This is a genomic window from Gordonia caeni, from assembly GCF_039537105.1.
GTDB lineage: Bacteria > Actinomycetota > Actinomycetes > Mycobacteriales > Mycobacteriaceae > Gordonia > Gordonia caeni.
Map to the genome: position 1 here is coordinate 1 of NZ_BAAAZW010000004.1, position 55,529 is coordinate 55,529.

The window sequence follows — 55,529 nt, forward strand, 5'->3', positions numbered from 1 at the left end:
ATCACTCACACGGGGCGCGAACCTTCAGGCCTGCCGGCGGCCGCTACGTCAGCGGTCGGCGTCGGTGTAGCGGATCACGCCGCGGATGTTCCGGCCCTCGAGCATGTCCGAGTAGCCCTCGTTGATCTGGTCCAGCGTGTACTGCCGGGTGATCATGTCCTCGATGTTGAGCTTGCCGAGCTTGTACATCGACAGCAGGTTCGGAATGTCCAGCTTCGGGTTGGCGCCACCGAAGATCGAGCCCTGCAGGTTCTTCTGCAGCAGCGTCAGCATGGCCAGGTTCAGAGTCACGTTGCTGTCGGCCATGTTGCCCATGCCGGTCAGCACGCAGGTGCCGTTCTTAGCGGTGATGCTCATCCAGGTGTCGACATCGGTGCCGTGCACCTCGCCGACGGTGACGATCACCTTCTGGCACATGCCCCACTCGGTGACGTTGCCGATCTCGTTCATCGCCTCCTCGACCGAGGCGAAGGCGTGTGTCGCGCCGAACTTGAGGGCCTGCTCACGCTTCCACGGCACCGGATCGATCGCGAAGACGTTGCGGGCGCCCGCGATCACCGCACCCTGCAGGGCCGCGGTGCCGACACCACCGACGCCGATGATCGCCACGTCCTCGCCCGGGCGCACGTCGCCGCTGCGGGTCGACGAGCCGTAACCGGTCGGGATACCGCAGCCGCACAGGGCCGCGACCTCGAACGGGATGTCCTTGTCGATCTTCACCGCCGAGGCCTCGTGCACCACCATGTACGGCGAGAACGTGCCGAGAAGCGTCATCGGGTACACCGGATCGCCGTCGGCGGTGTGGATGCGGAAGGTGTGGTCGGAGACGGCCTCACCCTGCAGGAGCATGGCGCCGAAATCGCACAGGTTCGCGACGCCGGCCTTACACGACTTGCATTTGCCGCAGGACGGGATGAACGACAGGACCACGTGGTCGCCGACCTCGAAGTCGGTGACCCCCTCGCCGATCTCCTCGACGACGCCGGCGCCCTCGTGACCGCCCAGGATGGGGAAGCCCGCCATCGGGATGCCACCGGTCATCAGGTGATGATCCGAGTGGCACATCCCCGCCGCCTCCATGCGGATCTTGATCTCATGCGCCTTCGGGTCACCGATCTCGATCTCTTCGATCTTCCACGGCGTGTTCAGTTCCCGGAGGATCGCACCCTTAGTCTTCAATTTCCCAACCTCACTCGAGTTGCACGCCGCCGACCCGGCGGCTCTGATCGTGAACGCGCGGTGACCCGCACTCTGAGAGTGAGCGTAGTCACCGCGCGCCCAAATTGAAACACGTTCCAGTTTTTATTCCGCGAGTCCGGCGTCCTTGCTGCCGAACTCCTCGCGCAGACGGGGCTTGACCACCTTGCCGCCGGCGTTGCGTGGCAGTTCGTCGACCACCACGATGTCTTTCGGATGCTTGAACCGGGCCAGGTTCTCGTTGAGGTACGGCTCCAGTTCGTCCATCGTGAGGCCGTCGACGCCCTCGGCCAGCACCACCACGGCCACCGGCACCTCGCCCCACTTGTCGTGGGCGCGGCCGATGATCGCGGCCTCCTGGATCTTCGGGTGCGAGAACAGCACGTTCTCCACCTCGGCGCAGTAGATGTTCTCGCCGCCCGAGATGATCATGTCCTTGGCGCGGTCGACCACGTAAAGGAAGCCCTCGGAGTCCTGCCGCACCAGGTCACCGGAGTGGAACCAGCCCCCGCGGAAGGCTTCTGCGGTGCCCTCCGGGTTCTGCCAGTAGCCGACCATCAGATTGGGGCCGCGGTAGACGATCTCGCCGACCTCGCCCTGCGGGACGTCCTCGCCCAGCGGATCGACGATGCGTGCGGTCACCGCGGGCACCACCTTGCCGATGGAGCCGATCTTGCGCAGCGCGTCCTTGCCCTCCAGCACGCAGGTGATCGGCGACATCTCGGTCTGACCGAAGACGGCGACGTTGAGCGCATCCGGGAAGGTCTCGTTCATCGCGTTGAGCACCGAGTCCGACGCCGGTGCGGCGCCCCACGAGATCACCCGCAGCTTCAGATCGCGCGGACGAGCCTGTTGCGCCGCGCACACCGCCTGCCACTGTGCCGGGACCAGGAAGATCGACGTGGTGCCCTCCTCCTCGATCATGTCCAGCAGGTCGTTGGGGTCGAACGCTCCCAGCGGATGGATCAGCGACAGCGCACCCACGACGAACAGCGGCGCCATTGCGCCCAGACCTGCGATGTGGAACAACGGTGCGACGCACGAGCCGACGTCGTCCGGGGAGTTGTCCAGTGCCTGGATGGTGGTGAGCGCCTGCGACTGCATGTTCTGATGAGTCAGCATGGCGCCCTTGGGCTTTCCTGTGGTGCCCGAGGTGTACATGATCAGCGCGACGGTCTCTTCCGGAATGTCGATCTCCGGCAGGTCCGAACCGTCCTCGGCCACCAGCTCCTCGTACTTCAGGTGAGCCTCGTTCGCGGTGTCGCCGACCACGATCACATCGCGGATGGCGCCGGTCGCCCCGGCGACCGCGTCCGCCAGCGGGGCCAGCAACGATTCGGTGACGATCACCTCGGCGCCGGAGTCCTGCACGATGAACCCGATCTCCGGGGGCGCCATGCGGATGTTCACCGGCACCGGGACGGCCCCGATCAGATTGGCGGCGAAGACCAGTTCCACGTACTCCGAGCGGTTGAGCATCAGGACCAGGATCCGATCGCCGAAGCCGACGCCGCGGCGGCGCAGCGCGGCCGCCAGCCGGTGGGTGCGCGCATCGAGCTCGGACCAGGTGGTGACCTTTCCCATGAACTTCAGGGCCGGCTTGTCGGGAGTCATCTGCGCATGGCGGCGCACCTGGTTGTTCCAGTGGTTGCGGCGCGATCGAGTCGGCTCCGAGTTGAGGTCGATGCCCAGGGCGTTCGTCACGGGTTCTCCTTCAGGGGGTGATGGGTTGAGACGTTGCGGTCCGGCCTAGCGGCCGGTTGAGGCGAAAGCCGCGATCGCGGCCTGAAACTGCGGTGATTGCAGAAGCTCGGTCTGGCCGGCGATCTCGCGGTCGATCGCCGCGTCGTACTGGTCCAGAGTGGCGCCGTCGAGCGCCGCTTTGGTCAGGGCGAGAGCCGCCGGTGACGCCGCGGCCAGCTTCGCGGTCACCCTGCCCACCACGGCGTCGAGCGCGGCACGCTCTTCGACGCAGCCGTTGATCAGTCCGGCCTCGAAAGCCTCTGTGGCCGAGAGTCGCTCACCGAGCAGCGCCATCGCGTTCGCCCGCGCCCGGCCGAGGGAGGCGGCGAACGTGGCACTGGCAGCGCCGTCGGGCATCAGGCCGATCTTGACGAATGCCAGCAGGAAGTAGCTGTGCGCGCTCGCGTAGATCAGATCCGCGGCCACGGCCAGCGAGGCCCCGATGCCCACAGCGGGACCGTCGACCGCGGCGACCACCGGCATCGGGAGTGCACGGACGGCGCCGATCAACCGCGAACCGTTCTCGATGATGGCGCGCGAATCACCCGCGTCGAAGCCGCCCTTGGTCGCCGCGCTCGAGGCCATCCCGGCCACATCGGCGCCGGCGCAGAAGGCCCCTCCCCGACCGGCCAGCACCACCACCCGTACCCGCTCGTCGCCGGCCCACTGTGCACAGACTTCGATGATCCGCTGAGAGGCGGCACCGTCGAGCGCATTGAGTTGAGCCGGGCGATCGATCTCCAGACGGGCCACGCCCGCCTCGTCGATTCCACTCCAGATTCCGTCGACATGCTCGAGCTGGGTCATCGATTCCTCTTCGAAGAGATGCGGTTGCCGCACACCGTAGCACTCGCAGTGATCCAAGTCATGTGAATCCCAGTTAACATATATGTTCTTCCGGTGGCTTCTTACAGGCATTTCTCTCCGCCTCGCGCATTCGCCTGAGCGATAGATGGTTTCCGCTAGCATGGCTCGACATGAGCCCGATCCCGTCGCGGGCCGCCGATGCCGCAGGCAGGGTTCGGCCGCCCGATCGCCGCGACCACCTGGTCGCCGCGGCCACGGACGCCTTCAGCGAACACGGCTTCCACGGAACCAAGCTGTCCCAGATCGCCGACGCGGCCGGCGTCTCCACCCCTGCGCTGTACCGCCACTTCGACAACAAATCTGACCTGCTCGGCGCGGTCACGCGGACCATGTCACTGCGCACGCAAGCCACGCTGGTCGCGGTCGAGCCCCGTCCCGACGACCCCGCCGGCGAACTCGCCGCACTGATCGACGCCCACCTCGCGAATGTGCTGGCGCACCGCAACCACAGCGACATCTACCGCTGGGAATGGCGCAGCCTGGAACCGGCCGAGCGGAGCTTCGCGCGCGAGATCCGCCGAGACGCGCATCGCCGCGTCCGCGGCCTGGTGCGCGCTCTGCGCCCAGAGCTCACCAAGACCGAGGCCGACACCCTCACCGACGCGATCTACGCCGTCGCCGGAAGTCCGGCGAGCCACCGAGTCAGCTTGCCGCGCAAAGCGATCATCCCCCTCATCGGTGCCGCCGCACGGACCGCCGGTGCCGCCGAGCTCCCGGCCGCCGATTCCGGAACCGAGCCCTCCCCCGGCCTGGCGCCGACCGGGAAACGGGAGACCATCCTGACCGAATCAGTGGCACTGTTCGCCGAACGCGGTTTCCACGAGGTCACGATCGACGAGATCGGCGCCGCGTCCGGACTGCCCCCGTCCGGGGTCTACCGGCATTTCGGCTCCAAGCAGGCCATTCTTTGCGCCGCCCTGCAGCGCGCATCAGAGCGCACCACCTCGGCGATCGCCAGCGGGCTGGCGCAGACCAGTTCACGCGACGATGCACTCGTCTGCCTCGTGGAGCAGTACGCGCGACTGTGCGTCGGCGATCCGGCGATCATCACCGTCTACCAGCGCTGTCTCGGCGCCCTTCCCGACGATCAGCGCGCGGATCTCCGCAGGCAGCAGCGCATCAACGTCGACGAGTGGTCCACCTGGCTGATCGACGCCCGGCCCGAATTGTCCACGGCCGCAGCCCGTTTCCTGGTTCACGCCGCGCTGGAGGTGATGGCCGACCTGACTGCCAGCCCGCACGCTGCGGACGCGCCCACCGTCACGGCGATCGCGCTGGCAGTCCTGCTGAAGACTCCCGTCGACTGACCGCGGGCCACCCGGCACGCCGGTCGGCCGGGCCGGGTCAGATGGTGACCAGGTCGGACAGCACCCAGCGGTCGCCGTCCCGCTGCAGCGTCACCCGCACCCGCGTCTGATACTCAAGTCCCTCGTCTCCGGCAGCGGGCAGCTCGGGCGAGGTGACCTTCTGATCGAGCGCCACCAGGACCACCGCTTCCTCGTCGGTGATCGACTCGGCGCCGGCGGCGATCGCCGTCCCTATCGAGGACGCCTTGGCCTCGTCGGTGCCGCGCCGCGCATCTTGGGAGGCCTGGATGTAGCGGTCAGCGAAGTCCGAGGTGGAGAACTCGCGGATCCGCCGGTCCAGGTCGGAGTAGTCACCGGGCCCGTACGTCACGACCTCCGCCGCATAGGTCTTGGCGTCGGCCAGCGCCTGTTCGCCGGCGCCCGAATCCAGGGCGACACCGCGGTCGGCGCTCGCGAGCAGGTACCCGAGGACGCCGACGGCCACTGCCAGCGCGACGATCAGGGCCACCAGACCCGCGATCAGCTTGCGCCCACCGCTGGCACCGGAGGGTTCGGCGACCACCTTGCCGGGCACCCGAGACGGATCGACCGGATCGGTGTCGCTCGCCCCGTCGGCGGCCTCGTCGACGTCGGGGGTCTCCTCATCGGCGCCGGCGGCGGCCTTCTTGGCCTCGGCCGCGCGCAGTTCCTCCCGGGTGCGGCGATTGTTCGCCAGCAGTTCCTCTCGCTCGGCGGGCGTCAGCGCACTCGACGCTCCGGCGGACGAGGACCGCTCCCCCTCGGTCGGATCGGGACCGTCGGCATCAGAAGTCGTGGGCATGCGCACCAGGCTAACGCCCGGGCCGGCCATCACGCCGCCCCCTTGCTATCTCGCCTCCTATCAAATATATGTGATAGGAACAGTGAACCCTCGATAGGAGCTCCCATGGTTGCCTTCACCCCGGAACAGACCGACTTCGCCAAGTCCATCGCCGACTTCTGCAAGCGCGAGACCGGGACCCGCGCGCAGCGCGACAAGTGGACCAATGGAGGCGAGGAGAACCACTCGCAGGAGCTCTACCGAAAAATGGCCGAGCTCGGCTGGGCCGGCATCAACGTCGCCGAAGAGTACGGCGGCGCCGGCGCGGGCAACGTCGAGCTGTGCATCTTCCTGGAGGAATCGATGCGTGGGCAGGCCCCCATCGGCGGCGTGGGACCCACTCTGATCACCGCCGCGGCTTATGAGAAGTTCGCCGACGACGACATGCGCCGTGAGGTCCTGGCCGGTGTCGTCGAGGGTGATTCGCTGTCGATCTCGATGTCCGAGCCGGAAGCCGGATCCGACGTCGGCGCCCTCACCTGCCGCGCCGAGAAGGTCGATGGCGGCTGGAAGATCAACGGCCAGAAGACCTGGTGTTCCAACGCCCACTTCGCCAAGTCGATCCTGTTGATCGCGCGCAGCGACAGCAGCGGCGCCAAGCACGAGGGGCTCACCCAGTTCCACATCCCCGCCGGGACTCCCGGCCTCAAGATCGTGCAGATCGACACGCTGGGCGGCAGTGAGGTCAACGACCTCTACTTCACCGACTGCTTCGTGCCCGACTCCGCCGTCGTCGGACAGGTCGGCAACGGCTGGACCCAGCTGATGGCCGGTCTGAACACCGAACGCCTGATCCTGGCCGCCATGCAGCTGGGCATCGCCGAGCGTTCCTTCGACGACACGCTCGCGTTCATCACCGAGCGCAAGCAGTTCGGCCGGCCGATCGGCTCCTTCCAGGCGCTGCGCCACCGGATGGCCGACCACGCCACCGAGATCGCGGCCACCAAGGAGCTCATCTACTCGCTCGCCAAGGCCTCCGACGACAACCCGAGCAAGATGATGCCGCGCGAGGCGTCGATGGTGAAGCTGAAGGCCACCGAGGTGAGCAAGGCGATGACCATCGACGGCATGCAGATGATGGGCGGCTACGGTTATGCCAAGGAGTTCGACGCCGAGCGACTGATGCGCGGGGCGATCATCTCCACCGTCTTCGGCGGCACCAACGAGATCCAGCGCGACATCATCGGAAAGACCTATGGCCTCTGATTCCCTCGTCTCCGGGCTGCGGCGGCGGCCGCAGCTTTCGGAGGAGGTCGCGTCCATTCTGCGGCACAAGATCATGACGGCCGAGCTGCGGCCTGCCGATCCCATCCGCATGGACGAGACGGCGGTGGAGCTCAATGTCAGCGTGACTCCGGTCCGCGAGGCGCTGCTGACGCTGCGCGGTGAGGGGCTGGTGGTCAGTGCCCCGCACCGCGGTTACGTCGTCGCCGACCTGTCCCGCACCGACGTCGAAGACATCTTCTGGCTGCAGGGTGAGGCGGCTGCCCGCATCGCCCGGCGCACCGCAGGCATGATCGGCGACGAGCAGCTCACCAATCTGGTGGCGGCCAACGATCGTCTCCGTGCCGCCGTCGACGCCGGCGACGTCGCCGCCGTCACCGACGCCGAGTTCGAGTTCCATCGGCTCCACAACCGGATCAGCGGCAGCACCAAACTCGCCTGGTTCCTTCAGTCGGCGACGCGGTACACCCCCGATCAGATGTACGCGGCCGATCCCGACTGGGGCCGGGTGACGCTCGACAGCCACGATCGCCTGATCGAGGCCTACCGTGCCGGCGACCCGGCTGCGGCCGCCGAAGCGATCCGCATCCAGTTCAGCGACGGCGCCACCCGCCTCATCGCACACCTGGAGACCACCGACATCTGGCCACCGGACAACGGCTGACCAGACGTTTTGCCGCCGCTCGGGCCGATGGGATAAAGTCTGATCTCGGTTCGAGAGAGCACGCAATCCCCCATAGCTCAATTGGCAGAGCAGCCGACTGTTAATCGGCAGGTTATTGGTTCGAGTCCAATTGGGGGAGCCCAGCGAAGGCCCGCCACCAGCACAATCCGGTGGCGGGCCGTTTCGCGTTCCAGGCCGTTAACCCCGAGCTACCGTACTTTCAGTTCGTCCTCGCAGCGGACAAGCCGCGCAAGTACGCCGCCAAGATTCCTCGGATCGGACCGGCGCCACCGAGAACCGTGCGATAGAAGACGAGCGAATCGGTCAGCGCGATGAGCTCGTCGGGCGCAATGCTGGGATTGTCCAACCCAGCCGATTCCAGTGCCTGCGAAACGATTCGTCGGGTAATGGCCTGCACTCGCGATCCGGTCCCGAGTTTCGCCCGGAGGGCGGGGTCGTCGCCGACCTCCAGGAGGAGCGCGTAGCGCGCTCGCATGTCGGACTCCCTTGACGCGAGGGCTTCGACGAGGACAGTCAGTCGGTCGGCGAGTTCGTCGACTTCCAACGGCGCAGAGGGAGTGAGGACCGCTGCAAACTGTTCGGCATCGTCAACCGTGCGTTGTTCAAGGCGGTCGACGATCAGCCCGATCAGGGCACCCCGTGTCCGGGCATGGTGGGACGTCGACCCTTGAGGGATTCCGGCCTCACGGTCGACAGCACGGTGAGTCAGGGCGCGCAGCCCGTCGCGAGCGATGATGCCGATTCCGCTATGCGCAATCGCCGCTCGCCGGTCGCCGGTCGCGTCTGGAACGACTTCCATTCCCCCAAGATACAGGTGTAGCGTTCGACACGCGCTACATCTGTAGCGCACTGCCGACGGTCCCAGCGACAACGAAGGAACCGACTAGTCATGTTGATTGATTTCGACCCCGATCACATGCTCTACCCGTTCGAGTCACGGTGGTTCGAGTCCTCAGCGGGACGGGTCCACTACGTCGACGAGGGTGCGGGGCGACCGATCGTCTTCTTCCACGGGTCGCCGACGTGGAGCTTCCTCTACCGGCGAATCATGCTCGCGTTACGCGGCGAGTTCCGCTGCATCGCTATGGACTACCCCGGATTCGGGCTTTCCGAGAGACCTGATGGATACGGCTACACCATTGGCGAGCTGACAACCATCGCCGGAGAACTGGTCGACCACCTCGGGCTCGACGGGTTCGTGACGATGGGCCACGACTGGGGTGGTCCGATCGGCCTGGGGGTCGCCACCGAGCGCGCCGAGAGAACGGCGGGTGTCGCGCTGGCCAACACGATCTTCTGGCCGAAGCTCCCCCTCGCCAACAACGCCTTCAGCCGCGTCATGTCGTCCGGACCGATGCAACGGCGAATTCTGCAACGGAATCTGCTCGTGGAAAAATTCCTCCTCGGCCCCGCTGGACCAGAGTTGAGCGAACCCGAAGCCGATCACTATCGGCTCGCCCAGCCCTGCGCCCCGGCCCGAGCCGGGCTCGCGGAGATGCCAGGGCAGATTCGCGGCGCACGCCCGCTACTCGCCCAGCTTGAGCACGACGTGCCGCACCTGCTCGGAGACAAACCGGCGGTGGCGATCTGGGGCATGCGGGACCTGGTGTTCCGGCCGCGCGACTGCCTGCCGCGGCTGCGCGCAGCATTCGCTGACCTCGGCGTCGTCGAACTACCGGATGCCGGCCACTTCGTTCCGGAGGACGCACCCGCGGAAGTCGCGGCGGCGATCACCGAGCGGTTCGGATCGCAAAAGGTCGAGTAGAAGCACGAGAGCCGATTCAGGAACGCACGCGGCCGCCGAAGACCTCAGCCACGGTAGGCGCTCCCTCGGAGCGCTCGAGCACGTCGATCACATCGCCGGCGGCGACCGATCCACGCTCGATCACGCGTAAGTACAAGCCGGGGCGCCCGGCCCGGGTGAACCGCTTGACCCAGCCCCGCTCCTGCTCCCCTCCCACGCGGCGGGCGAAGGTCTGGCAGGGTATGCGCGGACTCGTCACCTCCACCACCAGGGCCTCGCCGATCCGCCACCGCTCCCCGATCCGCGCACCGGACAGGTCGATGCCGTCGGTGCGCAGATTCTCGCCGAACCAGCCGGCCGGCAGCGGCCTGCCCAGTTCGGCCGCCCAGTAGCCGGCGTCCTCAGCCGAGTAGGCGTAGACGGCCTTGTCCAGCCCGCCGTGGTGCTTGCGGTCGGCCTGCACATCGGCGTACAGCCCGTACGGACCGACTTTCACGGCACCCTCCACCGGCCGCTTGTCGATGGCCGTGACCCCGACACTTCCAGGGTCGGCGAGGAGTTGATGGACCACACAGACGTCGAGCACACGGGCGGGCATGGGTCCACTGTAATTCCGCCGTTTGACCAACATCTTGCACTGGTGCAATAATGCACTGGTGCAAGAAGAGGTGACGGAAGGCGTGCGGGACCGCAAGCGCGCCCAGACCCATCGGCGGATCCATGAGGCGGCCGTCGAACTGACCCTCCGCGACGGACTGGCCGCCGCGACGGTCAGCGAGATCGCCGAGCGCGCCGGCATCTCTCGCCGGACGTTCTTCAACTACTACGCCAGCAAAGAGGACGCGGTCCTCGGCGTGCAGGAACCGCAGATACCGCCCAGCGCATTGGAAGCGTTCCTGCATCCCACGCCGCCCGCCCCCGGCGAGGATCCGCCCGGCGACGCCCGGTTCGTCCAGGCGTTACATCTGACGGTGACGACGATGGCCTCGATCGGTCCACGTACCAGCGCCGACGTGCGGACCATCGTCGCCACTCACCCCGAACTCATCGACCGGCTGCGCGCACACCGCATGGCGACACAGGATCTGCTGGTCGCAGTCCTCACCGAGCGGCTGGCCGAGCAGACCGCCTCCACCCGCGCCTCCGACAGCGCCCGCGCGCTGATCCTGCTCGCCGGCGTCGTGCTGCGTTTCGCGTACGGCGACGACCCGGACCTCCTCGACGACCCCGACCCGGCCGCCATCCAGAAGGCATTGACCGCTTTTCGTACCGCCCTGAAAGAAATCAAATGACTCAGCCCCAGCCCGCGGTGGCCGACGACGAGACCACGCCGTCCAGCCGCACAGTCCTCTTCCTCTTCATCGGTCTGATGATCACGATGCTGCTCGCGGCGCTGAACCAGACCGTGCTGTCGACCGCTCTGCCGACCATCGTCGGTGAGCTCGACGGCGTCGACCAGATGACCTGGGTCATCACCGGCTACATCCTGGCCAGCACCGTCGTCATGCCGATCTACGGCCGCATCAGCGACCTGCTCGGCCGCAAACCCGTTCTCCTGGCGGCGATCGTGCTGTTCATCGCGGGCTCGGTGGTCGGCGCGCTCGCACCGGACATCGAGCTTCTGATCGCTGCGCGCGTGCTGCAGGGTCTGGGCGGCGGCGGCCTGATGATCCTGTCTCAGGCGGCCATCGCCGACGTGGTCCCCGCCCGCGAACGCGGCCGGTACATGGGTGCGATGGGCGCGGTCTTCGCCGTCGCGTCCGTGGCAGGCCCGCTCCTCGGCGGCTGGCTGACCGAAGGCCCCGGCTGGCGCTGGGCCTTCTGGATGAACATTCCACTGGGTCTGCTCGCAATCGCCGCATGCATGGTCTTCCTGCGTCTGCCCAAGAAGGACCACGCCCAACTCCCCAAGCTCGACTACCTCGGGATGACACTGGTCGCTGCCGCCACCACCGCTCTGGTCCTGGTGTGCACCTGGGGCGGCGGCACCTACGACTGGGCTTCTCCGCAGATCATCGGCCTGATCGTCGCCACGATCGTGCTGGCCGCGGCGTTCTGCTGGGCCGAGACCAAGGCCGTCAACCCGGTGATCCCGATGGCCCTGTTCAAAGACCGGAACTTCACCCTCACCACCATCGCCGCGCTGATGATCGGTGTCGCCATGTTCGGCGCGCTGGGCTACATGCCGACGTACATCCAGATGGTGACCGGCGCGAGTGCGACCATCGCCGGACTCCTGATGATCCCGATGATGGGCGGACTGCTGGTCGCCTCGGTGGCCTCGGGACAAGCGGTCAGCCGCACCGGCCGGTACAAGGCCTTCCCGATCGTCGGCTCGGTGATCATCGGCATCGGTCTGGGCCTGTTGTCGACGCTGCACGTGGAGAGCCCCACCTGGCTGATGTGCACCTATCTCGGCATTCTGGGTATCGGCATCGGCCTGGCGCTGCAGTTGCTGACGCTGATCGTGCAGAACTCGTTCCCCGGCAGGATCGTCGGCACCGCGACCGCGTCCAGCAACTTCTTCCGGCAGGTGGGAGCGACGCTGGGGTCGGCGGTGGTCGGATCGATCTTCGCCTCGCGGCTGATCACGCTGTTGTCGGAGAAGCTCGCCGGCAGTCAGGTCGCCGCCGGAGGCGGCGGGGACGAGTTCCGCAAGCACTTGACGCCGGCCGGCGTCGCCGCACTGCCCGACGCCATGCGGGATCCGATCATCCACGCGTACAACGAGGCGCTGCTCCCGATCTTCCTGTTCCTGGTGCCGCTCGCGGTGATCGCCCTGATCGCCCTGTGCTTCGTCGACGAGAAGCCGCTGTCGACATCGGTGCAAGGCGAGATCCCCGCCGAGTCCCTGGCCGAGGGCCAGCTCCTGGAGATGGTCGACGACAACGACGGCGTCAGCGCCTTCCGCGGCGACCGCGCGCGCAAAGACCCGGACGAACCCGAACCCAGCCGGGTCTGAGACGGGCTCTAACCGGGGAGAGCGTCGATCACGATCTTCTTCATACCCATCACGGCAGCGTAAGCCTCGGGAGTGACCATCAGGTCGTCCATGCCGCCCGGCACGATCTGCCAGCTGACACCGAACTCGTCCGCACACCAGCCGCACTGCTCGGCTTCCGGCACCGCCGACAAGGCGGCCCAGTAGCGGTCGATCTCGGCCTGGTCGGCGCAGTTCACCTGTAGGGACACCCCGTTGCCGAACGTGAAGTCGTGCGGGCCGGCCGAATCCGTCGCCGTGAACCATTCGCCGACCAGGGTGAAGTCGCTGAACATCACCGCGCCGGCGTCGGCAGTGCCGGTCGCGGTGGCGTAATCGACCAGCGTGCCGATCGCCGAGTCATCGAACAGGGACGTGTACTTGTCGATCGCGGCCTTGGCTCGATTCTGGACGGGACCGCAGAACATCAGCGACGGCAGCACGAACGGGCGCGGCTCCCCCGCCGGATCGGTGAGGATCAGCTGCCAGGTGACGCCGAACCGGTCGGCCACCCATCCGTAGCGCGGACTGAACGGATACTCGCCGAGTTCCATGAGCACCTCGCCGCCGTCGGCGAGCCCGGCCCAGACACGATCGAGTGCCCCAGCGGCATCCGGATCGCGGGAGGGATCGAAGTTGAGCATGAACGAGATCGAGGGGTTGGGCGAGAACTCCGGCCCCGCGTTGATCAGGATCAGCTGGAAACCGTCGATCAGCACTTCCGCCGTCAGCGGCAACCCGGCCATCTCCTTCTGGAAGTCGAGGAGGCCCTCTGTCGGATACCGGCTGAGGACCCGGCCACTCGCCTCCGGCAGGACGGAGGCGTAGAACTCCGCGGCTTCCTCGGCGTTTCCGTTGCACCAGATGTTGGGGACGATCTTCTGCATGACTGCTCTCCCGGGTCGACGACACTTCCATTCTGCCCGCCTGGTGCGACAGATTCCCTGGGACGACAACCGTCGACGACTTCCCGAACCGCCCATCGCACCGGCGGCAACGAGCCTTCGACGGCGGGTCACAGACGCCAGTGGCACCGCGTTCGCAGCCGATGTCGTTGGCGCCGTTGATGATCCGTTAGGGTCGATTCGTGCAAATGCAACGATTTCGTCCTCTCGTCGCCGCAACGGCGACAGCTCTTCTCCTCACTTCCGGAGTGGCGGGATATGCCGCTGCCGCTCCCACAGCGCCCGGCAGCGCCGAACCCGACGGAAAGCGGTGCGTCGTCGACCCGACTGATGACGTCCGCACCGTCGACTCGCTGATGCGGCACTGCACCACCGAACAGATCCTGGCCCTGTTCGACGAGGCACCGGTCGGTGCTGCTCCCACTGGAACGAAGAAGATCTCTCTTCTCCCGCTGTTCCAGGTCAGCGGAAAGCACCTCTCGTACCCGCTGGCTCAGCAGATGACCCTGACGCAAGGCCGGTTGGGCGACACTCTGACCTTCACTACCCGACAGGGCCGTCCCTGGGTCTACAAGGACTACATCACCGGCCGGGACGCCGGCGGGCCGCTCGTGGAATCGGTGTCCCGGATCGACCAGAAGCCCGTGTACGCCGCCGACTTCTCGCGCGACTTCCACGGTGTCGAACTGAGCCTGCACGAGTACCGCCAGCTGACACCCGGGGTCTGGATCGGCCGCGACATCGGTGGCGGCGACAAGCCGACCAGTACTCCGACCGGTGGCGCGATCGCGCTGAGCTGACGTCTCAGGCCAGGACATGGCCGCACGTTCGCCCCGCCCGTCCGCAGTGGGGCTACCGGGGCTCGAACCCGGGACCTACGGATTATGAGTCCGCGGCTCTAACCAACTGAGCTATAGCCCCTCGCACCCGGTCTGCGCCGGGCCGTTCAGAAGCCTAGCGGGTGCCCCTCCGTCGTGCGGCAGCGCCGTCGATCGGCCCGCCGCGTCCACCGGTAGATTGAGCGCGGTGACGAAGATCAACGAACCGCTGTGGATCATCGGCGTCGCCCTGCTGACGGTGCTGGTGGCGGCGCTCGTTCTGAGCAGCGTGGCCCGCTTCCTTCTCGGCCGCCGCGCCCAACTGCGGACATCCTCGGCGATCGTCGTCTCGATCTTCGGATCGGCGATCGGGCTTCTGGTGGCGGGCGCGGTCACCGATCAGACCCGGCTCATCGCACCGCTGCCGATCATCGCCTGTCTGATCGGATCGGTCGCCGCGATCGCCGCCTACAGCGCCCTGGCCGCGCGCTTGCAACGGCCGCCGCCCACCAGCATCCCCGACCTGCTCGCCGGCGGCGAGACCGACCACGTCGAGTTCAAGTCGACCGCCCGAGTCAACGTGCGCACCGGAGAGAAGGACCCCCGGATGGAGTCGGTCATCGCCAAGACCCTCGCCGCCTTTCTCAACGGCGACGGCGGCACCCTGCTGATCGGCGTCGACGACGACGGTGTGCCCCTCGGCCTGGACCTGGACTACTCCACCCTGCGCACCGCCGACGCCGACCGCTACGAGCTGTGGCTGCGCGACCTGATGTCCACTGCGCTCGGCCAGATCGCCGCCGCCGGCGCCGACGTGGCCGTCGAGGCGGTCCCTACCGACGACGGCGCCCGCGAAGTCTGTCGCATCAGCGTGTCCGCCTCACCCCGTCCGGTGTATCTGGTGCCGTCGAAGAACGCGCCACGCGAATTCTGGGTGAGGATCGGCAACTCCACCCGCCAACTGGCCGTCGACCAGGCCGCGGAGTACATCATGCACCGCTGGCCGCTGAACCTGGGACCGAACCTCGCCGCACAACTGCGGGCCACGGTGCGATTCACCGCTGAGCGCTGAGCGGGTCCACCACCCAGACCCAGAACCGACGCCTGCGATCGGCGTTTTCGCCACTCGGAGAGTTCACCGACCCTAGTATCGATGGTAATCGTGCCTATCAATACCCCGGTTGTCGCCGACCTGTCGGATTGGCGGACCACCTTCCGGCACGATCACCTTCCGACGGAAACCGAGGAGTCATCAATGGCAGGCAGATTGCAGGACAAGGTCGTCTTCATCACCGGCGCGGCACGCGGGCAGGGGCGGAACCACGCCGTACGCATGGCCGAAGAGGGCGCGGACATCATCGCCGTGGACATCTGCGAGGACATCGATACCGTCAGCGAGTTCTATCCGCTGGCCACCAGCGCCGAGCTCGACGAGACCGTCCGGCTCGTGGAGGCCACCGGCCGGCGGATCTATGCGCGCAAGGCCGACGTGCGCGACGGCGCCGGCTTGGCGAAGGTGTTGCAGGACGGAGTCGCCGCGCTCGGACGCCTGGACTGCGTGGTCGCCAACGCCGGGATCGCGACCTACGGCAAGTCGTGGGAGCTGTCCGACGAGCAGTGGCGCGACATGATCGACGTGAATCTGACAGGGGTGTGGCACACCGCCAAAGCCGCCGTGCCGATCCTCCTGGAACAGGGCACCGGCGGTTCGATGGTCTTCACCTCCTCGATCGGCGGGCTCAAAGGCATTCAGCACGTGGCGCACTACGTGTCGGCCAAGCACGCGATCGTCGGCCTGATGCGGACCATGGCGAACGAGCTGGCACAGGACGGCATCCGGTTCAACACGGTACATCCGACCAACGTCGACACCATGATGATCCAGAATCCGGGCACCTATTCGATGTTCGCGCCGGGTGACCCGAACCCCACGCAGGAGAAGGCCATGCCGGGCTTCGAATCCCTCTCGAACCTGCCCACACCGTGGATCGACTGCGACGACGTCACCAACGCGATGATCTACCTGCTCTCCGACGAGGCGAGGTACCTCACCGGGGTGGCCCTGCCCGTCGACACCGGCGCCACGATCAAGTAGCGGCGGAGACACCATGACGACTCCGAACAGCATGGACGCACGGATCCTGGCAGCAGTGAGCAAGGAGGAGATCCGCGATGCGCTCTTCCGCTACTGCCGGGGACTCGATCGCGGTGACGCAGACCTCATGCGCTCGGCCTATCACGAGGATGCCGTCGAACATCACGGCGACTTCTACGACGGCCCCGCCCGCTCGTACTGCGACTTCGTCGTCGAGCACCTCGACACCGTCAGCGTCGCCCGGCACGAGCTCACGAATGTGATCATCGACCTCGATGGCGAGACCGCGAGATCGGAGAGCTACTTCCTGTCGATCCAGCGAATGGAGGGTCGCGAAGACGACGACTTCATCATGGGCCGCTATCTGGATCGCTTCGCGTTCCGCGACGGCCAGTGGCGAATCACCGAACGGCGCGTGGTCTTCGACTGGTCGATTCCCGTCGCCCCCAACGGCGAATCGCCGTATGCACCGTCGTTCCCGGTGGGTAAGCGCGACCGCACCGATCCGCTCTGGCAGTTGTAGGCCGGCCGTCGTATGAGACCCGCACGCGTCGACCGGATCGGGTGAGTCAGCACCACCACCCCCACCTCTCCGGTCGACGCGGGCGGGACGGAATCGGCATGATTGGCATATGCCTGCCGACGCTCGCACCGACGACAAACCCGGCTTCCTGCGGCGACTGGGCCGCCGCTACCACCATGTCCGGCACAACCATCGGCTGGGATTCGTTCTGCGCTATGTGACGATCACCGTCGGCGTGCTGGTCACCGCCGCCGGGATCGTCGCGATCCCCTACCCCGGCCCAGGATGGGCGATCGTCTTCCTCGGTCTCCTGATCCTGTCGCAGGAACTCGAGTGGGCGGCCCGGTTGCGCCACTGGATCATGTACAGGCTGAACCGGCTGTACTCCAAGTACATCGACGGGAACCTGCTGGCACAGGTGGTGCTGGGCATAGCGACCTGCGCGATCGTGATCGCGACCCTCTGGCTCACCGGCGCACTCGCTCTGGCCGGTGGATGGGTCGGTCTCGACTGGCCGTGGCTGAACTCCCCGCTGCTGTCCTGAGAGCCGGCGTACCGGGCAGAGCTACAGCACCGAGGTGACCGGCGGCCCGTCGTAGGGCTTGTCGGCGGTCCTGCGCGTGTACCGGTACAGCCAGGTGACCAGCACCGCGAAGGCGATGACGCCGACCAGCTGCGCCCAGTCGCCGTAGCCCTCGCCGATGAACGGCAGCGCCAGCGGGTCGTCCTGGCCGGAGCCGGCGACGATGCCGGCGAAGAGCACCCCGTAGAGGCTCTCGCCGACGATCAGACCGGTCGCCATCAACACGCCCAGGCGCTTCTTACGGCTGGCGTCGACCGAGTCGCGGTCGGCCCACTTGTCGTAGGCGCGGCCGATGAAAGCGCCGATCGGGATGATCAGTGTGATCGCCATCGGCAGGTACATGCCCATGCCGACCGCCAGCGGCGGAATGCGCAGCGACGTGGTGCGCTTGAGCACCTCGTCGACCAGGATCACCACGGCACCGATCGCGCCGCCGAGGAAGATCAGCCCCCAGTCGAGGTCGCCGCCGAAGACGCCCTCGGCCAGCGACGACATCAGAGCGGCCTGCGGGGCCGCAAGCGCGTCGCTGGAGGCGCCGGGAGCCCCCTGGAATCCGAAGGCGGTGTTCATCAGCTGGAGCACCGGCGGGATGACCACCGCACCGAAGGCCACACCGATGATCAGCGCGACCTGCTGCTTCCATGGGGTGGCGCCGACCAGCTGGCCGGTCTTGAGGTCCTGAAGATTGTCGTTCGAGATGGTCGCGACGCCGAAGACGACGGCCGCCGTGAACAGCGTGTAGGCGGTCATAGCGAGCGCGTCACCGGTGCCGTGCGTCATCTTGAGCAGCAGCGCCGCCAGCATCACCACCACGATGCCCACACCGGAGATCGGGCTGTTCGACGAGCCGATCAGACCCGCCATGTAACCGCAGACGGCCGCGACGACCAGTCCGATGAGCAGCACGAAGACGATGCTGACCACCAGCATGCCGCCGCTCTGGCCGGCCAGCGGCGTGCCCTGCAGGAAGTCCCACAGCAGCCAGCCGATCGGGAACATCGCCACCAGCACCGAGACGGCCACCCACTGGAACGGGATGTCGCGCTCGGTGATGTCGACCGCCATGCCGTCCTTGCGTTCGCGGGCGCTGCGCAGCGACTCGGCGATGCCGCGCGCGATCGGCAGGATCAGCGTCACCAGCGTCCACACCGCGGCCACCGCGATCGCGCCGGCACCGATGAACCGCACATCGGAACTGAAGATCGCACTGACGTCGTCGAGCAGATCACCGTCGGCCAACTGGCCCCACGACTGCTCCGGCAGCAGGATCCCGTACGAGATCACCAGGCCGACCAGCATCGCCACACCGACGCTCACACCGACCAGGTGTCCCACACCGATCAGCGCCAACGACAAGCTGGCGCCGTACATGGTGGCACCGCTGCCGATCTTGAACGCCCCGGCCACCGAACTGCTGATCACCTTGAGCGAGGCCGCCAACGAGAACCCGGCGGCGGCCAGCGAGCCGACGACGATCATCCGCATGCCGCCGCGGTTCTGCTCGGCGCCGACCTCGCTGTCGCCGACCTTGAGGACCTCGGCCGCGGCGACGCCCTCGGGATAGGGCAGATCCGAGCCGGTCACCAGGGTGCGGCGCAGGGGGATGGAATACATGACGCCGAGCAGGCCGCCGATGGCGCAGACGGCCACCGTCTCCCAGTACGGGAATCCGCTCCACCAGCCGATCATGATCAGGCCGGGCAGGACGAAGATGATCGCCGACAGGGTGCCTGCCGCCGAGGCGATGGTCTGGACGATGTTGTTCTCGACGATCGAGTGGTTCGCGAAGTACCGCAGGATCGACATGGAGATCACAGCCGCAGGAATCGCCGTGGCGAAGGTCAGTCCGACCTTCAGGCCCAGGTAGACGTTCGCGGCGGTGAAGACGAGGGTGATGAGCCCACCGAGGACCACGGCCCGCAGCGTCAGCTCCCGCATCGCCGAGCGACCCGGAGCCGCTGTACCCGTCGTCGCCATCAGTTCTCCTCCGCGTCACCGGTCGTGCTTCCCCGCCCCTTCGGTGAGGCCGGGCGTGCGGCGGTCACCGCACGAACACTCGAACAATAGTCCCCCGAGAAGGAGGTCAATGGCGCGCGTTCTCCCGCAACAGGAGCCAGATCAGATAGACACCGCCGAGCACGACGGTCACCGCGCCCACCGGCAACCGCACACCGGTGAACACATACTGCGCGATCAGGTCCGCGACGCTGAGCAACATCGCTCCGACCAGCGCCGACCCGCTGATCGTCAACGACGCTCCCCCGCCGTGCACTCGCCGCGCGATCTGCGGGGCAGCGAGCGCGATGAACGCGATCGGGCCCGCGATGGCGGTCACCACGGCCGTGTACACGACGCCGACGAGGATCAGCAGCACGCGGGTGGGTTCCACCCGCAAGCCGAGCGCCGTGGCGGTTTCGTCACCCAGTTCCAGCTGCCGAATCCGGTATCCGAGCATCGGCAACACCGGCATCAGCAGCACCGCCACCGCCGTGACCGACAGCAACGGCACCCACGCGATCGAGTTCAGCGAACCGGCACCCCAGATCGCGGCGCGCATCGCCTCGTCGAGGTCGGCTTTGACGCTGAACCACTGATTCAGCGACGACAGGACGGCCCCCACCGCGATCCCGACGATGATCAGGCGGAAGCCGTTGACCCCGCCCCGGTACGACAGCAGGAAGACCACCGCTGCCGCCACGACGCACCCGGCGACGGCCCCCGAGGCCATCAGCGCGTAGCCCGAACCGCCGAACATCAGCACCGCCACCACCCCGGTGTAGGCGCCGGAGTTCAGGCCGATCACGTCGGGACTCCCGAGCGGATTGCGGGTCAGCGATTGGAAGATCATGCCGCTCACGCCCAGGCAGGCACCGAAGATCGCCGCGGCCGCCGCGCGCCGGATCCGCCGGTCCAGGGTCAACTCCACGCGCCGACTGCCCTGACCGGTGAGCCCCTGCCACACTTCGACCGGCGTGAGCCCGTGCTTGCCGAGGATCAGTGCCAGCAGGATGCACACCAGCACGACGACGGCGATCACCAGATTCACCGCCGCCGAGCGCGGCCGGTACCGCATGCTCACCGGGCCGAGACTCAATGCTGACGGGGCGGTCATCGTCGGACTCCGAGCCGGCGCACCAGCCAGATCAGCACCGGCGCACCCACCAGTGGCGTCACCACGCCTACCGACAGCTCGTCGGGCCAGATCACCAGGCGCCCGACGATGTCGGCGGTGAGCAGCAGGACCGGGCCCAGCACCACCGCGAAGGCCATCACCCACCGCTGATCGGGTCCGACGGTCATCCGCACCGCGTGCGGGATCATCAGCCCGACGAAGGCGATCGGGCCCGCCGCGGCAGTCGCCGCACCGCACAGCAGCACCAGCCCCAGCAGCCCGGACAACCGGATCACCGCGACCCGCGCACCCACCGTGGCGGCGAGTTCGTCACCCAGCGCCAGCGCGTTCAGTGCGCGGCCGCTCGCTAGCGCCAGCACCAGCCCGACGACGATGAACGGGGCGATTGTGGCGACCGTGCCCTCCGGCCGATCGGCGATGCTGCCCACACCCCAGAAGCGCATGCGGTCGAAACGTTCGGGATCCACCAGCGACAGGCTCATCGCGATGCCGTTGAAGACCGCCGTCACCGCGACCCCGACCAGCGTCAGCCGCAGCGGTGTCGCCCCGCCCGGCGCTTTCGAAGCGATCGCCACCACCAGGACCGCACCGACCACCGCACCGACGAACCCCAGCCACAGATACTGGTCGATCCGCGTGTAGCCGAGGAAGGCGACGCCCAGTGCCACCGCCACTGCGGCGCCGGCGTTGACGCCCAGGATCCCCGGATCGGCGAGCGGATTGCGGGTCAGCGCCTGCATCAGGGCGCCGCCGACCCCCAGCGCCGCACCGACCAGCAGACCGAGCACGGTCCGCGGAAGCCGCAACTGCAGGATCGTGTTGTGGTCGATCGAACCGTCGGAGGCGGTCAGCGCCGCCCACACCGTCGACGGCGGCAGGTTGGCCGAACCGACGGCGATACTGACCGCCGCCACGACCACCAGCAGGGCGCAGGCGGCGGTGAACCACGCGAGCCTGCGGACGATCACCGAGAGTCGGCCGACACCAGCGTCAGCGCCTCGACTCCCCAGCCGAGGGGTACGGCGTCCTCGAGCCGCCAGCCCGCCGCGGCGGCCAGCGCCTCGATGTCGGCACGGGTACGCGGCCGAGCACCGGCGACTGCCACTCGCAGGAAGGCCTGTTCCGCTGCGCCGGGGCCGAGCGCGTCCGTGCCCGTCGCCTCGACCAGCACCAGCGCCGACGCCGTGGCCCGCAGCCGCGTGAGGTAATCGTGCGCCTCGTCGTCGTCGCGTGCGTCGAGCGCCAGACCACCCACCACCAGGCCGGATTCGTCCCCGGCGGCGGTGGTCGCGACGCCCGGTTCGCCTGCGGCGGCGAGCACCTCGAGCACCTGCGGCTGTTCGACGATGCGCACCGCACGCCCGTCCGCGGCGAACGCGGCGGCGAGCACTGCGGCCCCCGGTCCGACGGCCACCAGCGGATCGGTGCCGGCCAGTGCCGGCACCGTCTTCAGCGCGGGAATCAGGAAGGTCAGGCGCCCGGCCCCCTCCATCAGCTCGCCGTACTCCTCCGGATCGGCGGTCATCTGCGCGAAGTAGCTGTCGCCGCGGCGGCGACGCCAGTTCGGCTCGGCGGCGGGCAGCGCCTCCTCCAGGTCGGTCAGCAACATGACCTGGTCGGCCCACGCGCCGTCGAAGAGCTCGGCGACGTGCTCGTCGCCGAGGATCAGCTCCCCGCCCGGTCCCACGGAGATCCGGTCGCCGTCGGCGCTGAGCACGTCGGCGGCGACGAGCAGTTTCACCAGCGGATCGAGCCGGACGGCCGCGATGCCCAGCGCCGCCGACAGCTCCGCGAGGGTGCCGGCACCGGCCTCGCACCGCTGTAGCAGCCCGGTGCGCAGGGCGATCCGCACGGCGAACCACGACACGGGCGAATGCACGACGCCCGGCAGTACCGGCAGCAACTGACCGGCCGCAGGCCGAGCAGGCCGGTCGGCGTTCGCGGCGGCGGGGCCGTCGACGCGATGCCAGTAGCCGGTGATGTTCAGGTGGGACTTGGCGATCTTCCACTCCCGGGTGAGCAGGCGGCGCACCGGCAGCAGCGCGCGACTCTCCGCCCCCGCCCAGACGTAACCGGCCCCGCCGGGTCGCTCGAGTCGCTGCACGGCCTCGATCAGCGCTTTCGGAGCACCCGGCTCGGCGACCACGCAGGTCAGCGCATCCTTGGGCCCCAGGGACAGATCCGGCAGTGCGGACTCGTCGGCGACGGCGACCACCACCGTCACCGGACCGTCGACGGGCCGGTCGGTCAGGAATCGCTCGATCGCCGGCAGGCCGGTCTCGTCACCGATCAGCAGCGTCCATTGCGCGTCCTCGGGTACCAGGGTGGACGACTTCGGTCCGACGATCCACAACTCGTCCCCCGGCCGGGCGGCCGCCGCCCAGGCCTCGGCCGGTCCGCGTCCCGGTTCACCGTCCGCCGTGTGCACCACGAAGTCGAAGCTCACCTCGCCGGCATCGAGGTCGACGTCCACCGGGGTGTAGTCCCGGGTGACGCGTATCGCGGAGTCGGGCCACTCGATGCCGTTCTCCCGCTGCTGCGGCAGTGCGTCGGCGATGTCGCCGTCCGGGGCCAGCACGATCTTGACGTGGTCGTCGAAGGCTTGGCTCGCGAACGCGGGAAGCTCGAGGCCGTCGCGGGTGAAGGCGCCCAGTTCCGGTCCACCGAGTGTCACCCGGCGCATCCGGGGCGTCCGATCACCGACGCGACGCACCTCGAGCCGGCGCACCACCAGCGGCAGCGGCGTGAAACGACCACTCGCCATCGGGCTACCCCTGCTTTCCGAAGGTCTGCTCGACGATGTTCAGCAACTCCATGGCCTCGTCGAAGTCGCCGCGCTGCGCCCAGTACGGCAGGTCGTAGGCCTGGTTCTTCTCGAACGCCGGAAGCTGCGCGAAGATCGGCTTCTCCCGCAACTCGTCCACCCATGAGGCGTGGTTCTGGAAGCCGATGAGGAACAGGGTGTCCATGGTCAGGACCTGACCGACCTGTTCGGTGGAGAGCGCGAAGCTGTCGCCGCCGGCCACGTACGGCTCGAAGCCGCCGCCGGCGAACAGCGGGGCCGGACGGAAGCCGAGTTCCGCGAACTCCTTGGGCAGGCCCCGGTCTTCGACCAGCACGTAGACGCGGCCGTCGGCCATCATCGACAAGAACGCGCTCTCGCCCGGCGGGACGGTGATCGCCTCGCGCACCTCGGCGACACGTGCGTCGTAGGCCTGCACGGCGTCCCGGTACACCGCCGGTCGGTCGAAGACCTGGTCGGCGAGGAACTCGAACTGCTGCTGCCACTCGGTCTTGTCGCCGCTGACGATCACCGTCGGCGCGACCTGGGACAGCTCGTCGTAGGCTTCGGTCGCGTGCCGCAGGGGAAAGCCGATGCCGCCGGCGATGATCAGATCCGGATCCTGCGCCATGATCGCCTCGACGTCGAAGCCGTCGGCGTCCCACGGCAGCCACTCGGTGCCCTGCTCCTCGGCGTCGGACTTCCACGCCGACGCGAACTCCCCCTCGGCCTCGGTGTGCTCGGGGGTCATCGCGACCACCGGAACGTCCAGGTCGTACAGGTATCCGGCGAGGGCGTAGTTCAGCAGCACCACCCGCTCGGGGTCGGTCGGCACCTCGACGGTGCCCTGTTCGGTCTGCACCGCTCGGGTGCCGCCCGACGACTCCTCGGACGACGCGCAGGCCGCCAGTCCCAGCGTCAGGGCGACAGCCCCGAGCAGCGCTACGATTCTCGATCTCCGCATCGGCATGGATTGCCTCACTTCATGTTCCAGGGCTTGACAGCCGACGGGCCGCGACGGCGCGAACCCACAAGATAGGTAAGACTAAGCTACCTACAGAACCGACGGCCCAGGAGTCCCAACCGGACATCACCGGGCGCCCAACCGGACGTCAGGAGTGTGATGATGACCGCAGTGCCGATCAGCTTGGTCGCCAGCGACCCGGAGAACGCGCTTCGCTTCCTCGGCCATCGCGAACACTCCCATGACTGGCCGCACCTGATCTATGTGGTCGCGGGCACCGCACACCTCGACGTCGACGGCACCGCCATGACCCTGCATGCACACGAGTCGGTGTGGCTGGCCCCGGACGTGCCGCACGCCGCGCGGTACGCTCCCGGCAGCCTGGTGCTGGGCCCGATGCTGTCACCGGGCACGTCGCCGCGCGGCCGGGTCCGCCGCCTCCCACCATTGCCCGAGCTCACGCTCGTGATGACCGCGGTCCTCGGCGTCGCTCCGCAGACCGAGGAACAGATCACCGTCTTCCGGAAGCGCCTCGACGCGGTGCTCGGCGCGCTCCGGGAACCGCTGTTCCCACTGGTGATGCCGCGCCACCCGGCGGCCGCCGCGGTGGCCCGCGACTGCATCGCCTCCGACTCGCCGCTGGCCGAACTCGCCGCCGACCACGGCCTCAGCGCCCGGCAGGTCCAACGGATCTTCGTCAGCGAGACCGGCCTGCCCTTCCGCCGCTGGCGGGTCCGGGCGCGGTTGAACATCGCCGGCGAACGCCTGCACGGCGGATCCTCGGTCGGCGCGGCGGGTGCGGTGGCCGGCTACGGCACGGCTTCGGGACTGCGCAAGGCGCTGCGCCGGGAGGCCGGAATCGACGTCGCCGATCTGCGTCTGCGTCCCTCAGCGGCGAGTTGAGGCTCGGGCCTGCGGCCGCTCAGACCGCCCCTGCGGCATCGCCGTTGTCGGCCTGGTCCTGCAGGCTGCGGCGATACGACTCGAGGGCGACCAGATCGCCGAACAGCGCGTTGTAGGCGTCCGGATCGGCCCCCGGTGACATCCGGCGCAGTTTGGACTTCAGATCGGCGATCTGCTCGCCGACCCACATCTCCTGCGACCGCGCCAGCACACTCATGATGTACCTCGGCAGATTGTCCTCGCCGACGGGAATGTCCTCCACCGCCAGCTCGGTGACCAGCGGTGTGAGGGCCTGATTGTCGACCGCCTGACTGATCGCATCCACCCACGACGCCCCGGACAGGCCGCTGGCCGTCCCTCCGATGTCGGCGATCGCCTGCCGGACCAGCGCGTACGCGGGTTCGCGGAAGCAGTCCGCGGGCAGCGAGTCGAAGACGGTGCCGGCCAGCGCCGGGTACTGAATGGCCGCCTTGAGCGCCTCGCGCTGTGGCCACAGCCGGGGATCGTTGGGCAGCGGCCGCGCGGTCGGCGGCGGGGACGACCCCTCCGGCGCCTCGAAGCGGCCCGGACGACGCGCGCGGGAGTTGGCGCCGCTGCGCCCCCGGCCGCCGGCCTGCTGCCGGACCCGGCCCAGCACCTGCGCGACGTCCTCCCAGCCGACCCATCCGGCGAGCTGTCGTGCGTACTCGTCACGCAGGGCGACGTCGCGGATCCGCGCCACCACCGGCACCGTGTCGCGCAGCGCAGCCACCCTCCCCTCGGCGGTGTCCATGTCGTGCGCGGACAGCAGTGCCTTGATGGCGAACTCGAACATCGGGATGCGCTGGGCGATCAGGTCCCGCACGGCGGCATCCCCGGACTTCTCGCGCAGTTCGCACGGGTCCATGCCGTCGGGCGCCACCGCCACGAACGTCTGTCCGGCGACGGCCTGCTCGCCCTCGAAAGCCTTGAGCGCCGCGGCTTTTCCGGCCTCGTCGCCGTCGAAGGTGTAGATCACCTCGCCGCGGAAGTACGAGTCGTCCATCATCAGGCGCCGGATCAGCGCGATGTGGTCTTCACCGAAGGCGGTACCGCAGGAGGCGACCGCGGTGGGCACGCCGGCCACGTGCATGGCCATCACGTCGGTGTAGCCCTCGACGATCACCACCTGGTGCGACTTGGCGATGTCCCGTTTGGCCAGGTCGAGCCCGAACAGCACCTGAGACTTCTTGTACAGCATGGTCTCGGGGGTGTTCATGTACTTGCCGAGGTTGTCGTCGTCGAACAGTTTACGGGCCCCGAAGCCGATGACGTCGCCCGCGAGATTGCGGATCGGCCACAGCAGCCGCCGGTGGAAGCGGTCGATCGGCCCCCGGCGGCCCTGCTTGGACAGGCCGGCGGCCTCTAGCTCCTGAAACGAGAAGCCCTGCCCCAACAAGGTTTTGGTCATCGTGTCCCAGCCGGCGGGGGCGTAGCCGCAGCCGAACCGCTCGGCCGTGGCGCCGTCGAACCCGCGCGTGGTGAGGAAGTCTCTGGCCACCTTCGCATCCGGGGTGCGCAACTGCTCGGCGTAGTACCGCTGTGCCGCGGCGTTGGCGGCCACCAGCCGCGCGCGGGTGCCGCGATCGCGGGTGACGGCGGTGCCGCCGCCCTCGTAGTTGATCCGGTAACCGATCCGGTCGGCCAGATCCTCCACGGCTTCGACGAAGCTGACGTGTTCCTGCTTCTGCAGAAAGGTGTAGACGTCCCCGCCCTCACCGCAGCCGAAGCAGTGGAAGTGCCCGTGGTTGGGCCGGACGTGGAACGACGGCGACTTCTCGTCGTGGAACGGGCACAGCCCCTTCATGCTGTCGGCGCCGGCCCGCCGCAGGGCGACGTAGTCGCCGACGACGTCCTCGATGCGCGTCTGCTCACGGATGGCCGTGATATCGCGATCGGGGATTCTGCCTGGCACCAGCCCAGTCTAGCCAGCATTGAGCCCGGGCCGATTCCGCACGTGCACAGCTTGTCGGACCGCCGTCCTACAGTGGCGAACGTATCGAACACCTGAGCGATACATCGGACTCGACAAGGAGAGCGCCATGTGTGAATTCGACCCCCGTTGCGACGGTTCCGACGGCATCGTGAGCAACGCCCTCGACCAGATCTCCGCCGGCCGCTGGGCGGTGACCGGGGTGTACGGCGACGAGATCGGCCCGCCCGTGGCCTACACGACCGGACTGACCGAGTTCTCCCGCCCCGAGCTGCTGATCACCGGTCTCGACCCGACGCTGGCCTGCGGAATCCTCAATCGTGCCGCCGAGCTGGTGATCGCCGACGAGCACTTCCTCGACGCCCCGCGCCTGGACGGAGTGCTGCAACCGCCCTACCGGCTCGCCGCGCTGCCCGCCGTGGACACCGCCGACCTCTCGGTGACCCGCCTGCTCTACGGGCCGGACGTGCCCGCCGTTCAGCTGATCTGGCCCGACGCCGACCAGCGCCTCCCGTGGGAGCACGGATACGCGCATCCCGCCGACGCCCAGCCGCTGTCGGGTCTGCCGTACCACGACGTCGCCTGAGCCGGCTGTCGTACCCGTCGCGCCGGTGTAAGCCGGTGTAAGCCGCACGACAGCCGCCGCGCGCAGACTCGTCGGCATGACTGAAACCAACCTCATCGACCCGCCCCGCCAGGCCCCGGCGTCGGCGCCGACGGATCTTGCGATCGACGCCCACGGCCTGGTGAAGCACTTCGGTGCCACCAAAGCGGTGAACGGCGTCGACCTGTCCGTTCCAGCCGGCTCCGTCTACGGGGTCCTGGGCCCCAACGGCGCCGGAAAGACCACCGTAATCAGCATGCTCGCGACACTGTTGCGGCCGGACGCCGGGCACGCCGAGATCTTCGGCTACGACGTCGTCGAGGACGCCGTGGCCGTCCGTTCGCTGATCGGTGTCACCGGCCAGTACGCGTCGGTGGACGAAGACCTGACCGCGCGCCAGAATCTGCGGCTCTTCGCCCGTCTGCTGGGCCTGTCGCGCGCGGCCGGCAGCGACCGCGCCGACGAACTGTTGCACGACTTCGCCCTCGAGGAAGCCGCCGACCGTCCCCTCAAGGAGTTCTCCGGCGGCATGCGGCGCCGCCTGGACCTGGCCGCCAGCCTGGTCGACACCCCTCCGCTGATCTTCCTCGACGAGCCCACCACCGGCCTGGATCCGCGCACCCGCGCGCAGATGTGGACCACCATCCGGAAGCTGGTCGCCGCCGGCTCGACGGTGCTGCTCACCACGCAGTACCTCGACGAGGCCGATCAGCTCGCCGACCGGATCGCGGTGATCGACCGCGGCCTGGTGGTCGCCGAGGGCACCGCCGACCAGCTCAAGCAGTCCGTCGGGTCGGGAACCCTGCAGTTGACGCCGGCCGACCGCGCCGACGTCGGCGCGGTGGCCCGGATCGCCGCGGCCACGCTCTCCGAGACCGCGGTGCCCTCCCCCGAGGCCGGCCGCGTCACCGTCCCGCTCCACCAGCCCGACCTGGTGCCCGACGTCCTGCTCGCCCTGCGTGAGGCGGGGATCTCCCTCGACGAGATCAACGTCCAGCGCCCGACCCTCGACGAGGTCTTCTTGACCATCACCGGCGACGGCCCCGGCCGGTCGAACCCCACCACCGACGACCCGCAGGAGGCCTGATCATGACGACCACCACCCCGAACCCCGCCACTGCCGTGTCCGCTGCGCAGCCGAACTCCGAGAACCGCTCGGCCGTCGCCGTCACCGATGTCCGCGTCGACGCCAAACGGTCGATCGGCCTGGCTGAGACGGTCCGACAGTCGTTCGCCATGGGCTACCGCGGGCTGCTGAAGATCCGGCACAACCCGGAACAGCTCCTCGACGTGACGTTCATGCCGATCATCTTCACGCTGCTGTTCACCTTCATCTTCGGCGGCGCGATCAGCGGCGACGTGCACAACTATCTGCCCGTGATCATCCCGGGCATCCTGGTGCAGACCGTGATCATGACGTCCATCGTCACCGGCACCCAGCTGCGCGAGGACATGGAGAAGGGCGTCTTCGACCGCTTCCGGTCCCTGCCGATCGCCCGCATCAGTCCGCTGGCCGGCGCCCTGCTCGCCGATGTCGTCCGCTACCTGATCGCCTCGGTGATCACCTTCGGCGTCGGTATCGCCATCGGCTGGCGCCCCAGCCTCCTCGGCGCCGTCGGCAGCGTCCTTCTGGTCCTGGTCTGCTCGTTCGCGGTGTCGTGGATCTTCGCGCTGATGGGCTGCCTGCTGAAGAAGTCCTCGGCGGTACAGGGCATCTCCATGCTGATCATGTTCCCGCTGACCTTCGCCTCGAACGCCTTCGTCCCGGTCGAGACCATGCCCGGCTGGCTGCAGGCCTTCGTCAAGGTGAATCCGATCAGCCAGTTGGTCACCGCGGTCCGTGAGCTCTGCGGAAGCGGCCACGCCGGTATGGCAGTGGTCTGGAGCCTGGTCGGCGCCGTGGCGATCACCGCGGTCTTCGCCCCCCTGGCGGTCGCCGCGTACATCCGCGAAGCCCGCTGATCGGCCCGGGTCCGGGCACTACCGGACGGGCTCGCCGAAACGCTGTTCCAGCAGGCCGGCGATCTCCTCCATCAGCCGGCGGCGCGACGACGCTTCGGTGTGCCGCACGATCGACTCCCACGTCCGATCGTCGACACCGGAGAACGAGCGCCGCCGGCGCAGTGCATCGTCGATCGCCGGGTAGTCCCGCCGCACCCGGAACCGGTCGGCACTCGCCAGCAGCAGCGCACCCTGATACGCCGTCTCCGGCTCCCGGGACAGCAGCAGTCCCACGGCCAGCGTCGACGATCCGATCTGCGGGATGTCACGCCACATCTGATTGGCGATCGACGCGCACAATCCCTGAGCGAGGGCGGGCAACCAGGTTTGCGCGTGCCCGCCATGACCGGCCAGAGCCAGACCGCACACGGTGCTGGCCAGCAGGACGTTGACTCCCGGGTCGGACCGATGAGGTCGGTAGTCGGCCAGAAGCAGCTCGGCGGCCCCGCGCCACAGGTCGGTGGCCTCGGCGCCTTGCGCAGTACGCAACGAAGCCCAGCAGATCGCCTGCGAGGCGACCGATTCCGGATCTCCCTGCGGCAGCGGCCCGTCGGGATCGAATTCGCACACCGACTCCAGCAGGCGTTCGGCGCCGATGAGATCACCGGTGGCGACCAGCACGATCGCCAGGAAGTACCGGGCCTGCACGGCGTCGTCGGTGGCGCCCATTCCGTCCAGCCCGTCCACAGCGGCCTGGAAGTGGGGAATCGACTGCGCCCATTGCCCTTGCTGACTGTGCAGGCTGCCGGTGCTGAGCTGATTCATCGCCCGGATCCACGGGTCACGCGCACCGGCGGCGCCCAGGCGTGCACCGTCGCGCATGGCGCCGACCAGGTTGCCCGCATTCTCCCGGACGTTGGTACGCAGTCCCAGAGCCAGCAGGCCGACATCGCCTCCACTGTGATCGGCCGCCCGCTCCAGCAGCCGTATCCGTGCGATTCCGTTGTGCGCCACCGCCAGTCCACTGAGGAAGTCAGCGGGGCGCTCCATCGTCAGCTCGGGCCGGTGCAGGCGGCGGAGGGTGGCCCGCGCGTGCGCGATCCTTCGGGTGGACTCCTGCATGAGCATCGGGACGCCCGCCGCGATCACCGTCAGCTGCCAGCGTTCGCGCGATGCCTCGTCCAGGTGTTCCGGCGGGGTGCCCAGTGTCTCCAGAATCCGTCCGCCCCACGCACCGATCTCGGCGTGCAGCCCGCGCACGGACCACCACGCCGCCAGGACCGGAAAGAGGTGCACCACGGTGTCGATGTCCGCCGGCTCTGCCGCCAGCGCCAGTCGTAGCACCCACACCAGGTTCTCGACGTCGGCGGTCACCGATTCGACGAGGCCGCGATCGACGGCCTCGTCGACCTGCCGGCGAAGACGTTCGCACAGTGCGCACGCCCACGCGACCATGGCTGCGTTCACCGCCGCGGACTCGGCATCGTCGGCCGCGAGCCGCTCCTCACCGAACTCGCGGACCATCTCCATCATCCGGTAGCGCACGCGCGGTCCGTCGTCGATCACCTGCAACAACGACTGATTGACCAGCGCGGTCAGAGCGTCGTCGAGCTCGGCTCCGTCCACACCACCGGTCAGGGCGGCCGCCGACGCGTCGAAGCCTCCCGCGAATCGGCAGGTCCGCGTCATCAGCCGCTGCGCCGCGGGGGTCAGCAGATCCCAGCTCCACTCGATCACCGCGTGCAGCGTGCGATGGCGGTCCGGCGCGGTACGGTCGGTGGACCGCAGCAGGGTGAATCGTTCGACCAGGCGGGCGGTGATCTCCTCGACGCTCATGGTGCGGATGCGCGCCGCGGCCAGCTCGATCGCCAACGGCAGGCCGTCCAGGTACTCGCACAGTTCGGCGACCCGCTGCCGGTCCAGAGGCGCCGACTCGCGCACCGCGCGGGCGCGCTGCAGGAACAGCTCTACCGCCGGAGCGCTGCCGTCGGTCGCCAGCACCGGCAGCTGGTAGGTCTGTTCGGCCGCGATCATCAGCGGTGATCGGCTGGTGATCAGGACGGTCAGTTCCCCGGCGGCGGCGACCAACTCGTCGACGAGTCGTGCGGTGCCGTCGATCACCTGCTCACAGTTGTCCAGGATCATCACCGACCGGCGGCCGGCGACCGCCTCGGCCAGCAGCGCGGTGATCTCGCTGACCGTGGTCCGCAGGCGCCCGGTCCCGGAGACGTCGGCCTCACCCACGCCCAGGGCTCCGGCGAGAGCGGCGGCGACGTCGTCGTCGTTGCGGACCGAAGCCAGCGGCACCCACCAGACGGTGTCGCCGCGGCTCTCCGCCCGCAGGCCGGCTGCGTTGGCGATCCGGGTCTTGCCGATACCGCCCGGTCCGAGCACGGTGACGACACGGTGTTCGCCCAGCAGCCGCTCGATCGCGGTCACGTCGTCGTCGCGGCCGATGAGCGGGGTGGCTTCCGCGCGCAGCCCGCTCGGGCGCGGCGGCGGTCGGCGGACCGGGGACGCCGCCGGCGTGGTGAGCAGTTCGGTGTTCAGCGCGGTGATCTCGGGGCCGGGGTCGATGCCCAGTTCTGCCGCGAGCGTGCGGCGGAGTGTCGCGAACACCGCGAGGGCCTCGGCCCGGTGCCCCTGTCCGGCGAGCGCCCGCATCAGCAGCAGGTGGGCGTCTTCGGCCAGCGGGTCGGCGGCACACCGGGCCTCGGCGACGGCTCGGGCGGTGTCGTAATCGCCACCGGCCAGCGCGTCGTGCGCCCACCGCTGGTCGATACGGTGCGCCAGCGAATCAGTGCGGACCCGGAGTTCGCGCGCCACCTCGCTGTCGGCGCCCAGACCGTCGCCGGGGACGCCGCGCCAGAGGGACCGTGCATGCGCCGTGGAGTCCGGATCGGCAGCGCCCACCAGCCGTTCGGCCCGCGCGAGGTCGCTGTCGGCACCGTCGAGCCGGTAGCCGCCGCCGCTGCCGGTGATCTCCGCGGCGCCGAGGTGGCGGCGCAGTCGGGAGATCTGGGTGTGCAGAGCCGAATGCGGCGACCGGGGCGGCTCGCCCTCCCAGACGTCGTCGATCAGCCGGTCGGCCGATCGCACTGCGCCGCCGGCCAGAACGAGTGACGTCAGGAGCCGTTGCGCACGGATCCCCGGTACCGACTGGCCGTCCACCTCCACCGGACCGAGCACGCCGATCATCGCCGGTCCGCGATCGTCGGATGCCACTTCCGCCATTCCGTCAGCCTAACCAGTCCCGCCTGTGGAAAGCGTGCTGCACGACGTCCGAGGCCGCCGATACCCTGGGCCTCGATGATCACCCGGAGCTGGACGTCGACGCAGGCCGAGCAGGCGCTCGCGCACCTTCCCCTGCCCGACGTCCATCGCGGCCGCGGCTACGCCGAACAGAACCGGATCAGCGGCGTCGAGTGGACGTCGCCGACGGTGCTGCGCGGCACCTGTCGCGGGTCGGGGCGCAACCGCTATCAGAGCACCGTGACGCTGGTGCTGGAACACGGCCGCGTGGTCGACACCTACGGGGTCTGCTCGTGTCCGGTGGCCTCGGACTGCAAGCACTGCGCCGCCCTCGTCCTGGCCGCGGTGAATCCGGCGACGACGGCCTCGCCCTGGCGCGCGCTGGTGGACGAGCTCACCGCCGCCGCCCCGGCGCCTGCGACGGTGCAGCAGTCGCGGCCGGTGGGGCTCGAGTTCCAGGTCCGGACCACGCCGGGAGGCGGCCCTGCTGTCAGCATCCGCCCGATGGTGCGGCAGCCGGACGAGCAGTGGACGCCGCATCTGCCGTGGACGGTGGCCCTGGAAGGCAGCGGCGACGGCTACGACCCCGCCGGTTTCGACGGGGTCAGCGCGATCGCCGCCCTCTTCGCGCCCGGTGGAGCGCGCCGTTTCCGCGGCGCGGCGCGGCTGCCCGCGACCCTGCAGCCGGCCATGGCGCCGGCCGCGTTTTGGAAGGTGCTGCGCACGGCCGTCGACGCCGGACTGCCGCTGCTGGCCGATGGTGAGGCCGACACCGTCGACCTGACCGACCGGCTGGCGCTCGCCTACCGGATCGAACCGCACGACGAAGGCGCTCACCTGTCGGCGCGGGTCACCCTCGACGGCAGCGCCGTCGAGGACGAGCACGTCGCGGTGTTCGGAGACCCGGTGACCGGCGCCGCGGTGGTGCGCGACCGCACCCTGTGCATCGGTCCGCTGGGCACCGTCACTCCGCTGGAGTCGGCGTTGCTGACCGGCGAACCGATCGACGTCCCCACCGCCGATTACGAGGATTTCGCCGCCGCGCTGCCGGCGCTCGCCGCCCACCGTACTGTGGAGATCCCCGAGCGGGGCCTGCAGCCGCCCGTGGTCTCCGATCCGTTTCCGCTGCTCACCATCGAGGTCGAGGACTTCGGTTCACGCACGCGCTGGCGCACCGCCTATCTGGTCGACGGCCGCCGGCGCGACTTCGATCCGGACATCCCCGAGGAGAGTGCCGGTTTCCGCGACGGCACCGCAGAGACGACGATGTGGCAGCGAGCCCGCCCCGAACTGGAACTGTTCTGCATGGGCAACAGCCGGTGGTCCGACGCGCAGGCCGCATACCTGCACGCCCTGGCGCGTCAGCAGTTCCCGCGGTCGCCGCGAGTTCGGGCGTCCTGGTCGGCGATGTCGCCGCCGACCGTGGAGCAGGCCGCGACCGACGAACTGCTGATCCCGCTCGGACTCGATCTGACCGACACCGCGATCCTCTGCGGCGAGCTGGTCGGGCGGATCACCGCACCGGGGCTGATCCAGGTCGAGATCACCGGTGTGGCAAAGCAATTCACCAAGGTCACCGATCCCGAACTGCACTTCGGCACCACCGGTGCTCACGAGTGGCTCGACCTGAACATCGAGATCGAGGTGGACGGGGAACTGATCCCGATCTCCTGGGTGATCGAGGATCTGGTCCTGGGCAAGACGCACAAGGTCCTGCCCAACGGCACCTACTTCGATCTCCTCACTCCCGAACTGGAGCGGCTGCGGGATCTGCTCGAAGAAGCTCGGCTGATGGGCGATCTGGAGGGCTCCAGGATCTCCACCGACCACCCCAACGCCACCATGTGGGAGGAATTGCTCAGTCTGGGTGTGGTGGACGAGCAACTCGCCGAATGGCAGGCGCGCGTACAGCAGCTCGCACGGGCGCGGCCACCGGAGCCGGTCGAGGTGCCCGAGACCCTCGAGGCCACCCTCCGCGGCTACCAGCACGACGGGCTGAACTGGCTGAGCTTCCTGTGGGACAACCGGATCGGCGGGATCCTGGCCGACGACATGGGGCTGGGCAAGACCGTGCAGACCCTGGCGCTGATCACCCGTGCCGCGCAGGCCGATCCCGCGGCGCGGTTCCTGGTGGTGGCGCCGACCAGCGTGATCGGCAACTGGGTGGCCGAGACGCAGCGCTTCGCGCCGTCGCTGACCGTCGCCGCTGTCACGTCCACGCAGAAGCGCGCCGGTGTGCCGCTGGCCGAGCAGATCGGCGCGGCGAACATCGTGGTCACCTCGTACACGCTGCTCCGCATCGACTACCCGGTCTTCGCCGAGATCGGCTGGGACGGAGCGGTGTTCGACGAGGCGCAGTTCCTCAAGAACCACAACGCCAAAACCCACCAGGCGGCGCGGAGGCTGCCGGCGCCGTTCAAGCTCGCGATCACCGGCACTCCGATGGAGAACAACGTGATGGAGCTGTGGTCGCTCATCTCGCTGGTGGCGCCCGGCCTGTACGGGAGCCCGAAGACGTTCAAGGAGCACTTCGCGGCCCCCATCGAGTCCGGAAACGACCCCGATCGGCTGTCGGTGCTCCGGCGGCGCCTCAAACCGATCATGTTGCGGCGCACCAAAGACCAGGTCGCCGACGATCTTCCGCCCAAGCAGGAGTCGGTGGTCGCACTCGATCTGGATCCCGGACACCGCAAGATCTACGACGTCTTCCTGGCCCGCGAACGCCAGAAGGTCCTCGGGCTGCTGGAGAACTGGGAGGACAACCGCGTCCAGATCCTGCAGGCGCTGACGCGCATGCGCCAGCTCAGCCTCCACCCCGGACTGGTCGACGACGCGCACACCTCGGTCTCGTCCACCAAGATCGACTACCTGGCCGAGCGCCTGCCGGTGCTGATCGACGAGGGACACAGCGCACTGATCTTCAGCAGCTTCACCGGCTTCCTGCAGCTGATCGCGGACTCGCTCACCGGCCTCGGTATCCCGTTCAGCTATCTCGACGGGTCGATGCCGGCACGCAAACGCCAGCAGGAGATCGACAGGTTCACCCGGGCCGGCCGCGACAGAACTTCGGCGCTTTCAGCGACCGCCGAGGTCGGTGAAAGCACCAAAGTGTTTCTGATCAGCCTCAAGGCAGGCGGTTTCGGGCTGAACCTGACCGCGGCCGACTACTGCTTCGTGGCCGATCCCTGGTGGAACCCGGCCAGCGAGGCGCAGGCCGTCGACCGCGCCCACCGGATCGGCCAGGATCGTCCGGTCACCGTCTACCGCCTGGTCTCCACCGGCACCATCGAGGAGAAGGTGGTCGAGCTCCAGGACCGCAAGCGTGCGCTGTTCGACGCGCTCATCGACGACGGTGAGCAGTTCAGCGGCAAGCTGACCGCCGACGACGTCCGCCGCCTCGTCACCGACGACTGACTCGCTCGGCGTCTGTGCCGGCCGGGGCGAGACCTCAGCTGCTGCGACCGGCGTCCACCAGCAGCGCGGTGGAGCCGCGCTCGACCAGGTGCACCGGCAGCACGATGTCGCCGGGCACCGAATCGGGTTGCTCGATCCGGCGCAGCAGCAGGCCGACGCCGGCGGCGCCGATCTCACGCGCCGGAGTGACCACCGTGGTCAGCGGCACCGGCAGCTGTGACGCGAACGGGATGTCGTTGTAGCCGACCACGCCCAGCTGGTCGGGAATGCGCAGGCCCAGGTCCCGGGCGACACCGAGTACGCCGATCGCGATGGAGTCGCTGACCGCGAAGATCGCGTCGGGACGGTCCGGGGCGTCGAGCATGAGCGTCGCCGCTTCGACTCCACCGGCCACCTCGAAATCGGTGTGGGTGACGTGATGGTCGGCGATGTCGACACCGGCCCGCGCCAGAGCATCGAGGAAGCCCGCGACGCGGTCGTGCCCGGTGGTGGCGTGCGGCGGCCCGCCGATCACCGCGGGCCGCCGGTATCCGCAGTCGATCAGGTGACGGCCGGCGAGGTAACCGCCGTGCCGGTCGTCGCCGGCGACGTACGGCAGCCCCGAGTTCGCGTGCCGGTTGAGCGCCACCATCGGCACCGACAATCCCAGAGCAGAGACGAAGTCGGTCGCCGGGCTGTGCAGACTGCTCAGAAGCAGCCCGTCCACCTGGCGGCCCGCGAGCAAGTCGATCGCGGCCCGCTGCTCCTCGGGCTCGTCCGGCGGGCTGCTCAGCAGGAGCGAGTAGCCGGACTCGCGGGCGGCCTGCTCCACCCCCTGATACACCGTCGCGACCACGCCGTCGGTGAGACGGGGCATCACCGCACCGAGCGTGGTGGTCCGTCGGGTCCGCAGGCTGGCCGCCCACAGGTTGGGCCGGTAACCGAGTTCTGCGGCGACCTCCCGCACCCGCAGCGCGGACTCCGACCAGCCGTCGACCGGTTCGGACTGGCGCAGCACCCGGGAGACCGTCGAGACGTGGACACCGGCGCGGTCGGCCACCTCGCGCAACGTCGGCGCGCGCCGGCGCGCGGTGCGGCCGGAATCCGATGTGGGCACGTGCGGGAACCCTTCTGCGGGGAGAGATGAGGCGTCGTGGGGTCAGCCTATCGCCCGAAACCTCCGGATCGAGCCGGGGATTGACTCGAATCGGCGTGGATGGTTACTCTCACTCCATCACAGTGCAATCGTTTGCGCAATGCATTGCAAGCGAATGCGACAGTGAATGCCGTACCGCCCCACCAGACAGGAATCGTCATGGCCGACACCCGTACCGTCACCCAGCTCTTCGCTCTCGATTCGCTCCTCTCCGACGACGAGCGCCAGATTCGCGACACCGTCCGCCGGTTCGGCGACGAGAAGATCCGCCCGCACGTCGCCGAATGGTTCGAGGACGCCCGCATCCCGGCCAAGGAGCTGGCCCTGGAACTCGGCGGTCTCGGCGTGCTCGGCATGCACCTGGAGGGCTACGGCTGCGCGGGCATGAGCGCCGTCTCGTACGGTCTGGCCTGCCTGGAGCTCGAAGCCATCGACTCGGGGATCCGTTCCCTGGTGTCGGTCCAGGGCTCGCTCGCCATGTTCGCCATCCACCACTGGGGCAGCGAGGAGCACAAGCAGGAGTGGCTGCCCCGCATGGCCGCCGGCGAGGCGATCGGCTGCTTCGGCCTCACCGAACCCGACTTCGGCTCCGACCCGGGCGGCATGCGGACCCGCGCGGTCCGCGACGGCGACGACTGGGTACTCAACGGCGCCAAGATGTGGATCACCAACGGCTCGGTGGCCGACGTCGCCGTGGTCTGGGCCAACACCGATCTGGAAGAGGGCTCGCGCGGCATCCGCGGGTTCGTCGTCCCGACCGACACCCCCGGATTCACGGCGCCGGAGATCCGCGCCAAGATGTCGCTGCGTGCCTCGGTGACCTCCGAGCTGGTCCTGCAGGACGTGCGGCTGCCCGGCTCGGCCATGCTGCCGGAGGCCGCGGGCCTGCGCGGGCCGCTCAGCTGCCTCAACGAGGCCCGTTTCGGCATCATCTTCGGTGCCATCGGCGCCGCCCGCGATTGCCTCGAGACGGCCGTCGACTACGCGGCCAGCCGCCTGGTCTTCGACAAACCGCTGTCGGCCTACCAGCTCACTCAGGCCAAGCTCGCCGACATGGCACTGGAGGTGGGCAAGGGACACCTGCTGGCCTATCAGCTCGGCCGGCTCAAGGATGCCGGCGCCGTGGAGCCCGCACAGGTCAGCCTCGGCAAGCTGAACAACTGCCGCGAGGCCATCAAGATCGCCCGCGAATGCCGGACCATCCTGGGCGCCAACGGCATCACCCTCGAATATCCGGTCATCCGGCACGCCAACAACCTGGAGTCGGTCCTCACCTATGAGGGCACCTCGGAAGTCCACCAGCTCACCATCGGCCGCGCCCTCACCGGCGAAGCCGCCTTCCGGTGACGCCGGACGAAGATGCTCTCGGCGGGCTGCTGATCGCCGACTTCGGTCGGGTCCTGGCCGGACCGTACGCGACCATGCTCCTGGCCGACTTGGGAGCCGAGGTGATCAAGATCGAGCGGCCCGACGGCGGCGACGACACCCGTTCCTGGGGACCGCCGTATGCGGGCGGGCAGGCCACCTACTTCCAGGCGGCCAACCGGAACAAGACCTCGGTGGCCCTCGACCTGCGCACTCGGGACCACCTGGAGATCGCTCGTGATCTCGCCACACGCGCTGATGTGGTGGTGGAGAACTTCCTGCCGGGCACCATGAACCGGCTCGGGCTCGGATACGAGGAGGTCGCCGCGGAGAATCCGGGCGTCGTCTACTGCTCGATCACCGGCTTCGGCGGCGACAACGACCTGCCCGGCTACGACCTGCTGGTGCAGGCCGTCGGTGGGCTGATGAGCGTCACCGGGCCGTCGCCGGAGGAACCGACCAAGGTCGGTGTGGCACTGGTCGACATCGTCACCGGCCTGCACGCCGCGGTGGGCATCCTGGCGGCGCTGCGGCACCGCGACCGCACCGGCCGGGGGCAACGGGTGGAAGTCAACCTGCTGTCCTCGCTCCTGTCGGCCCTGGCGAACCAGAGTTCCGGGTACGTCGGCGCCGGGGTGGTGCCGGCGGCGATGGGCAACCGTCATCCGAGCATCGCGCCCTACGAACTGGTGCCGACCGCCGACCGCGCGCTGGCTCTGGCCGTCGGCAACGATCGCCAGTTCGGCGCGCTGGTCGCCGAACTCGGCGCTGCGGGACTGGCGGAGGACCCGAGGTTCGCCGGCAACTCCGACCGGGTGGCCCACCGCGCGGAACTGCTCGAGGCGCTGATCCCTCTGCTCGCCGCCGACACCGCCGACCACTGGTTCACCCGTCTCACCGCGGCCGGTGTGCCGTGCGGTCCGGTCAACGACATCGGCGAGGCCTTCGCGCTGGCCGACCGGCTCGGGCTGGCGCCGATCGCCACGATCGACGACCCCCGCCGCGACGGCCCGGTCGCGACGGTGGCCAACCCGATCGGACTCTCGACGACGCCGCCCACCTACCGGAGCGCGCCGCCGCAGCTGGGCGAATCGGCGCCCTAGCGACCCGGCGGCGAAACCGGTTGGCCGTCCCGCCTCCGCATCCGGCAAGCTCGTACGGGTGAGATCCTCCCCGACCCGGCTGCCCCGGGTCCTGCGGCCGTTCGCGCTGCGCCAATACCGGTGGCTGGCCGCCGGCCTGGCGCTGGCGCTGTTCGGTGACGGGGTCTGGCTGATCGCCCTGGTCTGGCAGGTGATCGGCCTGGGCGGCGGTCCGGGGGTGGTCTCCCTGGTCTCCGGTGTCGCTGCCGTCGGCATGATCGTGGCCACCCTGTTCGGCGGCGTGCTGGCCGACCGGGTCTCCCAGCGCAAGATCATCGTGGGGCTGGAGACGGTGAAACTGATCGCCTTCGCATCGGTGGGAATCGCCTCGCTGCTCGGCGTGCTCTCGTACCCGCACCTGGTGGGTGCCGCGCTGCTGGGCGGGATCACCACCGGCATGTATTACCCGGCCTATTCGGCCCTGCTGCCCCGCGTGGTGGAGGCGGCGCAACTGCAGGCCGCGAACGGCGTCGAGGGCTTCATGCGCCCGGTGCTCTTTCAGGCCGCCGGCCCGATGATCGCCGGCGCCGTCATCGGCGCCGCATCGCCGGGCGCCGCCATCATCGTCGGCGCGGTCGCCTGCGTGGGCTCCGGCGCCTGCTACCTCGCCATGAGTCCGATCCCCCGCACCGACGCCGTCGCCGGCGAGGACGCCCCGGCGGCCGCCCGCGAGGCCGGTCACCCGGTCCGCGACATCCTGGCCGATCTCGGCGAGGGATTCGCCTACATGTGGCGCACCCCGTGGCTGTGGGCGTCGCTGTTCTACGTCTCGTTCCTGCTGTTGATGGTGATGGGCCCGATCGAGGTGCTGGTGCCGTTCGCCCTGCGCGACCGGGCCGGCGGCGACGCCTCCGACCACGCCCTGGTCCTCGCCGCCTTCGGCGCGGGCGCGGCCATCGGCGCTTTCATCTTCGCCTCGATCCCCATGCCGCGCCGCTACCTGTCGGTGATGTTCGCCTTGTGGACGGTCTGTTCGGTGCCGATGGTGATCATGGGGTTCGCGGAGCGGACCATCTGGTTCGTGGTGGCAGGCTTCCTGATCGGCCTGATGCTCGACGGCCCGATGGTGCTGTGGGGCACCCTTCTGCAGCGTCGGGTGCCCACCGAACTCCTGGGCCGCATCTCCGGTCTCGACTTCTTCGTCTCCGCCGCCTTCATGCCGGTCTCGATGGCTCTCGCTGCCCCGGTGAGCCACTGGATCGGGCTCGGCGCGACCTTCGCCGTCGCCGGTCTGCTGCCGGTGCCCGCCGCGATCGTGTTCTATCTGTCCGCGCGCCTGTGGCGCGACGAGATCGCCCACCCCCTGCGCGTCCCCGAGATCGAGGTGCCGCTGCCCGGCGCGTCATCCCGATGACGACCTGCTGTGACATCGGCCTCTATCGGCGAACGCGGCCGCTTGGGTAGCGTTCGCGGTGGCCGATACCGGAGGGGCACACCATGGAACAGTTCTCACGCGGCGAGCTGACGTTCGACGTCGTCGACTCGGAGACCGGACGCGACGGCACCATCGTGCTGCTGCACGGCTTTCCGCAGACCTCCCAATCGTGGCGGGCGGTCACGCCGCTGCTGAACGCCGCGGGATATCGCACGGTGGCCCCCGACCAGCGCGGCTACTCGCCCGGGGCACGCCCGAAAGGACGCGCCGCCTACCGGACCTCGGAACTGGTCGACGACGCCGCCGCCCTGATCGGTGACCTCGGCGACGGGCCGGTGCACCTGGTCGGCCACGACTGGGGCGCCGCGGTGGCCTGGGGGCTGGCCGCGAGCCGACCCGACCTCGTCCGGTCCCTCACGTCGGTCTCGGTCCCGCACCCGGGCGCGTTCATGAAGTCGCTCCTGTCCAGTGACCAGTTGCTGCGTTCCTGGTACATGGCCGCCTTCCAGCCGCCGATCCTGCCCGACCTGCTGGTCAGTCGTTTTCCCGGCGCCTTCGACGGCATGCTGCGTCGCGCCGGCATGGATTCCGATCAGCTCGCGGACGTGCACCGCCTGATCCTCGACAGCGGCGCACTGCCCGGCGCCCTGAACTGGTACCGCGCGATGGCGCTCAGCACCCCGCCGGATCTCGCCCGCCGTGTCGCCGTCCCCACCACGCACGTGTGGGGTGCGCTCGACACCGCGCTGGCCCGCCGCGGCGCCGAACTCGCCGCCGACTTCGTGATCGCCGACTTCCAGTTGAAGATCCTCGACGACGCCGGCCACTGGATTCCCGAGCACAACGCCGCCGAACTCGCCGATATCATCCTCACCCGGGTCGGCCGCTGACGACGACTTCCCGCTGCCGGCTCACGACTGGTTCTGCGCGCCCGCGAAGTAGGCGCGCAACACGCCGACGGTCTCCGGCGGCGGGAAGTCCTCGTCGTTCGCACCGAGCGGGCCCACCTTGACCGTCCACTGCGGACCGGACTCGTCGAAGACGTCCTGCCCCTTGGTGAGCACGGTGTTGTTCTCCCCGTCGCAGCCGTAGGCGCCCAGGTAGCCGTCGGAGCGACCGCCCCACGCGCCGCCGTGCCGCAGTGTGCAGCGGACGCCGTCGGCCAGCTCCACTGCCCACGGCCGCGGGGCGGCGGGTTTGCTCACCGGCGACAGCGCGACGTTCGAGGTCATCTGCCGCAGCGTCTTCTGCCAGGGATCGGTCCCGCACAGCAGTTCGGTCGCCGAGGCCGGCGTCGCCCAGCAGGTGTGCGCGCCCGCGGCGTTGGGGCTGCACTCGTAGATGTCGTCGGACACCGCCGACGCGCTGGGCGTCATCGGATCGCAGTTCACCTGCCCGCCGGCCCCCGATTCGACGGTCCAGCCGTCGCGGGGCTGCCCGTCGCGTCCGACGGCCACGACGGTGATCGTCTCGGTCGGAGGGGTGCTGGAACCGTCGCCGTCGTCACTCCCGGAAGTGGTGGGCGCAGCCGTCGTGTCGGTCGCGGTCTCGGTCACCACGGTGGTCACCACATCCGGCATCTCGTCGACGGTCTCGCTGGACGAGCAGCCGGCGAGCACCGTCACCATCGCGGCGAGCGCCGCACCGCCGCCGAAGAGTCTGCTGCGGACCTTCATCGTCAACCTCCTGCTCGTGCTCGAAGAAGCTCCGCCACCCGATCGCTGAATGCGACCAGCAGCGCACGCTCCACGTCCGTCGGGGTCTCCCGGATCGTGTCCACCTGGGCGGCGACGGCGTCGTCGAGCGGCCACCCGTACACGCCGCCGCTGATCAGCGGGAAGGCCAGGCTCTCGGCTCCGAGCTCGTCCGCGACGGCCAGGACACGCCGGTAGCACGACACCAGCAGCGACCGGTCTCGTTGTCCGGCCGCATGATTGGGCCCGACGGTGTGGATCACCCAGCGTGCGGGAAGATCACCTGCCGTGGTCCAGCCGGCGTCGCCGGTGGGCAGGCCGTCGGGGAAACGCGCCAGACAATCGGCCAGCACGTCCGGGCCGCCGGCGCGGTGAATGGCGCCGTCGACACCGCCGCCACCGCGCATGCGGTTGTTCGCCGCGTTGACCACCGCGTCGACGTCGAGCGCGGTGATGTCGGCGCGCACCACCTCGATCCGGACCATCTGTCGAGCGTAACGCCGAGGCCGCCCGGCGATGCCGGGTTCACCGGCCCCGCAACGGCAGCGATCGGCCCGCGCGGCCCGGCCGGTCCTGCATAGTAGAGACACAGCCCCTCAGCGAAGGCCCCCAGCGACGAAGGAGACCACGATGGCGGACGATTTCCCGCTCAGCGAAGGCACCACCCTGACCACCGCCGTCTTCGGCGTTCCCGTCGGCGGCCTGGTGCAGGTGTGGACCGACCAGCCCACCGTCTGGCGCCTGCTCGATGCCGCCGCCTTCTCCGACGCCGTCGGCAAGGGCTCCGTCGCCCGCACCCAGATCTCCCCGGGCCGCTACCGCGAGGCCTGCCTGTTCGACGTCGAGACCGGGACCCTGGTGATCCAGGATCGTGAGTTCACCGAGCGCACCGACGCCGGGTACCAGATCGGCGGCCGGGTGTTCACTGCCGAACCGCCGAGTGAGGTCTTCGGCGACCCGTGGGAAGACCTCAGCACCGCGGTCTTCCGCGCCGCCGGAGAGGCCTTCGCGCGCGGTGAACTGATCGTCGTCGAACCCGGTGGGTGGGACGACTCCGACGGCCGCTATTGCCTGATCGGCGCCTTCCACGACGAGGGCGTCGACCAGATCGTCCTGGAGACGGCCCCCGCGCCCACCGGCAGCGAGGTGTGGCCGGCCGCCGACGACGAGACCGGCCAGACCATCAGCGCGCCGGCCAGCGACGATTCGCTCCGCGGCGCCGGCACTCTCGCCATCGACGCGGTGAACCGCTGGGGCGTGGCCCCCTGGGACGTGACCATCACCTACGTGGTCCCGGCCGAGGCCTTCACCGAGAAGTAGCCGGCGCGGCACCGGCCGAAGGTCAGTCGACCGCCATCTCGCCGAGCAGATCCCACTCGTCGCGGTCCATCACCACGTTGCGCACGCGCGGGGTCTCCTGCAGCAGCGGGGGAAGCTCGTGCTGTGCCTTCTTGAAGTGATCGCTGGTGACGTGGGCCTCGGCGGCGTCGTCCCGGAACGCCTCCACCAGAACGTACTCGTCGGGGTCGTCGAGGCTGCGCGACCACTCGAACCACAGGTTCCCCGGCTCGGCGCGGGTGGCCTCGGTGAACTCGGCCGACAGCTGCGCCCAGTCGTCGGCGTGCTCGGGCTTGACCTTGAACTTGGCGACGATGAAGATCATGTCTCCAGTCTGGCACTCCGGCGCGGCCAGAACGGGACTTCCGATCTAGACTCGATGGGTAGTCGCCGCGGTTCGGCGGCATCGGGAGGAGGCGCACAGTCATGAACGACGAGCACGACGACGACTTCGTGGGCTGCGAGACATGGGAGGCTATGACCGCCTGGCTCGCCGACTCCCTGCCCGAGATTCCGGTCGGCGTCACCATCGACTTCGGGCCCAAGGACATGCGTCTGGACGACGATCTCGACGCCGACGACTACCCGGACGATCCGCCCGAAGCCCTGTGCGTTCAGCTCGTGGTGATGGAGCGCGGGCGCTTCTTGGTCCGGCGGTCGCACGTGGTCATGGAAGCGACCAGTTACGTCCATCACGACGCGAGCGCCGCCACACCCAACCTGTGGTTCGACGAGGACCCGATCGGCGATTGCACGGCCGGGGCGATCTACGTCGACGATCCGCAGCTGGCCGCAGAGATCTGCGTGACCTGGCTGGCCTCCGAGGCCGGTGACGAAGGGCCCCGCGACTTCGGTTTCGACGTCAGCGAGGCCACCCGCCTGCCCGGGCTGCCGGCCGTCGGCACCGGCTGGACCATCGACGACTTCCTGCGCCGCCTCGGCCACTGATCATCCCGGGTCGATCACCCCAGGTGCGCCTGCACCCCTGCACTGCTGCGGTCCAGCCGTTCCAGACGGCCTTCGGTCATCGAGGCGATCTGATCGACGACGACGCGCATGCGCGCGGCCTCGGTGGCGGCCGCCTCCCACGACGGCAGGAAGACCGCGTCCAGCCCTCCGGGCGCCGTGTTCAGCAGGAGGGTCGCGACGCGGTGGATCCGCTCGCGCTGGCGCTCCTGCTTCGCCCGGTGACTCCGGTCGGAGAAGATGAACCGGAGCGCGACCGTCTTGAGCATCGCTACCTCGGCCGCGATCTCCGGGGGAACGGTGAGATCCGCGTCGTAGCGGCGCAGCGGCCGGTCCCCTTCCACGGCGCGCGTCGCGGTGATCGCCGCGGACGCGAACCGGCCGATCAGTTCGGAGGTCAGCCGCTTGAGCGCGACCGACGAATCCAGTGAGCCGTCGAAGGAATCGGCCGCCTGGAAGATGTCCATCTGCGACATCCGCTGCGCGGCCTCGACCATCGCACCCGCATCCGGGCCGTCGAAGTACCGGACGGCGAGCTCGGCGAGCTCGTCCTGATCGACGCGAGAACCCAACTCGCGCAAATCGATCCGGCCGCTGACCACCCCGTCCTCGAGGTCGTGCACCGAGTAGGCGACGTCGTCGGACCAGTCCATCACCTGGGCCTCGAGGCACCGACGGCCGGGCGGGGCGCCGCGGCGCACCCATTCCAGCGCCGGTTCGTCCTCCACATAGGCGCCGTACTTGGTGCCCGGCGCCTCGCGGCTCCACGGATACTTCAGCGTCGCGTCCAGGGAGGCGCGCGTGAGGTTCAGGCCGGCGCTCACCCCGCCGGGTCCGAGGATCTTCGGCTCGAGCGAGGTGAGGATCCGCAGATTCTGCGCATTGCCCTCGAATCCACCGAAGTCGCGAGCGACCTCGTCGAGCGCCCGCTCGCCGTTGTGCCCGTAGGGCGGGTGCCCGATGTCGTGGGCCAGACCGGCCAATTCCACCAGGTCCGGGTCACACCCCAGCCCCACGGCGATCCCGCGGCCGATCTGCCCCACTTCCAGCGAATGGGTCAGCCGTGTCCGCGGGGTGTCGCCTTCGCGCGGCCCCACCACCTGGGTTTTGTCGGCCAGTCGCCGCAGGGCCGCGCTGTGCAGCACGCGTGCGCGATCGCGCGCGAAGTCGCTGCGATGGTCGGTCGCCGGACTGGACCGTTCCACTTCCTTGAGCGCCTCGGAGACCACGCGCTCGAGGTCGTCTCCGCGGTACTCGGCCACCGGCGGGCCGGCGAAGTCAGACATGGGTGGTCTCGACTTCGCTCGACCCGCGACAGGCAGCCCTCAGCCGGCGGCGGGCAGATCTCGCCCCACCGGGAGTGGGGTGCAGAAGGGCCGTCAAGTCAGCTGTTGGTCCAGCCGCGGCTGGAAGCGAGGTCCATCAGCTTGTTGCGGATCGACGTGATCTGGCGCGCGGTCAGGTCCGGTGCGGAGTCCAGCAGCAGTTCGGTGATCTCGTTGAACAGCGGACCGGTGTGCCGCGGGCGCCGCGGGCCACGGTCGTCGCGATCGCGCCGGTCGCCGCGGTCGCCGCGGTCGAAGCCGCCGCGCCGGTCGCCCCCGCGCCGGTCGTCACGGTCACCGGAACGGCCGCGATGGTCGTCGCGCCGCTGGGCACGCTCGACGGCGGGCTCACCGGGCGGAGCCTCTTCGGTGACCTTCACGTTCATGGCCTTGGCGCCGCGGTCGGTGTCCTCGACGTCGAACTCGACCTTGGCCCCGGGGCGCAGCTGGCCCTCGTCGATGCCCTGGATGTCGTTGATGTGCAGGAAGACGTCCTCTCCCCCGGCCTCGGGCGAAAGGAAACCGAACCCACGATTCGGGTCGTAATGCACGACCTTGCCGCTGACACTCACCACAAACTCACTCTCCGTGACGCCGACTCGGTCGGGCCCCTTGCCCGCGCAGCGTTTCACTGCCCCTAACTATGCCCTATCGCCACTGCTCACACGCGCTGCGGAGCGGACTGGGCGCGGCCGAAGTCCACCGGCCCCTGTCGTAGGCCCCTGCTTCACTGGGGACGTCCGCCGCACACGGGCGGCGGCGCATCGATCGGGGGATCAACGATGACACTCAACCGCAGAATCAGTACCGGCGACCTGGCCCGGGTGCTGGCCGAGATCCGCGCCCAACTGCCGCCCGAGTACGACCCGTACCACGACTACTGGGCGGCCCCGTACGACTGCGACTGCTGCGCCGCCGCCCTCGACGACGTGGCCTGCCCGGAAACGTTCCTGCCCGAGGATCAGCACGACGCGGGACATCCCCCGCTACCGAAGCTGCGCCGCGCGGGCTGATCGCCGCACGCCGGACAACCGCTCGTCGCCGTCGACCCGGTGTGCCAGGATCGGGGCGTGCGTACTCGCTATCAGCAGGTGGTCTTCGATGGCGGCGAGCCCGGCGCCGACGCAGCGTCGGCGGTGGAGATCCAGGACGTCACCGAGCGGGAGATCAGCATGCTGACCGGAGCTTTTCAGCTCCATCTCGCCACCGTGACACCGAGCGGATGGCCGTACGTCCAGTACCGCAGCGGTCCGCGCGGCTTCGTCCACCACCTCGGCGGCAATCGTTTCGGGTTCGCCGACCTGCGCGGCAATCGGCAGTTCGTCACCGTCGGCAATCTCGCGGGCGATCCGCGGGTCGCCGTGTTCGTCGCCGCTGCGCAGGCGGCTGAAGCTCTTCGGCACCGCCCGGGTGCTGACCGCCGACGAGGATCCCGGTCTGTTCGAACGGCTGCACCGCGTCGGAGAGGGACGGCTCGCCGGTCGCGCCGAGGCGTCGGTCGTGATCGACGTGGAGGCCTTCGACTGGAACTGCGGCCGCAGCCTGGTTCCGCAGACACCGCCGACGAAGTCCGCGAACGGACCACTCCCTACCGCGACGAGATCGCCGACCTGAGGAGTCAGGTCGACGACCTGAAACGACGGCTGGCAGCCGCCACCGGAAACCCTCAGACGCCTGAACGCCCTCGGTGACCGTCCGGGGTCAGGCGCCGAGCAGCTTCACCGCGAGGTACTCGACCACCTTGTCCAGCGCGACGCGCTCCTGGGCCATGGAGTCGCGCTCGCGGATGGTGACCGCGTTGTCCTCGAGGGTGTCGAAGTCGACGGTGACGCAGAACGGCGTGCCGATCTCGTCCTGGCGGCGGTACCGCTTGCCGATGCCCTGGGCGTCGTCGAACTCGATGCTCCAGTGCTTGCGCAGTTCGTCGGCCAGCTCGCGCGCCTTCGGCGAGAGCGCCTCGTTGCGCGACAGCGGCAGCACCGCGACCTTGATCGGCGCGAGACGGCGATCGAGCTTGAGGACGGTGCGCTTGTCGGTGCCGCCCTTGGCGTTCGGCACCTCTTCTTCGGTGTAGGCATCGCACAGGAAGGCCATCATCGACCGCCCGAGGCCGGCCGCCGGCTCGATCACGTACGGGGTGTAGCGCTCGCCGCCGGCCTGGTCGAAGTAGCTGAGGTCCTCGCCGGACTCGCGGCTGTGCGTCGACAGGTCGTAGTCGGTGCGGTTGGCGATGCCCTCCAGCTCACCCCACGGGTTGCCGGAGAAGCCGAACTTGTACTCGATGTCGGTGGTGCCCTTGGAGTAGTGCGACAGCTTCTCCAGCGGGTGCTCGAACAGGCGCAGGTTGTCCGCGTCGATACCGAGGTCGGTGTACCAGTTGAAGCGGGTGTCGATCCAGTACTGGTGCCACTTCTCGTCCTCGTCGGGCTTGACGAAGAACTCCATCTCCATCTGCTCGAACTCGCGGGTGCGGAAGATGAAGTTGCCGGGCGTGATCTCGTTGCGGAAGCTCTTGCCGATCTGCGCGATGCCGAACGGCGGCTTGGTACGCGCCGTGGTCATCACGTTCTTGAAGTTCACGAAGATGCCCTGGGCGGTCTCCGGGCGCAGGTAGTGCAGCCCCGCCTCGTCGTCGACCGGGCCGAGGAAGGTCTTCAGCAGTCCCGAGAACGCCTTGGGTTCGGTCCAGGCGCCCTTGACTCCGCAGTTCGGGCAGGCGATCTCGCTCATCGGGGCATCGTCCGGATTGTCCAGGCCCTTCTTGAGCGCGTACGCCTCCTGCAGATGGTCCTGCCGCTGACGGTGGTGACAGTTGGTGCACTCGATCAGCGGATCGGTGAACACCTCGACGTGCCCGGACGCGACCCACACCTGCCGCGGCAGGATCACCGACGAGTCCAGGCCGACCACGTCGTCGCGGGAGGTGACCATGGCGCGCCACCACTGGTCTTTGATGTTGTTCTTCAGCTCCACGCCGAGGGGCCCGTAGTCCCACGCCGAGCGCGTACCGCCGTAGATCTCACCGCACGGGAACACCAGGCCGCGCCGCTTGGCGAGGTTGACGACGGCATCGACTTTGGACTGCACAGCCACGGTTAACAGATCTCCACGACGTAGGGATGGGGTCAGGCTCTCGGCCACCGCACAGCGGTCGCCGGGTTTGCCGTCCAGGGTAGTCATTGGCGCAAACCGGAGCGCGGGTGGCCCGGAGAGAAACCCGGCCCGGCCCGCAGATTGACAATCGTTTTCAGATAGAATGAACTCCAGCCCGTTCCCCGGAAGGACCGTGAATTGTGAGTTCCGCGATGCCGTTGACCGGCGCCGACCCCCGCGGCGCCGCCGCCCACAGCGCAGCCAGCGACCTGCTGCGTGCCCTCGCCGCGCCGGCCCGGGTGGCGATCGTCCTCTCCCTCAACGAGCGCGCGATGTGCGTGCACGAACTCGTCGACGCCCTGCACCTCAATCAGCCCCAAGTGAGCCAGCACCTGCGCGTGCTCAAGAACTCCGGCGTGGTGGCCGGCCACCGGCGCGGCCGCGAGGTGGAATACACGCTGGTCGACGACCACATCGCGCACATCGTGACCGACGCCCTCACGCACGCGACGGAAGGCCACGCCGCGGGGGGCCACGCCGCAGGGGGGCACACGGAGGCGCCGGCATGACCAGGACCAAACCGGTCACCGGGCAGCGCACCACCCGCCAGCGGTCCGCGATCGCCGACCTGCTGACGCAGACCGACGACTTCCTGTCCGCCCAGCAGCTGCACGACCTGCTGGTGGCCCGCGGCGACTCGATCGGCCTCACCACGGTCTACCGCAATCTGCAGGCCCTGGTCGACGCCGGCCAGGTGGACGCGATCTGGGACGGCTCCGGCGAGACCCGGTACCGCCACTGCTCCGACGACCATCATCACCATCTGGTCTGCCGGGCCTGCGGAACCACCGTCGAGGTGCAGGCCGAACCGGTGGAACGCTGGGCGGCCTCGATCGCCGAGTCCCACGGCTTCCACGACATCTCGCACACCGTCGAGATCTTCGGAATCTGCTCCCCCTGCACCGGAGAGCGTGCGGACGACGACTGAACGAGGCCGATCGTCAACCAAAGGTTGACGATCGCCATGCGTCAACCTAGAGTTGACGCATGGCTGAGAACACACCCCTCGACCCACCCGTCCGCCTCGACGACCTGATCGAAGCGATCAAGAAGGTCCACGACGACCCGCTCGATCAGCTCACCGACGCGATGCTCACGGCGGATCACCTCGGCGACGTGGCCGACCACCTGATCGGCCACTTCGTCGACCAAGCGCGCCGCGCCGGCGCCTCCTGGACCGACATCGGCGCCAGCATGGGCGTCACCAAGCAGGCCGCCCAGAAGCGATTCACTCCGAAGGATCCCGGGACCGCCGCCGACCTCGATCCGAACCAGGGCTTCAACGCCTTCACGCCCCGTGCACGCACCGCCGTCGCCGCCGCGCACACCGCGGCCAAGTCGGCACACAATGCCGAAGTGGCGCCCGTCCACCTGATGCTCGGCATCCTCGACGATCCCGAATGCCTGGCCGCCGCTCTGATCGAGCAGGAGGGCGTCGATCCCACAGCCCTCGGCGAACGGCTCCGCGCCGCGCTCCCGGACGCGGTCGACGACGTCCCGGCGCTCATCCCTTTCGACACGGCCGCCCGCAAGGGGCTGGAGCTGACCTTCCGCCAGGCGCTGCGGCTCGGGCACGGCTACGTCGGCACCGAGCACATCCTGCTCGCGCTACTGGAGGCCGAGGACGGCTCCGGTCCCCTGTCGGACGCGGGTCTGGACGCGCAGCGACTGGAACCGCGGCTCACCGAACTGCTCGCCGCCATGGCGGTCGCCGAAGACACTCCCGACCAGTAGCACGACCGCCGGCGGTTGGACGACCTCACCGACCGGATGGTTGAGTACCGGCATGGAGACCGGCACACGTGACCTGCAGGGCCGGTTCACCGTCGACGCACTCGACCCGTGGCCCCGTTCGGAGGCCGGATCCACGCCGGATGCCTTCGCCGGGAGCGGCACCAGATGAGCCGCAAGTGGGTGCTGCTCGCGTGCGCCATCGCCGCCGAAGTGGCCGGCACTCTGGCCCTGCGGGCCACCGTCGACCGTCCGGCGCTCGCCGCCGTGGTCGTCGTCGGCTATGCGGCTGCCTACTACCTGCTGGCTCTGGCCCTGCGTGCGGGCATGAGTCTCGGCGCCGCCTACGGCATCTGGGGCGCGCTCGGCGTCGCGCTGGTCACTCTGCTCGGCACGGTGGTCTTCGGGGAGACCCTCAGCACCGTCGCTCTCCTGGGGATCGGGGTGATCATCGCGGGCGTCGTCCTGGTGGAGACCGGTGCGCGTCCGGTGATCCTGGACGAACCCACCGACACCGGGCCGGAGGTGACCCGGTGAGCTGGATCTGGCTGCTGCTGGCCATCTTCGGCGAGGTGCTCGGCACACTCGGACTGCGGGCCAGCGACGGCTTCCGCAAGCGGATCTGGCTGCTTCCGGTCGCGCTGAGCTACGTCGTCGCGTTCGGGTTCCTGCGCATGGCACTGGCCGACGGGTTCCCGGTCGGCGTCGCCTACGGACTGTGGGTGGCGATCGGCATCGTGGCGATCGCGCTGGCCGCCCGCGTTATCTGGAAGGACCCCATCACCCTGCGGATGTCGCTGGGCATGGTGCTGATCATCCTCGGTGTCCTCCTGGTGGAACTCGGCTGAGTCACGCGCTGCCGAAGCGGCGATCGCGCTTGGCGTATTCCAGGCAGGCCGCCCAGAGGTCACGGCGATCGAAGTCGGGAAAGAGCTTCTCCTGGTACACCATCTCCGCGTAGGCGGACTGCCACAGCAGGAAGTTCGACAGCCGCTGCTCGCCCGACGGACGCAGGAACAGGTCGACGTCGGGCATGTCCGGCTCGTCGAGGTAGCGCGCGAAGCTCGCCTCGGTGATCCGGTCCGGGTCGATCTCGCCGCGTGCGGCGCGACGCGCGATCTCCCGCGCGGCGTCGGCGATCTCGGCCCTGCCCCCGTAGTTGACGCACATGACGAGCGTCATGACGTCGTTGTCCTGGGTCAGTTCCTCGGCCACTTCGAGCTCTTTGATCACGCTGCGCCACAAGCGGGGCCGCCGGCCGGCCCACCGGACGCGGACGCCCATCTCGTTCATCTCGTCGCGGCGCCGGCGGATCACATCCCGGTTGAAGCCCATCAGGAACTTCACCTCGTCCGGGCTGCGGGACCAGTTCTCGGTGGAGAAGGCGTACGCGGACAGCCACTTCACGCCGATCTCGATGGACCCGCACACCGCGTCCATCAAGACGGCCTCGCCGCGCTTGTGCCCTTCGGTCCGCGGCAGCCCGCGTTCCTGCGCCCAGCGCCCGTTGCCGTCCATCACCAGCGCGACGTGCTGCGGCACGAACTCGGCCGGGATGGCCGGCGGCGTCGCGCCGGACGGGTGCGGATCGGGGGCCCGGATCGCGCGCGGTGCGGTCGCCGGCCGGGAGCGGCGGGTCAGTCGTGCCATCGTCCCTCGCCTTTCCTCGGAGTTGCTCACGCGGTGGTCGCCGTCTGCGACGGTCCCGGCGGCGTTCCGCCGGACCCTGCCTCCAGGTTAGGCGGCGTGTGCCGTTCGATCAGCGGCAGTGTCCGCAGTCGCCGCTCCAGATGCCACTGCAGGTGCGCGGCGATCAGGCCGGTCGCCTGCCGGTGCTGCGATTCGGTGGCCGACGACACGTGCTCCCACTGACCGCGGGCCAGCGCATCCATCAGTTCCAGGACGCCCACCGACGGGGTCGCTGCCCCCGCCGGTCGGCAGTACACGCACACGGCACCGCCCGCGGCGACGTGAAAAGCCTTGTGCGGACCGGGATTCGCGCAGCGGGCACAGAGGTCGAGCGAGGGCATCCAGCCCGCGGCCCCCATCGCCCGCAGCAGAAAGGCATCCAGGATCTGCCGGCGTTCCCGGCGATCCTCCGACAGCGCGGTCAGCGCCCCCACGGTCAGCCGGTACAACTGGAGCGCCGGAGCCCGTTCCTCACCGGCCAGCCGCTCCGCGGTCTCCAGGACCGCGCAGGCGGTGGTGTAGCGCGCATAGTCCCGAGCCATCGACTCGCTGAAGGCGTTCAGAGTGTGCACCTGCGTCACGATGTCGAGGTTGCGGCCCGGATAGAGGCTCACGTGCACGTGCGCGAACGGCTCCAGCCGCGCCCCGAACTTGGACCGGGTGCGCCGGATCCCCTTCGCGACGGCACGGACCAGACCGTGCTCGGCGGTGAGGAAGGTGATGATGCGGTCGGCTTCGCCGAGCTTGTGCTGGCGGATCACCACCGCCTCGTCCTGGTAATTCCTCACCGCAACATTCTCTCATCCACCTGCGACCGATCAGCGTCCCGACTCGCGCCAGAACGCCTCTTCGGCCCGATCCGCCCGGGCGATCTCAGCTGTACGGGCCCGCCGGGTGCGGGCGGTCTCGTCCCGCATCATCACGCCGAGGACAGCGAACGCACCGAGCGCGAACAACGCGGCCACCACCCGGCAGCCCAGCACGAAGGCCACCACGCCCAGCACGATCGCGGCGAGCCACGTCACCGCATTCGGAACCATCACCGCACCCGGAAGCTGTGTCGCAGCCGCGAGCCCGGCCGGTACCGCGAGCACTGCCGGCACCACCGGCATCGTCCAACCGGACGCAGTCGGCCGAATCCGCAGCAGCAGCCACACCAGAAGCAGCACGACCGCCCCGATCACGAGCGTCCCCACGATCCCGCCTGCAAGAGACAGGCGCAGACCACCGATCAGCCGGTCGCCGATCAGCAGGGCTGCTGCCGCCGCGATCACGACCTGCAGAACGCTGGCGGGAAAGGCGAGCATCGGGTGTCGTTCTCCGCGCTACTCGCCCCGGGCCTCGCGGCGGGCCAGCGCGGCATCGGCGGCCGCGTTCTCGGCCCTGGACTCGGTCCGGCCGTCCCACCAGCGCCGCAGAATCAGGAAACCCAGGCCCCAGGTGAGCAGTGCGCTGGCGAACCAGACGACCACGGTGGAGGCCAGCCAGGCCGTGAACCCGCTGATCGACAGGGCGCCGCTGATCAGCGTGGTGATCCACAGCGCCAGCAGCGTCGAGATCAGCCCGATGCCGCCCAGGATCGCCGAGGCGTACTTGCGGGCGAGGTTGAAGACGAAGGGCGCCAGAATCGATTGCAGCGCCGTGAAGATCGCGACGGCGATGAAGAAGCCCCGGACCGACAGAGTGAAGTCGGCGACCACCGCGGCGCAGATCAGGAAGGCGACCGCGGCCGAGGCCAGGTTCACCGCGACGCTCAGCAGAAATCGGATCATGACCTTCTCTTCTCACCGGCGCCCACACCCTGAGCGCGGACCGTGTGTCTGATTCTGCCCTGCGGCACGCCGATTCGGAACGATCTCCCCGTTGAAATCCCGGGCCGTCTCGTCAGAAACCCAGACGCCCGAGCTGCTTGGGGTCCCGCTGCCAGTCCTTGGCCACCTTGACGTGCAGGTCCAGGTAGACCCGGCAGCCCAGGAGCTTCTCGATCTGCGACCGGGCTCTGGTGCCGACCTCCTTGAGGCGGGCCCCGCGGTGACCGATGATGATGCCCTTCTGGCTGTCCCGCTCCACGTACAGGATGGCGTGGACGTCGACCATGGGCGGGTCGGAGCCCTCGCGCGGAATCACCTCTTCGATGGTGAC

56 protein-coding genes and 2 tRNA genes (1 of these 58 running past the window's edge) are annotated in these 55,529 nt (G+C 69.0%); 30 read left to right on the forward strand and 28 right to left on the reverse strand.

All coding sequences use genetic code 11. The features are described from left to right. Nucleotides 1-48: 48 nt before the first annotated feature. The 3 genes from ABD732_RS07025 to ABD732_RS07035 form a co-directional block, all read right to left on the reverse strand. Entirely contained in the window at nt 49-1,179 is a 1,131-nt protein-coding gene (locus ABD732_RS07025) for an NDMA-dependent alcohol dehydrogenase (RefSeq protein WP_344782037.1), read from the reverse strand. Between the two features lie 123 nt (nt 1,180-1,302). Next, nucleotides 1,303-2,901, reverse strand: coding sequence for a fatty-acid--CoA ligase FadD5 (fadD5, locus tag ABD732_RS07030; RefSeq protein WP_344782039.1), 1,599 nt, complete (start codon nt 2,899-2,901; stop codon nt 1,303-1,305). Between the two features lie 45 nt (nt 2,902-2,946). After that, a complete protein-coding gene (locus ABD732_RS07035) occupies nt 2,947-3,747 on the reverse strand; it encodes an enoyl-CoA hydratase-related protein (RefSeq protein WP_344782041.1) in 801 nt (266 codons plus the stop codon). A gap of 170 nt (nt 3,748-3,917) precedes the next feature. On the opposite strand from ABD732_RS07035, the gene ABD732_RS07040 reads away from it, so the two are divergent. Beyond that, nucleotides 3,918-5,114, forward strand: a complete 1,197-nt coding sequence (locus ABD732_RS07040) for a TetR/AcrR family transcriptional regulator (protein ID WP_344782043.1) — start codon at nt 3,918-3,920, stop codon at nt 5,112-5,114. 37 nt (nt 5,115-5,151) lie between these two features. Here the strand turns inward: ABD732_RS07040 and ABD732_RS07045 are convergent, their stop codons facing one another. After that, nucleotides 5,152-5,934 (reverse strand): hypothetical protein, encoded by a 783-nt coding sequence (locus ABD732_RS07045; protein WP_344782045.1) that lies wholly within the window; start codon nt 5,932-5,934, stop codon nt 5,152-5,154. Between the two features lie 105 nt (nt 5,935-6,039). Between ABD732_RS07045 and ABD732_RS07050 the strand changes: the two genes are divergently transcribed. The 3 genes from ABD732_RS07050 to ABD732_RS07060 all read left to right on the forward strand — a co-directional run bounded on the left by ABD732_RS07050 (nt 6,040) and on the right by ABD732_RS07060 (nt 8,000). After that, nucleotides 6,040-7,179 carry an acyl-CoA dehydrogenase family protein gene (locus tag ABD732_RS07050; RefSeq protein WP_344782047.1) on the forward strand — a complete coding sequence of 380 codons (1,140 nt, stop codon included), beginning with the start codon at nt 6,040-6,042 and terminating at the stop codon, nt 7,177-7,179. After that, nucleotides 7,169-7,861 (forward strand): GntR family transcriptional regulator, encoded by a 693-nt coding sequence (locus ABD732_RS07055; protein WP_344782049.1) that lies wholly within the window; start codon nt 7,169-7,171, stop codon nt 7,859-7,861. The genes ABD732_RS07050 and ABD732_RS07055 overlap by 11 nt, the downstream gene beginning before the upstream one ends. Nucleotides 7,862-7,927: 66 nt before the next feature. After that, a tRNA-Asn gene (locus tag ABD732_RS07060) sits at nt 7,928-8,000 on the forward strand. Nucleotides 8,001-8,081: 81 nt separating this feature from the next. Here the strand turns inward: ABD732_RS07060 and ABD732_RS07065 are convergent. Continuing rightward, entirely contained in the window at nt 8,082-8,681 is a 600-nt protein-coding gene (locus ABD732_RS07065; protein WP_344782051.1) for a TetR/AcrR family transcriptional regulator, read from the reverse strand. A gap of 90 nt (nt 8,682-8,771) precedes the next feature. On the opposite strand from ABD732_RS07065, the gene ABD732_RS07070 reads away from it, so the two are divergent. Beyond that, nucleotides 8,772-9,647: an alpha/beta fold hydrolase gene (locus tag ABD732_RS07070; protein ID WP_344782053.1), complete on the forward strand. Its 876-nt coding sequence runs from the start codon at nt 8,772-8,774 to the stop codon at nt 9,645-9,647. Between the two features lie 16 nt (nt 9,648-9,663). Here the strand turns inward: ABD732_RS07070 and ABD732_RS07075 are convergent, their stop codons facing one another. Further along, a complete protein-coding gene (locus tag ABD732_RS07075; RefSeq protein WP_344782055.1) occupies nt 9,664-10,224 on the reverse strand; it encodes an MOSC domain-containing protein in 561 nt (186 codons plus the stop codon). 58 nt (nt 10,225-10,282) lie between these two features. Here ABD732_RS07075 and ABD732_RS07080 point away from each other — a divergent pair, with 58 nt between their 5' ends. Continuing rightward, nucleotides 10,283-10,918, forward strand: a complete 636-nt coding sequence (locus tag ABD732_RS07080) for a TetR/AcrR family transcriptional regulator (protein WP_344782057.1) — start codon at nt 10,283-10,285, stop codon at nt 10,916-10,918. Further along, a complete protein-coding gene (locus ABD732_RS07085; RefSeq protein ID WP_344782059.1) occupies nt 10,915-12,588 on the forward strand; it encodes an MDR family MFS transporter in 1,674 nt (557 codons plus the stop codon). The genes ABD732_RS07080 and ABD732_RS07085 overlap by 4 nt, the downstream gene beginning before the upstream one ends. Nucleotides 12,589-12,596: 8 nt before the next feature. On the opposite strand, the gene ABD732_RS07090 is transcribed toward ABD732_RS07085, so the two are convergent. After that, nucleotides 12,597-13,493: a VOC family protein gene (locus ABD732_RS07090; RefSeq protein WP_344782061.1), complete on the reverse strand. Its 897-nt coding sequence runs from the start codon at nt 13,491-13,493 to the stop codon at nt 12,597-12,599. Between the two features lie 266 nt (nt 13,494-13,759). Between ABD732_RS07090 and ABD732_RS07095 the strand changes: the two genes are divergently transcribed. Continuing rightward, complete coding sequence (locus tag ABD732_RS07095) at nt 13,760-14,311, forward strand: hypothetical protein (protein WP_344782063.1); 552 nt, start codon at nt 13,760-13,762, stop codon at nt 14,309-14,311. Nucleotides 14,312-14,358: 47 nt separating this feature from the next. On the opposite strand, the gene ABD732_RS07100 is transcribed toward ABD732_RS07095, so the two are convergent. Beyond that, nucleotides 14,359-14,432, reverse strand: a tRNA-Ile gene (locus tag ABD732_RS07100). 105 nt (nt 14,433-14,537) lie between these two features. On the opposite strand from ABD732_RS07100, the gene ABD732_RS07105 reads away from it, so the two are divergent. The 4 genes from ABD732_RS07105 to ABD732_RS07120 all read left to right on the forward strand — a co-directional run bounded on the left by ABD732_RS07105 (nt 14,538) and on the right by ABD732_RS07120 (nt 17,491). Continuing rightward, nucleotides 14,538-15,401, forward strand: a complete 864-nt coding sequence (locus ABD732_RS07105; RefSeq protein WP_344782065.1) for an AlbA family DNA-binding domain-containing protein — start codon at nt 14,538-14,540, stop codon at nt 15,399-15,401. A 183-nt stretch (nt 15,402-15,584) separates the two neighbouring features. Continuing rightward, nucleotides 15,585-16,424 carry a mycofactocin-coupled SDR family oxidoreductase gene (locus ABD732_RS07110; RefSeq protein WP_344782067.1) on the forward strand — a complete coding sequence of 280 codons (840 nt, stop codon included), beginning with the start codon at nt 15,585-15,587 and terminating at the stop codon, nt 16,422-16,424. A 13-nt stretch (nt 16,425-16,437) separates the two neighbouring features. Continuing rightward, complete coding sequence (locus ABD732_RS07115) at nt 16,438-16,947, forward strand: nuclear transport factor 2 family protein (RefSeq protein WP_344782069.1); 510 nt, start codon at nt 16,438-16,440, stop codon at nt 16,945-16,947. A gap of 109 nt (nt 16,948-17,056) precedes the next feature. Further along, nucleotides 17,057-17,491 carry a TIGR02611 family protein gene (locus tag ABD732_RS07120; protein ID WP_344782071.1) on the forward strand — a complete coding sequence of 145 codons (435 nt, stop codon included), beginning with the start codon at nt 17,057-17,059 and terminating at the stop codon, nt 17,489-17,491. A gap of 21 nt (nt 17,492-17,512) precedes the next feature. Here ABD732_RS07120 and ABD732_RS07125 read toward each other — a convergent pair whose 3' ends face one another. The 5 genes from ABD732_RS07125 to ABD732_RS07145 all read right to left on the reverse strand — a co-directional run bounded on the left by ABD732_RS07125 (nt 17,513) and on the right by ABD732_RS07145 (nt 24,409). Further along, nucleotides 17,513-19,507, reverse strand: coding sequence for an OPT family oligopeptide transporter (locus tag ABD732_RS07125; protein ID WP_344782073.1), 1,995 nt, complete (start codon nt 19,505-19,507; stop codon nt 17,513-17,515). Between the two features lie 106 nt (nt 19,508-19,613). Further along, nucleotides 19,614-20,642: a FecCD family ABC transporter permease gene (locus ABD732_RS07130; protein WP_344782075.1), complete on the reverse strand. Its 1,029-nt coding sequence runs from the start codon at nt 20,640-20,642 to the stop codon at nt 19,614-19,616. Further along, nucleotides 20,639-21,631, reverse strand: a complete 993-nt coding sequence (locus tag ABD732_RS07135) for an iron chelate uptake ABC transporter family permease subunit (RefSeq protein WP_344782077.1) — start codon at nt 21,629-21,631, stop codon at nt 20,639-20,641. Before ABD732_RS07135 ends, ABD732_RS07130 begins: the two co-directional genes overlap by 4 nt. Next, a complete protein-coding gene (locus ABD732_RS07140; RefSeq protein ID WP_344782079.1) occupies nt 21,628-23,427 on the reverse strand; it encodes a siderophore-interacting protein in 1,800 nt (599 codons plus the stop codon). The genes ABD732_RS07135 and ABD732_RS07140 overlap by 4 nt, the downstream gene beginning before the upstream one ends. A gap of 4 nt (nt 23,428-23,431) precedes the next feature. After that, nucleotides 23,432-24,409: an ABC transporter substrate-binding protein gene (locus ABD732_RS07145; protein WP_344782081.1), complete on the reverse strand. Its 978-nt coding sequence runs from the start codon at nt 24,407-24,409 to the stop codon at nt 23,432-23,434. A gap of 162 nt (nt 24,410-24,571) precedes the next feature. On the opposite strand from ABD732_RS07145, the gene ABD732_RS07150 reads away from it, so the two are divergent. Continuing rightward, nucleotides 24,572-25,312 (forward strand): helix-turn-helix domain-containing protein, encoded by a 741-nt coding sequence (locus ABD732_RS07150; RefSeq protein WP_344782083.1) that lies wholly within the window; start codon nt 24,572-24,574, stop codon nt 25,310-25,312. Between the two features lie 19 nt (nt 25,313-25,331). Here the strand turns inward: ABD732_RS07150 and dnaG are convergent, their stop codons facing one another. Next, the gene (dnaG, locus tag ABD732_RS07155; RefSeq protein ID WP_344782085.1) at nt 25,332-27,245 is read right to left on the reverse strand and encodes a DNA primase; all 1,914 of its coding nucleotides are present in this window, start codon (nt 27,243-27,245) and stop codon (nt 25,332-25,334) included. Nucleotides 27,246-27,372: 127 nt separating this feature from the next. On the opposite strand from dnaG, the gene ABD732_RS07160 reads away from it, so the two are divergent. From ABD732_RS07160 to ABD732_RS07170, 3 genes are all read left to right on the forward strand, one after another. Next, a complete protein-coding gene (locus tag ABD732_RS07160; protein ID WP_344782086.1) occupies nt 27,373-27,849 on the forward strand; it encodes a DUF4262 domain-containing protein in 477 nt (158 codons plus the stop codon). A gap of 76 nt (nt 27,850-27,925) precedes the next feature. Continuing rightward, nucleotides 27,926-28,954, forward strand: coding sequence for an ATP-binding cassette domain-containing protein (locus ABD732_RS07165; protein WP_344782088.1), 1,029 nt, complete (start codon nt 27,926-27,928; stop codon nt 28,952-28,954). 2 nt (nt 28,955-28,956) lie between these two features. After that, nucleotides 28,957-29,829, forward strand: coding sequence for an ABC transporter permease (locus ABD732_RS07170; protein WP_344782090.1), 873 nt, complete (start codon nt 28,957-28,959; stop codon nt 29,827-29,829). Nucleotides 29,830-29,847: 18 nt separating this feature from the next. Here the strand turns inward: ABD732_RS07170 and ABD732_RS07175 are convergent, their stop codons facing one another. Next, nucleotides 29,848-33,042 carry an AfsR/SARP family transcriptional regulator gene (locus tag ABD732_RS07175; RefSeq protein ID WP_344782092.1) on the reverse strand — a complete coding sequence of 1,065 codons (3,195 nt, stop codon included), beginning with the start codon at nt 33,040-33,042 and terminating at the stop codon, nt 29,848-29,850. Nucleotides 33,043-33,117: 75 nt separating this feature from the next. Between ABD732_RS07175 and ABD732_RS07180 the strand changes: the two genes are divergently transcribed. Further along, nucleotides 33,118-36,474, forward strand: a complete 3,357-nt coding sequence (locus ABD732_RS07180) for a DEAD/DEAH box helicase (RefSeq protein ID WP_344782094.1) — start codon at nt 33,118-33,120, stop codon at nt 36,472-36,474. A 34-nt stretch (nt 36,475-36,508) separates the two neighbouring features. Here ABD732_RS07180 and ABD732_RS07185 read toward each other — a convergent pair whose 3' ends face one another. Further along, on the reverse strand, nt 36,509-37,570 hold the full coding sequence (locus tag ABD732_RS07185; RefSeq protein ID WP_344782096.1) for a LacI family DNA-binding transcriptional regulator: 1,062 nt from the start codon (nt 37,568-37,570) through the stop codon (nt 36,509-36,511). 198 nt (nt 37,571-37,768) lie between these two features. Between ABD732_RS07185 and ABD732_RS07190 the strand changes: the two genes are divergently transcribed. The 4 genes from ABD732_RS07190 to ABD732_RS07205 all read left to right on the forward strand — a co-directional run bounded on the left by ABD732_RS07190 (nt 37,769) and on the right by ABD732_RS07205 (nt 42,381). Further along, nucleotides 37,769-38,956: an acyl-CoA dehydrogenase family protein gene (locus ABD732_RS07190; protein ID WP_344782098.1), complete on the forward strand. Its 1,188-nt coding sequence runs from the start codon at nt 37,769-37,771 to the stop codon at nt 38,954-38,956. Then, nucleotides 38,953-40,077 carry a CaiB/BaiF CoA transferase family protein gene (locus ABD732_RS07195; protein ID WP_344782100.1) on the forward strand — a complete coding sequence of 375 codons (1,125 nt, stop codon included), beginning with the start codon at nt 38,953-38,955 and terminating at the stop codon, nt 40,075-40,077. Before ABD732_RS07190 ends, ABD732_RS07195 begins: the two co-directional genes overlap by 4 nt. A 58-nt stretch (nt 40,078-40,135) precedes the next feature. Beyond that, nucleotides 40,136-41,470, forward strand: coding sequence for an MFS transporter (locus tag ABD732_RS07200; RefSeq protein ID WP_344782102.1), 1,335 nt, complete (start codon nt 40,136-40,138; stop codon nt 41,468-41,470). A gap of 83 nt (nt 41,471-41,553) precedes the next feature. Further along, on the forward strand, nt 41,554-42,381 hold the full coding sequence (locus ABD732_RS07205) for an alpha/beta fold hydrolase (RefSeq protein ID WP_344782104.1): 828 nt from the start codon (nt 41,554-41,556) through the stop codon (nt 42,379-42,381). Between the two features lie 21 nt (nt 42,382-42,402). Here ABD732_RS07205 and ABD732_RS07210 read toward each other — a convergent pair whose 3' ends face one another. Both ABD732_RS07210 and ABD732_RS07215 read right to left on the reverse strand, forming a co-directional pair. After that, nucleotides 42,403-43,167 carry a hypothetical protein gene (locus ABD732_RS07210; protein WP_344782106.1) on the reverse strand — a complete coding sequence of 255 codons (765 nt, stop codon included), beginning with the start codon at nt 43,165-43,167 and terminating at the stop codon, nt 42,403-42,405. Nucleotides 43,168-43,169: 2 nt separating this feature from the next. Beyond that, on the reverse strand, nt 43,170-43,670 hold the full coding sequence (locus tag ABD732_RS07215) for an O-acetyl-ADP-ribose deacetylase (protein ID WP_344782108.1): 501 nt from the start codon (nt 43,668-43,670) through the stop codon (nt 43,170-43,172). A 145-nt stretch (nt 43,671-43,815) separates the two neighbouring features. Between ABD732_RS07215 and ABD732_RS07220 the strand changes: the two genes are divergently transcribed. Then, a complete protein-coding gene (locus tag ABD732_RS07220) occupies nt 43,816-44,505 on the forward strand; it encodes a hypothetical protein (protein ID WP_344782110.1) in 690 nt (229 codons plus the stop codon). A gap of 22 nt (nt 44,506-44,527) precedes the next feature. Here ABD732_RS07220 and ABD732_RS07225 read toward each other — a convergent pair whose 3' ends face one another. Then, a complete protein-coding gene (locus ABD732_RS07225) occupies nt 44,528-44,848 on the reverse strand; it encodes a putative quinol monooxygenase (RefSeq protein ID WP_344782112.1) in 321 nt (106 codons plus the stop codon). Nucleotides 44,849-44,949: 101 nt separating this feature from the next. On the opposite strand from ABD732_RS07225, the gene ABD732_RS07230 reads away from it, so the two are divergent. Further along, nucleotides 44,950-45,471, forward strand: coding sequence for a hypothetical protein (locus tag ABD732_RS07230; RefSeq protein WP_344782114.1), 522 nt, complete (start codon nt 44,950-44,952; stop codon nt 45,469-45,471). Between the two features lie 14 nt (nt 45,472-45,485). On the opposite strand, the gene ABD732_RS07235 is transcribed toward ABD732_RS07230, so the two are convergent. Further along, nucleotides 45,486-46,775: a deoxyguanosinetriphosphate triphosphohydrolase gene (locus ABD732_RS07235; protein ID WP_344782116.1), complete on the reverse strand. Its 1,290-nt coding sequence runs from the start codon at nt 46,773-46,775 to the stop codon at nt 45,486-45,488. A gap of 98 nt (nt 46,776-46,873) precedes the next feature. Continuing rightward, complete coding sequence (locus ABD732_RS07240; protein ID WP_344782763.1) at nt 46,874-47,386, reverse strand: cold-shock protein; 513 nt, start codon at nt 47,384-47,386, stop codon at nt 46,874-46,876. Between the two features lie 210 nt (nt 47,387-47,596). Here ABD732_RS07240 and ABD732_RS07245 point away from each other — a divergent pair, with 210 nt between their 5' ends. Further along, nucleotides 47,597-47,827, forward strand: coding sequence for a hypothetical protein (locus ABD732_RS07245; protein WP_344782118.1), 231 nt, complete (start codon nt 47,597-47,599; stop codon nt 47,825-47,827). Here the strand turns inward: ABD732_RS07245 and ABD732_RS18795 are convergent. Then, nucleotides 47,801-48,217, reverse strand: a complete 417-nt coding sequence (locus ABD732_RS18795; protein ID WP_486326938.1) for a hypothetical protein — start codon at nt 48,215-48,217, stop codon at nt 47,801-47,803. The genes ABD732_RS07245 and ABD732_RS18795 overlap by 27 nt on opposite strands. Before the next feature lie 7 nt (nt 48,218-48,224). On the opposite strand from ABD732_RS18795, the gene ABD732_RS07255 reads away from it, so the two are divergent. Further along, nucleotides 48,225-48,428 carry a hypothetical protein gene (locus ABD732_RS07255; RefSeq protein ID WP_344782802.1) on the forward strand — a complete coding sequence of 68 codons (204 nt, stop codon included), beginning with the start codon at nt 48,225-48,227 and terminating at the stop codon, nt 48,426-48,428. 87 nt (nt 48,429-48,515) lie between these two features. Here the strand turns inward: ABD732_RS07255 and ABD732_RS07260 are convergent, their stop codons facing one another. Continuing rightward, a complete protein-coding gene (locus tag ABD732_RS07260) occupies nt 48,516-49,907 on the reverse strand; it encodes a glycine--tRNA ligase (RefSeq protein WP_344782120.1) in 1,392 nt (463 codons plus the stop codon). 212 nt (nt 49,908-50,119) lie between these two features. Here ABD732_RS07260 and ABD732_RS07265 point away from each other — a divergent pair, with 212 nt between their 5' ends. The 5 genes from ABD732_RS07265 (at nt 50,120) to ABD732_RS07285 (ending at nt 52,546) form a co-directional block, all read left to right on the forward strand. Next, a complete protein-coding gene (locus ABD732_RS07265) occupies nt 50,120-50,476 on the forward strand; it encodes an ArsR/SmtB family transcription factor (RefSeq protein ID WP_344782765.1) in 357 nt (118 codons plus the stop codon). Beyond that, on the forward strand, nt 50,473-50,895 hold the full coding sequence (locus ABD732_RS07270) for a Fur family transcriptional regulator (RefSeq protein WP_344782122.1): 423 nt from the start codon (nt 50,473-50,475) through the stop codon (nt 50,893-50,895). The genes ABD732_RS07265 and ABD732_RS07270 overlap by 4 nt, the downstream gene beginning before the upstream one ends. A 59-nt stretch (nt 50,896-50,954) precedes the next feature. Continuing rightward, entirely contained in the window at nt 50,955-51,701 is a 747-nt protein-coding gene (locus ABD732_RS07275) for a Clp protease N-terminal domain-containing protein (protein ID WP_344782124.1), read from the forward strand. A 165-nt stretch (nt 51,702-51,866) separates the two neighbouring features. Beyond that, a complete protein-coding gene (locus ABD732_RS07280) occupies nt 51,867-52,235 on the forward strand; it encodes a DMT family transporter (protein WP_344782126.1) in 369 nt (122 codons plus the stop codon). Then, nucleotides 52,232-52,546: a DMT family transporter gene (locus ABD732_RS07285; RefSeq protein ID WP_344782128.1), complete on the forward strand. Its 315-nt coding sequence runs from the start codon at nt 52,232-52,234 to the stop codon at nt 52,544-52,546. Before ABD732_RS07280 ends, ABD732_RS07285 begins: the two co-directional genes overlap by 4 nt. 1 nt (nt 52,547) lies before the next feature. Here ABD732_RS07285 and ABD732_RS07290 read toward each other — a convergent pair whose 3' ends face one another. The 5 genes from ABD732_RS07290 to era form a co-directional block, all read right to left on the reverse strand. Beyond that, complete coding sequence (locus ABD732_RS07290) at nt 52,548-53,348, reverse strand: isoprenyl transferase (RefSeq protein ID WP_344782130.1); 801 nt, start codon at nt 53,346-53,348, stop codon at nt 52,548-52,550. A 26-nt stretch (nt 53,349-53,374) separates the two neighbouring features. Then, nucleotides 53,375-54,175, reverse strand: a complete 801-nt coding sequence (gene recO, locus ABD732_RS07295; protein ID WP_344782132.1) for a DNA repair protein RecO — start codon at nt 54,173-54,175, stop codon at nt 53,375-53,377. Nucleotides 54,176-54,205: 30 nt separating this feature from the next. Next, nucleotides 54,206-54,694, reverse strand: a complete 489-nt coding sequence (locus ABD732_RS07300; RefSeq protein ID WP_344782134.1) for a hypothetical protein — start codon at nt 54,692-54,694, stop codon at nt 54,206-54,208. An 18-nt stretch (nt 54,695-54,712) separates the two neighbouring features. Next, entirely contained in the window at nt 54,713-55,159 is a 447-nt protein-coding gene (locus ABD732_RS07305) for a hypothetical protein (protein ID WP_344782136.1), read from the reverse strand. Nucleotides 55,160-55,271: 112 nt separating this feature from the next. Then, on the reverse strand, nt 55,272-55,529 hold the end of the coding sequence (gene era, locus ABD732_RS07310) for a GTPase Era (RefSeq protein ID WP_344782138.1). Its footprint extends 651 nt past the window's final position; the window shows 258 of its 909 coding nt (coding positions 652-909); its start codon lies beyond the right edge, outside the window; its stop codon occupies nt 55,272-55,274.

Excerpts from the sequence above, each read along its gene's own strand:
- ABD732_RS07145 (WP_344782081.1), bottom strand. The coding sequence starts at position 24,409 with ATGCGGAGATCGAGAATCGTAGCGCTGCTCGGGGCTGTCGCCCTGACG.
- ABD732_RS07275 (WP_344782124.1), top strand. The coding sequence starts at position 50,955 with ATGGCTGAGAACACACCCCTCGACCCACCCGTCCGCCTCGACGACCTG.
- ABD732_RS07090 (WP_344782061.1), bottom strand. The coding sequence starts at position 13,493 with ATGCAGAAGATCGTCCCCAACATCTGGTGCAACGGAAACGCCGAGGAA.
- ABD732_RS07050 (WP_344782047.1), top strand. The coding sequence starts at position 6,040 with ATGGTTGCCTTCACCCCGGAACAGACCGACTTCGCCAAGTCCATCGCC.
- ABD732_RS07290 (WP_344782130.1), bottom strand. The coding sequence starts at position 53,348 with ATGGCACGACTGACCCGCCGCTCCCGGCCGGCGACCGCACCGCGCGCG.
- ABD732_RS07230 (WP_344782114.1), top strand. The coding sequence starts at position 44,950 with ATGAACGACGAGCACGACGACGACTTCGTGGGCTGCGAGACATGGGAG.
- ABD732_RS07305 (WP_344782136.1), bottom strand. The coding sequence starts at position 55,159 with ATGATCCGATTTCTGCTGAGCGTCGCGGTGAACCTGGCCTCGGCCGCG.
- ABD732_RS07130 (WP_344782075.1), bottom strand. The coding sequence starts at position 20,642 with ATGACCGCCCCGTCAGCATTGAGTCTCGGCCCGGTGAGCATGCGGTAC.
- ABD732_RS07085 (WP_344782059.1), top strand. The coding sequence starts at position 10,915 with ATGACTCAGCCCCAGCCCGCGGTGGCCGACGACGAGACCACGCCGTCC.
- ABD732_RS07125 (WP_344782073.1), bottom strand. The coding sequence starts at position 19,507 with ATGGCGACGACGGGTACAGCGGCTCCGGGTCGCTCGGCGATGCGGGAG.
- ABD732_RS07190 (WP_344782098.1), top strand. The coding sequence starts at position 37,769 with ATGGCCGACACCCGTACCGTCACCCAGCTCTTCGCTCTCGATTCGCTC.
- ABD732_RS07150 (WP_344782083.1), top strand. The coding sequence starts at position 24,572 with ATGACCGCAGTGCCGATCAGCTTGGTCGCCAGCGACCCGGAGAACGCG.
- ABD732_RS07070 (WP_344782053.1), top strand. The coding sequence starts at position 8,772 with ATGTTGATTGATTTCGACCCCGATCACATGCTCTACCCGTTCGAGTCA.
- ABD732_RS07210 (WP_344782106.1), bottom strand. The coding sequence starts at position 43,167 with ATGAAGGTCCGCAGCAGACTCTTCGGCGGCGGTGCGGCGCTCGCCGCG.
- ABD732_RS07045 (WP_344782045.1), bottom strand. The coding sequence starts at position 5,934 with ATGCCCACGACTTCTGATGCCGACGGTCCCGATCCGACCGAGGGGGAG.
- ABD732_RS07170 (WP_344782090.1), top strand. The coding sequence starts at position 28,957 with ATGACGACCACCACCCCGAACCCCGCCACTGCCGTGTCCGCTGCGCAG.
- ABD732_RS07245 (WP_344782118.1), top strand. The coding sequence starts at position 47,597 with ATGACACTCAACCGCAGAATCAGTACCGGCGACCTGGCCCGGGTGCTG.
- ABD732_RS07180 (WP_344782094.1), top strand. The coding sequence starts at position 33,118 with ATGATCACCCGGAGCTGGACGTCGACGCAGGCCGAGCAGGCGCTCGCG.
- ABD732_RS07280 (WP_344782126.1), top strand. The coding sequence starts at position 51,867 with ATGAGCCGCAAGTGGGTGCTGCTCGCGTGCGCCATCGCCGCCGAAGTG.
- ABD732_RS07140 (WP_344782079.1), bottom strand. The coding sequence starts at position 23,427 with ATGGCGAGTGGTCGTTTCACGCCGCTGCCGCTGGTGGTGCGCCGGCTC.
- ABD732_RS07115 (WP_344782069.1), top strand. The coding sequence starts at position 16,438 with ATGACGACTCCGAACAGCATGGACGCACGGATCCTGGCAGCAGTGAGC.
- ABD732_RS07165 (WP_344782088.1), top strand. The coding sequence starts at position 27,926 with ATGACTGAAACCAACCTCATCGACCCGCCCCGCCAGGCCCCGGCGTCG.
- ABD732_RS07235 (WP_344782116.1), bottom strand. The coding sequence starts at position 46,775 with ATGTCTGACTTCGCCGGCCCGCCGGTGGCCGAGTACCGCGGAGACGAC.
- ABD732_RS07040 (WP_344782043.1), top strand. The coding sequence starts at position 3,918 with ATGAGCCCGATCCCGTCGCGGGCCGCCGATGCCGCAGGCAGGGTTCGG.
- ABD732_RS07205 (WP_344782104.1), top strand. The coding sequence starts at position 41,554 with ATGGAACAGTTCTCACGCGGCGAGCTGACGTTCGACGTCGTCGACTCG.
- ABD732_RS07035 (WP_344782041.1), bottom strand. The coding sequence starts at position 3,747 with ATGACCCAGCTCGAGCATGTCGACGGAATCTGGAGTGGAATCGACGAG.
- ABD732_RS07265 (WP_344782765.1), top strand. The coding sequence starts at position 50,120 with ATGCCGTTGACCGGCGCCGACCCCCGCGGCGCCGCCGCCCACAGCGCA.
- ABD732_RS07120 (WP_344782071.1), top strand. The coding sequence starts at position 17,057 with ATGCCTGCCGACGCTCGCACCGACGACAAACCCGGCTTCCTGCGGCGA.
- ABD732_RS07225 (WP_344782112.1), bottom strand. The coding sequence starts at position 44,848 with ATGATCTTCATCGTCGCCAAGTTCAAGGTCAAGCCCGAGCACGCCGAC.
- ABD732_RS07220 (WP_344782110.1), top strand. The coding sequence starts at position 43,816 with ATGGCGGACGATTTCCCGCTCAGCGAAGGCACCACCCTGACCACCGCC.
- ABD732_RS07075 (WP_344782055.1), bottom strand. The coding sequence starts at position 10,224 with ATGCCCGCCCGTGTGCTCGACGTCTGTGTGGTCCATCAACTCCTCGCC.
- ABD732_RS07175 (WP_344782092.1), bottom strand. The coding sequence starts at position 33,042 with ATGGCGGAAGTGGCATCCGACGATCGCGGACCGGCGATGATCGGCGTG.
- ABD732_RS07160 (WP_344782086.1), top strand. The coding sequence starts at position 27,373 with ATGTGTGAATTCGACCCCCGTTGCGACGGTTCCGACGGCATCGTGAGC.
- ABD732_RS07110 (WP_344782067.1), top strand. The coding sequence starts at position 15,585 with ATGGCAGGCAGATTGCAGGACAAGGTCGTCTTCATCACCGGCGCGGCA.
- ABD732_RS07065 (WP_344782051.1), bottom strand. The coding sequence starts at position 8,681 with ATGGAAGTCGTTCCAGACGCGACCGGCGACCGGCGAGCGGCGATTGCG.
- ABD732_RS07215 (WP_344782108.1), bottom strand. The coding sequence starts at position 43,670 with ATGGTCCGGATCGAGGTGGTGCGCGCCGACATCACCGCGCTCGACGTC.
- ABD732_RS07300 (WP_344782134.1), bottom strand. The coding sequence starts at position 54,694 with ATGCTCGCCTTTCCCGCCAGCGTTCTGCAGGTCGTGATCGCGGCGGCA.
- ABD732_RS07055 (WP_344782049.1), top strand. The coding sequence starts at position 7,169 with ATGGCCTCTGATTCCCTCGTCTCCGGGCTGCGGCGGCGGCCGCAGCTT.
- ABD732_RS07270 (WP_344782122.1), top strand. The coding sequence starts at position 50,473 with ATGACCAGGACCAAACCGGTCACCGGGCAGCGCACCACCCGCCAGCGG.